The sequence below is a fragment of the Mumia quercus genome, from assembly GCF_025506335.1.
In the GTDB taxonomy this organism is placed as follows: Bacteria; Actinomycetota; Actinomycetes; order Propionibacteriales; family Nocardioidaceae; genus Mumia; species Mumia quercus.
Genome location: NZ_JANZYO010000007.1, coordinates 219,878 through 274,763, shown reverse-complemented (window position 1 = coordinate 274,763; position 54,886 = coordinate 219,878). Strand labels below are relative to the sequence as shown.

The window sequence follows — 54,886 nt, the reverse complement described above, 5'->3', positions numbered from 1 at the left end:
TTCCCGGAGCTGGTCGCCGCCTTCAAGGCGCAGCTGCCGCCGCGCTGCGTCCTCGACGGCGAGATCGTGGTCGCGAGGGACGGGCGCCTCGAGTTCGAGGTGCTGCAGGAACGCATCCATCCGGCCGCGTCGCGCATCGGGCTGCTCGCCGAGGAGACACCTGCCTCGTACGTGGCGTTCGACCTCCTGGCGCTCGGCGACGACGACCTGACCGGCGAGCCGTTCGAGCTGCGGCGCGCCCGGCTCGTCGAGGCGCTGCAGGACGCTGCTCACCCCGTCCACACGACGCGGACGACGCTCGACCCCGAGGTCGCGCAGGAGTGGTTCGGGCAGTTCGAAGGGGCGGGCCTCGACGGTGTCGTCGCCAAGCCGCTGCGCGCCCCGTACGAGCAGAACGCCCGCACGATGCTCAAGGTGAAGCACGAGCGGACGGCCGACGTGGTCGTGGCCGGCTACCGGTTCCACAAGACGTCCACGCCGGAGCGACCGCTGCTGGGCTCGATGCTCCTCGGTCTGTTCAACGACGACGGGGTGCTGCAGCACGTCGGCGTGTGCGCCGCATTCACGGAGACCCGCCGCGCGGAGCTCGCGGCGGAGCTGGACAAGCTCCGGGTCGACTTTGCCGACCATCCGTGGGGTCGGTGGGCCGAGGCCGAGGCTCACGCTGCCGGAGATCGGCTGCCAGGTGCGCAGAGCCGCTGGAGCGCCGGGAAGGACCTCTCGTTCGTGCCGATCGAGCCGCGGCTGGTCGCCGAGGTGGCGTACGAGCACATGGAGGGCACGCGGTTCCGGCACACCGCCCGCTTCAAGCGGTGGCGGCCCGACCGCGACCCCGAGTCGTGCACGTACGCCCAGCTCGAGGAGGTCGTCTCGTACGACCTCGCCGACGTCCTCGGCTGAGCCCGGACGTCATACGTCCTGCGGGCAGTAGCCCGCAGGACGTATGACGTTGCGGCGGCGGTGTCAGCAGGTGGCGGTGGCCGACGGGTTGAGCGGGATGTCGCGCAGCGCGCGGTGCACGAGGGCCGCGAGGGTGGCGACCGCCGCGAGCGCGATCAGCACCGCGGCGACGGCGGGCACGACGTCGTCGCCGACGGCGGCATCGATTGCCACGGAGTAGACCCCGCCGCCGAGGACGGTCTCGCCTCCGACGACGAGGGCGACGACCGGGACAAGGAACGCCGTTCCCCGCACGCCGCCCCAGCGGTAGTAGCCGACGGCGATCGCCGTTCCGCCGAGGAAGAACGCGGTGCTGCTCAGGCCCCACGAGAGCCAGATCCCGAGGAAGTCGCCCGACGAGTCGTACAGGGCGGAGCTTTCCGCAGTCGCCGACCAGCCGAGGGCGTCGAGGACGACCGACTCGACCAGCATGCCGAGGGCGCCGGCGAGCCCGAAGGTGAGGCCCAGCCCGACGCCGGCGACGACGATTCCTCGGACGAAGGACCGGCGGGTCGCGCCTCCCGCGAGGTGCAACGGAAGCATGGCCAGCGGGACGACGATGCCCATGACACCAAGGAAGATCGGGGCCGAGCCGAGGATGCCGTCGGCGACGCTGCTGTCCACCTCGCTCCAGCGGTCGAGGACGAACGTGAGGCCGACGGAGATCAGGACGACGGCGATCCAGAAGTACGTCCCGATCTGCCACGTCCCGACGAACGTCGCGTACGCGCTGGTCCACATGCCGCGCCGCTCCTGCGTAGGGGCAGCCGCATCGAGAGTGTCGGTCATCGGACTGTCTCCTGGGTGAGATGGATGAAGAGGTCCTGCAAGGACACGCGGGCGACTTCGACTCCTGCGTCGCGCGCGAGCGACAGCTCCGCCGGCTCGAGGACGCCCTCGAGCGTGATCTGCGTGGTGCCGCCGAGACTCCGGGTGGACAGGGTGCGCCGTCCGTCGGCGAGCTTGGTGACTGCGCTGGTCGGGCCGACGAGGCTCACGGCCCTGTCGCGGACGGTGTCGGCGGTCTCGGCGAGCAGCGTCTTGCCGTGGTGGAGCACGACGACGTCCTCGAAGAGCCTCTCGACCTCGTCGATGAGGTGGCTGGAGACGACGACGGTGCGAGGGTGTGCTGTGTAGTCCTCGAGCAGCGCGTCGTAAAAGGCGTACCGGCTCGGCGCGTCCATGCCGAGGTACGTCTCGTCGAAGATCGTCAGTGGCGCACGGCTCGCGAGGCCGATCACGCACCCCAGCGCGGACTGCTTGCCGCGCGACAGCCGATCCGGCCTCTGCTCGCGAGAGACCTCGAACTGGTCGAGGAGAGACTCTGCGAGGTCGGTGTCCCACGTCGGCCGCAGCTCTGAGTAGTAGCCGAGCGTCTCCTTGACCGAGGTGTCGCGCAGGACGTCGCCGGACTCGCGGACGAGCTGGACGCCCGCCATCACGACGGCGTTCTCGAACGGGTCCTGCCCGTCGACCAGGACGGTGCCCGAGGTCGGGCGACGCAAGGAGGCGAGCAGCGCGAGCGCGGTGGACTTGCCTGCGCCGTTGCGCCCGAGGAGGCCGGTGACGGTGCCCGGCCGGATCGCGAACGTCGCGCCGTCGAGGGCCGGGTCTCCCTTCCCGTACCGGACGGTGACGTCGGTGAGCTGGGCGCCGTACGGGGTGGTCATCGTGGGGTGCCTTCCGTGGTGGCGGGGGAGGAGGTCAGGTACGAGACGAGCTCGGAGCGCGGGATCCCGAGGAGGTCGGCCTGCTCGACGGCGGGGCGGAAGACCTTCTCGAGGTACGCGGCGCGGTGCTCCTCCAGGAGTCGCTCGTGCGCGCCGGCTGCGACGAACATGCCGAGCCCGCGCCGCTTCTCGAGCACCCCCTCGTCGACGAGGATCGCGAACGCCTTGGCTGCGGTCGCGGGGTTGATCCGGAACGTCGTGGCGTACTGGGTCGTGGACATCACCTGTGCCTCCTCAGGCAGGTCGCCGCTGAGGATCTGGGCGCGGATCTGCTCGGCGATCTGGATGTAGATCGGCTCTGGTCCGTCGAACACGATCCGGTCACCTCCTCTGGTTCATTACTTGACTAATGAACCACAGAAGTTGCTTCGGACGCAACCACCTTTTCGGTCGGCCCCACGGAGAGTCCGGGCCCCACCGCAACGATGCGGTGGGGCGGCGATTCTTCGGTGGGGCCCGCAGAGCAGTGCGGTCAGGTCGGTGGCGCCATCTCCGCAGCGACGCCCACCAGCCGTACGGCGCGGGTACGGTCGGTCCGTTCGAGCAGGGCCGCGGCGGCATCGGCGATGGTCGCCGCGTCGGACGTCGGCTCGGGCAGCGTCATGCTCCGCGTGCGCGTCTCGAACGGGACGTAACGGATCTTGAGCCGTACGCGGACCGCCGGCCGTCCGTCCTCGACCACGTCGCGCGCCGCGTCGACGGCGAGACGGCGTACCTCCGCCTCGACCTCGGCCGGATCCTCGAGGTCGCGCTGGAACGTCACCTCGTGCCCGTGCGAGCGCGGCACCCACGGCGTCGGGTCGACGGGCGAGGTGTCGACGCCCCGGGCGAGGCGGCGGTACCACGGTCCCATCGTCGGCCCGATCTCCGCGGCCAGCCGCTCTTCATCGGTCGCGCCCAGCTCGCGTACGGTCGCGATGCCCATCGCGGCGAACCGCGCCGCCATCTTGCGTCCGATACCCCACACCCCGTCGACGGGGCGGTCGCCGACGACCGACCACCAGTTGTCGCGGGTCAGCACGAACGTCCCCCGCGGCTTGCCGAGGTCCGTCGCGTTCTTTGCGCGGATCTTGTTGTCCCCGATGCCGACCGAGCAGTGCAGCGCCGTCCGCTCGAGCACCCGGGCCTGGATCGCCCGCGCGAACGCCAGCGCGCCCTCGACGTCACTCACGTCGTCGGGCACGGCGACGAACGCCTCGTCCCACCCGAGGACCTCGACCGCCGTGCCGAAGCCGCGCAGCGTCGCCATCACCTCCTCGGACGCCTCGTCGTACGCGGGCTTGTCGACGGGGAGGAACACCGCGTCCGGGCACTTCTTGGCCGCCGTGCGCAGCGGCATGCCGGAACGCACGCCGAACTCGCGGGCCTCGTACGAGGCCGTCGACACCACTCCGCGCTCGGTCGGATCACCGCGTCCACCGACGACGACCGGCAACCCCGCAAGCTCGGGGCGGCGCAGCACCTCGACGGCAGCGATGAACTGGTCGAGGTCGACGTGCAGCACCCACCCCATCGCCGTCAGGTCTCGACGCGGTTGCCGGCCTCGTCCCAGTTCTCGGCGACCTTCTTGCTGGGCTGCACACGCGGTGGCTCGCCCGGCTGCTTGGGATAGTCGGGCGGCCAGTTCAGCTCGCCACCGGGCAGCGACTCCCACAGCTCGAGCAGTGGATCGAGCGGGTAGGCCTCGGCGTCCATGTCGGCCCACGGATCACCGTCGGAGAGGTAGTCCAGGACGGTCGTCAGGTTGAAGTCGCGCGGATCGGTGACCTCGGCGAGGCGAGCCCATGACATGGGGGTGCTCACGGGCGCTCCGGGCCGAGCACGCAGGCTCCAGGCGCTCGCGATCGTACGGTCACGGAGGTTCTGGTTGTAGTCCAGGAAGAGGCGGGTGCCTCGCTCCTCCTTCCACCATGCTGTGGTCACGCCGTCGTCGCGTTGCTCGAGCTCGCGTCCGAGCCCGATCGCTGCGTGACGGACGTCGTCGAACGTCCACCGCGGCTGGATCCGGACGTAGATGTGGATGCCTCGGTTGCCGCTGGTCTTGGCGTAGCCCCGCAGCCCGAGCTCCTCGAGCAGCTCGCGCGTCACCTCGGCGACCCGCTGGGCGTCGGCGAACGACGTGCCCTCTTGCGGATCGAGGTCGATGCGCAGCTCGTCGGGATGGTCGACGTCCGGGCGTCGTACCGGCCACGGGTGGAAGGTGAGCGCCCCCATCTGAGCCGCCCAGACGAGCGACGCCGGCTCGGTCGGGCACAACTCGTCGGCCGTACGCCCGCTCGGAAAGGTGATCTGCGTCGTCTCGACGAAGTCGGGAGCCCCCTTGGGCAGCCGCTTCTGGTAGAAGCCGTCGGCGCCACGGTCTTGGGGGCCGGTCGCCAGCCGCATCCCCTCGCGCCAGCCGTCCGGCCAGCGTTCCATCGCCGTCGGCCGGTCTCCGACGCTGTGCATGATCGTGTCGCCCACGGCGGCGAAGTACTCGCAGACCTGAAGCTTCGTGATCGCCGGCGTCCGCTCGGTCGGCTCGTACACGACGCGGTCAGGGCTCGTGACGCGGACGTCGCGTCCTCCGACGGCAACCTGCGCGGCGGGTGTCTTGGCCATGAAGTCAACCTAGGGGGTCTCGGGGACAGTCCGCCGAGTCACGACTGTCTGAGCGGGACCAACTCATCGGTGCTGCGCAGGGCCAGAGAACCAGCCGGGCGCTGACCCCTGCCTTCGTTACTGTGCCGGGCAAGACGCAGGAAGGGTGGTCATGCGACTCGAGGGGACCGACGGCGGGGCGCCGGTCACGCACTTTCCGATCCACGAGCCGAGCGGCGACACGGTGGTGAGCCGTGGCCGCTCGGTGCAGGCGACCGCGGGGGACGTGGAGAACTTCTCGACGACCGCACAGAAGAAGCACGCGCAGGCTCGCGCCGGGGTGGTCGGTGTGATCGCGACCGCCATGGAAGGCGCACCGAAGGAGGTCGTCCGCAACGCCGGCGACGTGGCGCGGACCGCGCTGTCCGGGGGCGGGACGATCGCATGGTTCGGCGGACGCATCGCGGACTTCAACGCCGTCGTCACCTCCCTCAACACGCAGCTCGCCCGCGAACCGCGCGAGACGCAGGCTGCCCTGCGGGAGAAGCTGCAGCCGCGCTACGCCTCCGCGCTCGAGGACCTCGAGCGGGACGGGCGGACGGCGCGGACGCGGCTCGAGAAGCCTCTGGACCAGCGCACCATCACCGACCTGTACGCCGCGGGCGCGCTGCCGTCGTTCGTCGGCAACGTCTTCCCCGCGATCGACTTCAGCAAGGTCAAGCTCACCGCCCTGCCTTGCGACCTCGCCGGGATGAGCGACGAGCAGCTGGCCGACCACCTCCTCAAGAACCCCGAGCTCGCCTATCTCATGCCGGTCGTGCCGGTAGAGACGAAGAAGATCATCGGCAAGGAGCTCGCCGAGCGCGCCCGCAACCTCAGCACGGTCGATCCGCAGACGCAGAAGCGGAGCTTCGACGGGTTCGAGGAATTCGCCACGGTGCTCGAGGCCTACGGCTCCGACGCCATCGTCTCCACCGCGTTCCTCAACGATCTCGGTCCGAAGGGCTTTCTCGAGCTCAGCGGGCGGGTAGCGCTCGCGGCCGTCGGCGACCGGAACAGCGACCTCTTCTCCGCGCACGAGGCCAAGGTCCTGGCGCGAATGCAAGATGCGCTGGCCGGGACCCTGGCGGCCGGGACGCATCGCCCGACACCGGGTCACCCCGCGGCGGGGCCGGTGCCGGACAGCGACAGCTACGTCTCCGAGCAGTGGGTCACCGACCTCTTGGCCCAGGGGCGTCAGCTGATCAGGCTCGGTGAGGTCGCCACCGACGGCAGCGACGAGGTTTATGGCTACCAGGTGCTCGCGCCGTTGCTGGAGCACGAGAACAGCAACGCAGACTTCCTGAACCGCGTCGGTCTCGACATGATCGGGTTCGAGCGCGAGTACGCGGCCGCGCACAAGGGCACGCTGCCGTGGGACGCCACATCGGTCACGGCCACGGCGGGGCGTCTCGACTGGCGTGAAGGATCGACCGACGACGTCCCGGCTGGCACGGACCCCGTCGGCGGGCTCATGCGGGCGCTCTCTACCAACGCTGACGCGGCGCGAGACTTCTTCACGAGCTCCGCGGAGTCCTCTGACGGCGAGACGCGCCTCCCGATGGTCGACTACCTGCTCACCGATCGAGAGTGGAAGGGTGACGGCGTCCACGATGCACGCGGTTGGAACCCGCCGCTCAGGGAGGTTCCTGATCCGTCCGGCATCGGCTACCTCGGGGACGCGCTCAAGGCGGCGACGCTCCACGACCCCGACCAGCGCTCTGCGCAGATCGTCGAGTCGATCATCAACGAGACCTACCGCGAGCACACCGAGGGGGACGGTGACAAGAAGCGGTTCTCAGAGAAGGACATCATCGACCCCGCGCTCCGGACGGATCTGACCGAGATCTCGGTCCGGTACATGTCGTCCGTCTTCACGGGCATGGGCCCGCCCGACGACGCGAAGTCCGTCGACACCTCCGACAGCCATGTCTTCTCCGACGCGCGTTTCGGGCCTGACGGCGAGGCGTCCTTGCGGCTCTTCCTCGCTGAGCTGGGCAAGGACGACGGCGCCCGCGAGAGCCTCGCCTCGGCTGCCACCTCGTATGCGCGAACGGAGATGATGAGGCAGCTGGACGGCGTCAGCCCGAGCGAGGTGGAGGCCGAGATCGGCTCCGTCTCGATGACGTCGGCAAAGGTTCTGGGCTCGATCGATGCAGGGGCCGTGCTTGCGATCATCGAGGAGTCCCATTCAGGGGACGAGGCCAAGAACAAGGAGCTCGACACAGGAGCCTCGATTGGCGGCGCGGTCGTGGGTGAGGCAACGAAGCGGGTGCCGGTCGTCGGCGAGGCCGTCAAGCTGGCGGTCGCAGAGCTGGCGAAGAGTCTGCACGAGGACAGCAAGGGTGAAGCAAACCTGCGGATCCAACCTTTGGTGAGTGAGAGCGCTGACGCCCACGAGAAGATGGTGCGCGATGCGATCTGGAGGAGCGTCCCCGAGGCCGAGCTGCCTCCCGGTCTTGTCGGGAAGGACATCGACTCGCTGTCCGGTGACGAGCTGGCCGCGTACAAGGAGTGGAAGGCCGACAGCCCCTGGGGCGCGCAGATGTCAACCCGGTCGATGGAAGCTGAGAAGTACTACGCCCAGGAGCTCCTGAGCGCGAAGCTCCTGCTCGAGGGGACCCGATGACAGCAAGGACTGACGAACGCGCATGATCACGTACGGACTCGACTCCACGGACGCCACGTACCACGCAGGCCGTCAGATCAGCGGCACGGCGGCCGACGCCCGCGCGGCCGGGCAGTCGCTCCTGAACGCGCTCGATGTGGCCCAGACCGGCGTCGCGGTCGTCGACGCGGCGATCAGGGAGCTGCGCACCGACCTCGTCACGCCGGTCAACCGGATGAGCCACGACGTCGAGAAGCTGGGCGCGAACACCAGCAAGGGTGCCTCCACGGTCGTCTCGACCACGAACGAGACGACCGCCGCGCAGAACACCTCGGCGGGCCTGGCCCGCGAGGTGAACGGTGGCGGAGGCCCGATACTGGGCAGGTGAGCAGAGACGGTGATCGAGAAGCCATCTCCCTCGTCCCGGAGCCGGGGAGGAGCCACGCCTTCACGCTGCGCGTGAACGGCGCCGACCAGTCGCACGTGGACCTGGCCCATCCGACCCGGCTCGTCTTCGAGTACGTCCAGCGCATCGCCGACTCCCTAGACCTCGTCAGTCCTCCACCCGAGCGCATCGGGATCGTCCACATCGGAGGGGCGGGCTTGACCCTCCCGAGGTACGTCGCGGCGACCCGACCCCAGTCGGCCCAGATCGTGCTCGAGCCCGACGCCGACCTCACGGCGTACGTCCGCGACCACCTCCCGCTCCCGAGCCGCAGCGGGATCAAGGTCCGCGCGACCAGCGGTCGTGAGGGCCTCGCGACGCTGCGCGACGCGTACGCCGACGTCGTCGTCCTGGACGCCTTCGAGGGCCCGCGGGTCCCGGCCGACCTCACGACGACCGAGGCGTTCGGCGAGATGGCGCGGGTCCTGCGCCCGGACGGGGTCCTGCTCGCGAACGTCGCGGACCGCGGACCCTTCGCGTACACGCGACGCGTCCTGGCCGCGGCACGGGCGGCGTTCCCCCACGTCGTCGCCGGTGCGGAGCCGCCGACGCTGAAGTCACGCCGCTTCGGCAACGTGCTCCTGGTCGCGAGCGCAGCGCCGCTGCCGTTGGAGGCGATGGCGCGTCGGGCGGCGTCCTCGGTGTTCCCCTACCGGGTGCTCGCCGGCCGAGCGCTCGACAGCGTCCTGGGCGGGGGAGCGCCGTTCACCGATGCCGACGCCGAGCGGTCACCCGGCCCGCCCGACGGCGCGACGTACTTCTCGTGATCAGGGCTGCCCGGGACTACTAAGGTCATCCTTCGTTGAACGGTCTTGAGCAATAAGGGCACACTGGTGTTGTGAAATCCGTTCGGGACCTTTCTGACGAGTCGCCGACTCGTCAGCGCGTGGTGCGCAGCATCATGCACGAGGGCCCGTCCACGGCCGCCCAGCTGGCCGAGCGGCTCGAGCTGACCCCAGCCGCCGTACGCCGCCATCTCGACGCCCTCCTCGACGAGGGGATGATCGAGGTCGCCGCCGACCGTCGGCGCGCTCAGCGGCGTGGCAGGGGCCGCCCGGCCAAGGCGTTCGTCCTCACCGACGCAGGTCGGGAGGCGTTCGAGCAGGACTACGACGACCTGGCCGTCAGCGCCTTGAGGTTCGTCGCGGACACGCTCGGCGAGGATGCCGTCAAGGAGTTCGCGCGGCGGCGCAGCCAGGAGCTCGAGCGGCGCCTGCTGCCGCTCCTGGAGGACGCCGCTCCGGACCAGCGTCCGGAGGTGCTGGCCGACGCGCTGGCCCAGGACGGGTTCGCCGCCACCGTGCGGCAGGCCCCCGGCGGCACGCAGGTCTGCCAGCACCACTGCCCGGTCGCTCACGTCGCGGCCGCCTTCCCCGAGCTCTGCGAAGCGGAAACAGAAGCGTTCGCCCGGATGTTGGGACATCACGTGCAGCGTCTCGCCACCATCGCCCACGGCGACGGCGTGTGCACCACGTACGTGCCCGACGCCCCTGCGTCGCTCACCACGAGCACTGCCCTCACGACCGATGAGAGGACCACCCGATGACCACCACTCCGGACACCGGCGTCACTGGCGCCGCCCCGAACGCCATCGAGCAGGCCAACCCCGAGCTCGAAGGCCTCGGGCGGTACGACTTCGGCTGGGCCGACCCAGATGTCGCGGGGGCGAGCGCCAAGCGCGGCCTCAACGAGGACGTCGTCCGTGACATCTCCTCCCGCAAGGACGAGCCCGACTGGATGCTCGACCTGCGGATGAAGGGGCTCAAGCTCTTCGGTCGCAAGCCGATGCCGACGTGGGGTGCCGACCTGGGCGGTATCGACTTCGACAACATCAAGTACTTCGTCCGCTCCACCGAGAAGCAGGCGACCTCCTGGGAGGAGCTCCCGGAGGACATCAAGAACACGTACGACAAGCTGGGCATCCCGGAGGCGGAGAAGCAGCGCCTCGTGGCCGGTGTCGCCGCGCAGTACGAGTCCGAGGTCGTCTACCACCAGATCCGCGAGGACCTGGAGGAGCAGGGCGTCATCTTCCTCGACACCGACACGGCGCTCAAGGAGCACCCGGAGCTGTTCCAGGAGTACTTCGCGACCGTCATCCCGGTCGGCGACAACAAGTTCTCCGCGCTCAACACGGCCGTGTGGTCGGGCGGCTCGTTCATCTACGTGCCCAAGGGCGTCCACGTCGACATCCCGCTGCAGGCCTACTTCCGGATCAACACCGAGAACATGGGCCAGTTCGAGCGGACGCTGATCATCGTCGACGAGGACGCGTACGTCCACTACGTCGAGGGCTGCACGGCACCGATCTACAAGACCGACTCGCTGCACTCCGCGGTCGTCGAGATCATCGTGAAGAAGGGCGGCCGCTGCCGCTACACGACCATCCAGAACTGGTCGAACAACGTCTACAACCTGGTCACCAAGCGCGCCACCTGCGAGGAGGGCGCGACCATGGAGTGGGTCGACGGCAACATCGGCTCCAAGGTGACCATGAAGTACCCGGCGATCTACCTGATGGGCGAGCACGCCCGCGGCGAGACGCTGTCGCTGGCGTTCGCCGGCGAGGGCCAGCACCAGGACTCCGGTGCCAAGATGGTCCACGCCGCGCCGCACACCTCGAGCTCGATCATCTCCAAGTCGGTCGCGCGTGGCGGTGGCCGCGCGTCGTACCGAGGCCTGCTCCAGGTCCAGGAAGGCGCCGAGCACTCCGCGTCCACGGTCAAGTGCGACGCGCTGCTGGTGGACGACATCAGCCGGTCCGACACCTACCCGTACGTCGACGTCCGTGAGGACGACGTCGCCCTCGGCCACGAGGCGACCGTCTCCAAGGTCAGCGACGACCAGCTCTTCTACCTGATGAGCCGCGGGATGGAGGAGGACGAGGCGATGGCGATGATCGTCCGCGGCTTCGTCGAGCCCATCGCGCGCGAGCTCCCGATGGAGTACGCGCTCGAGCTCAACCGTCTCATCGAACTGCAAATGGAAGGTGCCGTCGGGTGACCGCCCCCACCACTACCGCCAACCCCACGTCTTCTGCCTCGTACGCCGGCCCGGTCGAGACCCGCGTCGTCAGCCACCTCCACCCGGAGGGCTCGTTCGACCCCGCCGACCACGAGGTGCCGAAGGGGCTCGAGGAGATCTGGCGCTTCACCCCGCTGAAGCGGCTGCGTGACCTGCACAAGGACGCGCCGCTCGACGGGCACGACTACGAGGTGTCGATCGACGCTGCGCCGGAGGTGCGCGCCGAGTCCGTGGGCGTGGACGATCCCGTACGCGGCTCGTCGACGTACAAGCCGGTGGACCGGATCTCCGCGCGTGCGTGGGAGGCGGCCGACCGCCTGTTCAAGGTGACCGTCCCGACCGAGACCGTCGCCTCGAAGCCGACCTGGGTGACGTTCCGCGGCACGGGTGCGCAGAAGGCGGGCGCCGGTCACGTCGTCATCACCGCGGAGGCGTTCTCGAAGGCCACGGTCGTCATCGACTACGTCGGCTCGGCGACCTGGGCAGAGAACATCGAGATCGTCCTCGGCGACGGCGCGCAGCTGACGGTGGTCGCCGTCCAGGACTGGGACGACGACACCGTCCACGTGTCGCACCACCACGCGCACGTCGGCCGTGACGCCAGCCTCAAGCACGTGCTCGTCAGCTTCGGCGGCGACCTCGTCCGCATCAACGCGTCTGTCGAGTACGCCGGCACCGGCGGCGACGTCGACATGCTGGGCCTCTACTTCGCCGACGCCGGCCAGCACCTCGAGCACCGCCTGTTCGTCGACCACAACAACCCCAAGGGGCGCAGCAAGGTCGAGTACAAGGGCGCGCTGCAGGGCAAGGACGCCCACACCGTGTGGATCGGCGACGTGCTGATCCGCAAGGAGGGCGTCGGCATCGAGACGTACGAGAGCAACGACAACCTCGTCCTCACCGACGGGGCGCGTGCCGACTCGGTGCCCAACCTGGAGATCGAGACCGGCGAGATCGAGGGCGCGGGGCACGCGTCGACGACCGGCCGCTTCGACGACCTGCACCTCTTCTACCTGCAGAGCCGCGGCATCCCGGAGGTCGAGGCGCGCCGCCTCGTCGTGCACGGGTTCTTCAACGACGTGATCCGCCGCACCGGCGTCCCGGAGATCCAGGACCGCCTGCTGCAGACCGTCGAGGCCGAGCTCGCCAAGCACGTCGGTGTGAGCGACGCGGTCGCGAGCCGGGAGGCGTGAGCATGAGCGGGTTCGCGTACGCGGCGGAGCTCGCCGACGTCCCGGACGGGGGAGTGCTGGCGGTCGAGGTCGAGGGCCTCGACGTCGCGCTCGTCCGCTGCGGCGAGGAGGTCTTCGCCGTCCGTGACGAGTGCTCGCACGCCGCGGTGCCGCTGTCGGAGGGTGACGTCGAGGACTGCACGCTCGAGTGCTGGCTCCACGGCTCGCGCTTCGACGCCCGCACCGGCGAGGTGCTCAACCTCCCCGCGACCGAGCCTGTGCCGGTCTATCCCTGCAAGGTCACCGAGGACGCGACCGTCCTCGTCGACGTGACCAGCCCCAGCATCTGATCCACCCCAGAAACGTACGGAGTCACCACACATGTCCACTCTCGAGATCCGCGACCTGCACGTCTCGGTGGCCACCGAGGACGGCGCCAAGGAGATCCTCAAGGGCGTCGACCTGACCGTGAAGTCGGGCGAGACCCACGCCATCATGGGCCCCAACGGCTCGGGCAAGTCCACGCTCGCCTACTCGATCGCCGGTCACCCGAAGTACGAGATCACCTCCGGCTCGGTCACCCTCGACGGCGTCGACGTCCTCGACATGACGGTCGACGAGCGTGCGCGCGCCGGCCTGTTCCTCGCCATGCAGTACCCGGTCGAGATCCCGGGCGTCTCCGTCGCGAACTTCCTCCGCGCCGCCAAGACCGCGCTCGACGGCGAGGCGCCGTCGCTGCGCACGTGGGTCAAGGACGTCAACGGGGCGCTCGAGCGCATGACGCTCGACAAGACCTTCAGCCAGCGCTCGGTCAACGAGGGCTTCTCCGGCGGTGAGAAGAAGCGCCACGAGATCGCCCAGCTCGAGCTGCTCAACCCGAAGTTCGCCATCCTCGACGAGACCGACTCCGGCCTCGACATCGACGCCCTGCGCATCGTGTCCGAGGGTGTCAACCGCTTCTCGGCGCAGGGTGACCGCGGCGTCCTGCTGATCACGCACTACACGCGCATCCTCCGCTACATCAAGCCGGACTTCGTGCACGTCTTCGTGGCCGGCAAGGTCGCCGACAGCGGCGGTGCCGAGCTGGCCGAGGAGCTCGAGGCCAACGGCTACGACAAGTACACCAAGGCCGCAGTCTGATGAGTGCCGCCGGCGGCTACGACGTGGAGAAGGTTCGGGAGGACTTCCCGATCCTGAGCCGCGCCCTGGCCGGAGGGCAGTCGCTGGTCTACCTCGACAGCGCCAACACGTCGCAGAAGCCGACTGCGGTGATCGACGCGATGGCCGAGCACTACCGCCGGCACAACGCGAACGTTGCGCGGGCGATGCACCAGCTCGGTGCCGAGGCGACCGAGGCGTTCGAGGGGGCGCGCGACAAGATCGCGACGTTCGTCAACGCCCCGTCGCGCGACGAGATCGTGTTCACCAAGAACGCGTCCGAGGCGCTCAACCTGGTCGCCAACGCCTACCGCAACGCCATCGGGGACCTCGAGATCCGTCCCGGTGACGAGATCGTCACGACGGAGCTCGAGCACCACTCCAACATCGTCCCGTGGCAGCTGCTCGCGCAGCGTACGGGTGCGACGCTGCGGTGGTTCGGGCTGACCGACGAGGGTCGCCTCGACCTCTCGAACCTCGACGAGCTCGTCAACGAGCGCACGCGCATCGTCACGGTCGCGTGGGTCTCCAACATGCTCGGCTCGGTGAGCCCGCTCGACGCGATCATCGCGCGGGCGCACGCCGTCGGGGCCGTCGTCGTGGTCGACGCGTCGCAGGCCGTGCCGCAGATGCCGGTCGACTTCGCCGCCCTGGGCGCCGACTTCGTCGTCTTCACGGGCCACAAGATGGTCGGTCCAACCGGCATCGGTGTCCTGTGGGGACGCAAGGCGCTCCTCGAGGAGCTGCCGCCGTTCCTCGGTGGCGGCGAGATGATCGAGACCGTGACGATGGAGCGCTCGACGTACGCGCCGCCGCCGGCCAAGTTCGAGGCCGGGACCCCGCCGATCGTCCAGGCCGTCGGGCTCGGGGCGGCCGTGGACTACCTCACGGGCCTCGGCATGGACAACGTCGCCGCCCACGAGCGGGAGATCACCGCGTACGCGCTGAAGCGGCTCGGAGAGATCGACGGGCTCACGATCGTCGGTCCGGGGGAGGCCGTCGAGCGCGGGGGAGCGGTGAGCTTCACGCTCGACGGGGTCCACCCGCACGACGTGTCGCAGCTGCTCGACTCGTACGGGATCGCCGTGCGCGCGGGCCATCACTGCGCGAAGCCGGCGCACCAGCGCTTCGGTGTCCAGTCGACGACGCGAGCGTCGTTCTACCTCTACACGACGCCGGCCGAGATCGACGCGCTCGTCGAGGGAATCGAACGCACCCAGAAGTACTTCAAGGTGGTGTGACGATGAATATCGACGCGCTCTACCAAGAGATCATCCTGGACCACTACAAGAAGCCGCACGGTGCGGGCCTCCGCGACCCGTACGAGGCCGAGGTGCACCACGTCAACCCGACGTGCGGCGACGAGATCACGCTGCGGGTGCACCTGGACGGTGACACGGTCGCCGACGTCTCGTACGACGCCGAGGGCTGCTCGATCAGCCAGGCGTCGGCGTCGGTGCTGAACGACCTCGTCGTCGGCAAGACCGTGGCCGAGGGCATGGGCCTGCTGGACACGTTCCAGACCCTGATGCAGGGACGCGGGCAGGTCGAGCCCGACGAGGACGTGCTCGAGGACGGCATCGCGTTCGCCGGGGTGGCGCAGTTCCCCGCCCGGGTGAAGTGCGCGCTGCTGTCGTGGATGGCGTGGAAGGACGCGACGGCCCAGGCCGTCGCCAACGAGAGCGAGGACGGCCGATGAGCGACGCACCGAACCCGACGACCGACGACCTGCCCGAGGTCGACCTGAGGCCGGCAGGCACCAGCGTCACGACCGTCGAGGACATCAACGAGGCGATGAAGGACGTCGTCGACCCCGAGCTCGGTATCAACGTCGTCGACCTCGGACTCGTCTACGACGTCGAGGTCGACCCCGCCAACAACGCGACCATCGACATGACGCTCACGTCGGCGGCGTGCCCGCTGACCGACGTCATCGAGGACCAGACGCGTCAGGCGCTCGAGGGCATCGTCAACGACTTCCGCATCAACTGGGTCTGGATGCCGCCGTGGGGCCCGGACAAGATCACCGAGGACGGCCGCGAGATGCTGCGCGCCCTCGGCTTCAACGTCTGAGGTGACCCGGACCGTCCTCGTCCCGTACGAGCGGTTCCCTGGTTGGGTGGAGCGGTTCTCCGCCCGGCACGGGGAGCCGCTCGTCGTACGTGACGGCACCGCCGTGACCCTGCGCGCGCCCGACGGCGCCGAGGCGGCGTACGACGAGGTGGAGCCGCCGAACGACTTCGGGATCGTGCTAGTCCGGCGAGGCGGCTACGCCGTCGGGTGGGTCGAGCAGGCGGAGCTGGTCGGGCACAAGACCGGCACCCGGTACGTCCAGGGTCAGACCAAGGCCGGCGGGTGGAGCCAGCAGAGGTACGCGCGCCGGCGGGCGAACCAGGCCGACGCCCTGGTCGGCGCCTGCGCCGAGGTCGTCGGCCGGATCGTGCCGGGAGGACAGGTGGTGTTCGGTGGGGGAGACCAGTCGCTCGTCGCGGCGGTTCTCGAGCAGGCGGCGTCGCGTCCACCGCTGCAGCTCGCGTCGCGCTGGCTGGACGTCGGCGAGCCGAGATTCGTGACGTTGCAGAAGGCTGTGGTCGACGCCCGCTCGTACGTGGTGCGGCTCAACGCGCTCGCCTGAGGTCTCAGCTGTCGGCAGGGTCAGGGGTGCACACGGTGAGGAAGTCCTTGGTGTCACCTGCTCGGATCTGGTCCTCGTCGAGCCAGCCTTCGCCACGGACGTAGTACTCGTCCTCGCCGTGCGGGGACGTCTGGGACGCGAGGGGTCCGAGGTTCGTCGTGACGGGGCGCGGGCCTTCGCGGGTCTCGAACGTCACCGTGAGCGCCTGGTAGGCGTCCCACGCGAAATCCTCCGGGAGCGCCTCTTCCACGGCGAACCCGGGCAGATCACGGCCGATGACGAGGCGCTCCAGGGTCTGCGGCTTCGCGGACGTGAAGACGGCGCGGACGAGGGTCCCGTCATCGGCTCGGAAGACATAACGCACCTCGGTCACCTGCTCGCACGGTGCCCCGGCCCACATCTGCAGAGCAGTGCCGTCCGAGCGGAATCCCGAGACGAGAGGGAGCGAGGGCGCGTACGGCGCGTCTCCGTCGCACGCCGTGAGCCCAGCCGCCACCACGACGAGGGCTGCGACGGCCGTCGACCGTCGCAGCGCGAGCCGAGGCATCAGTAGCCGCCGTCCTCGAGCCCTGCGTCCTTCTCGATGTCGTCCGCGCCGCCGGTCGCCATGTCCCAGATCATGCCGCCGTAGCCCTTCTCGGCCCACTGCTGGGAGTGGCGCTCCTCATGGTGGAGGAGGCGGTCCAGATCGAGGCGCGACTGGCCGGGGCCGATCGTGCCGTCGTCGTGCTCGTAGACCGCGACACCTCCCGCCACCGTCTCTCGTAGCGTCTGGGCCGCGGACTCGCCCTTCACGTCATCCACGTTGGCCATGAAGATGTCACCCCACGCCGTGCCGCCTCGCTGACTGAAGAGGTCCTGGACCCAGTTGCCGCCCAGGCCCATGAGCATGCCGTTCGGCGTCGTCATCATGCGTCCGCCGTTGCCGTGGACGAACCCGACGTCCTGGTCGTAGCTCCAGTCGTTCTTGCCCTGGCGGTCGATGATCCGCTGGATCTCCTGGGCGGAGTACGGAGTCTCGGGGAAGTTGTTCTGCGGGCTCGCCGTGCCGTAGTCGGTGCCCGCGTTGAGGACGTAGGTCATGAGGACGGCGCGGCGTGCGTCGTCTCCGCTGATCCCCGGCGGCAGGAGGAAGAACGACTTGCCGTCGGGGTCGGTCAGGCGCTCCATGCCGTCGAAGACGGCGAAGTCGTCCGGGCGGATGTCGTGGGTGCGCGCGATGTCGACGATCGTGTCGACGCTGACTCCTCGTCGTGCGGCGTTGGCGAGCCACTCGCGGTAGTAGCCGTCAGGAGGGGGGCCGGTCAGCAGGCCCTCGTTGCGCAGGGTGAGCTCCATGACGGCGACCGCGACGTCCGGGTGGGCCTTGAGGAACGCCGCACGCTCGGCCGGCGTCATCGCGGCGAGGTCGAACGGCATCGTCCGCAGCGAGACCTTCGTGAGGTCGACGATGTTGGAGTAGATCGCCGCAGCGAACGACGGCAGCGCGCCGGCGGCGTACAACGCCTTGACGTGGTCGGGGTCCAGAGGGTCGGAGAGCCGCTGCTTCGCGGTGCGGGCGGCGAGCTCCAGCGCCTGGACGACGTACGGGTACTGGAAGCCCAGCTCCGCCTTCTTGGCCTGCTGCTTCTCCTTGGTGGGCTCTGCGCGGATCTGGCTGTTGAGCCGGTCGATCGCCTGGTTGAACGTCTCCACCGCACCGGCGAAGTCCCGGATCGCCCCAGAGGCGACGATGATGCCCTGGATGAGCGCGCGGGCCTTGTTCTTGGTGGGGGTGTCGGCGTCCTTCATCGCGTCGGCGAGGACACCCGCGACCCCGTCCTTGGCCGTGTTGTGCTGGCGCGACAGGTCCGCGTTGAAGTTCTCGACGTCGCCGGCCGGCTTAGCAACCGCCTCGGCCTGCGCGGTCAGCGTGGCCGGCGAGACGTCGTGCCTCGGGAAGCCGTCGATCTGGAGCGTCGGACTGCTGCCACCCTCGTCTGGACGCATCCGGCACCCCACCCCTCTCGCGGAACCTCCGACGCCTCGACCCTAATGGCCTCGCGGCTCAGCGCTCACTGCTTCTCGTCGTACGCGTCGAGGTTGGCGTCGACGTCTTCGGCGATGGCGACGACCGAGTCAGGGTCCGGCGGTGCGTCGCCGTCGCGGGTCCGGGCCACCACCCGCACCCACCGGTTGTCGAAGAGCAGGGCGACCGTCGTCTCGTCGGTGCCGTCGATGCCCTCGCACGTGTAGCCGAACGGCTCGTTCGTCCGCGGCGTGCACGCGGGCTCACCGGCCGCTGTCTTGGCGAACCGAGCCTTGGTCGCCTCCCAGTCGGCTTGGTCGGTGGTGTCCCGCAGGGCGATCGAGATCAGGGTCTCGCTGCCCTTGCCCGTGGTCACCTGGCAGTCGAGACCGTTGCCCTGGCGGCGCGTCGCGTCGAGGTTGTCGCCGCCGAACGCCGAGACCGTCACGTCGCCCACGATCGGCTGCGCGACCTCGGGGTCGAGGACGTTGCAGAGGAGAGAGGACGTGTCGTCCTCGGAGGTGTCGTCGCAGGCGGCGAGCAGCCCGGTGGCGAAGACCACCGACGCGACCACCGCGACGCGGTGACTCCACGTTCGTCGAGCCATCACTCAGCGCACCGTCGGGTCGATGAAGTGCTGCATGAAGGTCGTCTGGTGGCTCAGGTTGTCGATCTTGGACCGTGCGTCGGAGTTGCGCCACTCCTGCCAGGCCTGCTGGATCTTGGTGCGCTCGGCGTCGCTCATGTCGTCGCCCCCGATCTTCTCCCAGCCGTCCTTGTCGTACAGGTCGGGTCGGATCTGCGGCGGGTCACCGATGAGGATCTCCTTCGGGACACCCTTGAACGGCTCCTCGATGCCCGTGACGTCCTGCGGGCCGAGGTAGCCATGACGGTAGAGCTCGTTGATCGCGCCGTACTTGAGCTTCTCGTCGACGTCGCCGGTGGCGCCGTCCAGGTAGCCGTCCGTGCTCGGCGACGAGGCGATCGTGCTCTTGAGCTGATCGAGTGCCTCGCCCTGCAGGGTGTCGTACGAGGTCTTGGCGAACTCGCTCGCAGTCTCGCCGAGCACCCTGCCCCCGCCGGGAAGGAACCCGGTCGTGACGTCGAAGGCCTTCGACAGCAGCTCCTCGCGCGCCTTCGCGAGCTCTTCCTCGCTCGTGCTGATCGCGAGTCCCTTGTTGAGCAGGTTGCCCATGACGTCGCCGTTGGTGGCCTGCACCCCCTCCAGGCCGGTGCCCTCGAGGGCGTCGAGCGTCTTCGGACCGTTGAGGCCCTTGAGGTGCTCCGCCGTCGCCTCGTTGCACTCCAGCAGCATCGCGGCGGTGAGCGTCTGCAGCCCGGTCTTGTCGTCGCCGTTGCCGATCTCGCCCAGCACCTTCTCAAGCTCGCTCGGCAGGATGTCGAGATGCGTCGGACCCTTGTCCGGAGGGGTGTTCGAGAGCAGGTCGTAGATGTCGTCGGTGTAGCCGGAGGCCATCGCTCCCAGACTGTCGGTCATCTTCGGCCAGACGTGCCAGGAGTCGTACATCGCGTCGGGGCCCACACCGCCGGCACCGTGCCCCGACAGGTCGGCGATCTTCTTGAAGACGTCGGTCGTGATCGCTGCGCCGACCTCGCGGTCGCCGCCGCCCACGGTGGCCGCCTCCAGCGCCAGGCCGAGGCCGTTGCCCTCGTCGCTGCCGTAGCGGGCCGAGAACGTCCGCGCGTCGACGTCGTTGCCGTCCTTCTTGCCGATGAGGTAGTCGAGCTTGTCCTTGTCGACCTCGCCGGCATCGGTCGTGAAGAACTTCTGCGCTGCGTCGGGGCTCTTCTCCATCGAGGCGAGGACGTTCGCGAAGGCGTCGGGCATCGCGCGCCCGTACGTCGAGTAGAGCGGGTCCTTGTCCATGCCCCAGGGGTAGGGGTCGTAGACCGGAGGGTGCGAGTCGTCGCCCCTGCTGCCCCACGGACGGTCGCCGGCGTGCTCGCGCTCGTACTCGTAGACCTCGTTGGCGAGGCTGGAGAGGAACTTCGCCTCGAACTCGTTCGTGTGGCCGCCGGAGCGGAGCAGGAGGCTGATCGCCGCGGCGTTCTCCGGGTTGTCCTCGTCGCAGATCGCCTTGCCCCAGGTGGTGCCGGCATCGGCGGGAGGTGCGTACTGGCCGGTGCCCAGGGAGTACGTCGCCATGGTGCCGCCCGCGGCGGCGAGGAAGTTGCGGTAGAGGTCGATCGCCTCTTTGTCAGGCGGCGGAGGCGCGCTGGCGTGGGACTGCACACCGCCCGACGGCGTGCCGTAGGCGTCGCTCGAGAGGTGCTGGATGGCGTCGGCCATCTCGTTCGGGGTGACCGTCGAGTAGAGCCGGTGGGCGAACGCCGCGTCGTCCTGCATCAGCGTGAGGGTCGCGACGGTGTCGGCGTCGATCGCCTTGGTGCGGATGTCCTCGGCGACGAGGTTGGCGACCAGGCCCCTCACCGCAGGGCTGAGCATCGCGATGAACTGCGCGTCGAGGTTCTTCGCGTGGTCGACGACGTACTGCGCCTGCTCCTGGGCTGACAGGTTGGCGACGTCGTACGGGAGCGCCTTCAGCTTGACCTTAGTCAGGTCGACGACGTTGGAGAAGGTCGCGGGCGCGAAGGCCGGCAGCGCGCCTGCGGCGTACAGGGCCTTGACGTTCTTGGGATCGAGCGGGTCGCTCAGCTGGCCCTTGGCGGTGCGCGCGGCCGACTGGAGCGTCTCGACCGCACCGGCGTGCTGGCCGGACAGTGCGGCCTTCTTCTCAAGCTGCTTGTCGCGGGTCAGCTCGGCCCGGATCTGGCTGTTGAGCCGGTCGACCGTGCCGTTGAACGTCTCGACGGCCGTGCCGAAGAGACGGATCGCGCCGGCGCCGATCGTGATGCCCTGGATCAGGTCGCGGGCCTGGTTCTTCGTGGGCGTGTCGGCGCCCTCCATCGCGGTGGCGATGACGCCGGCGACGCCCTCGCGCGCGGTGTTGTGCTTCTTGCTCAGGTCGGCGTTGAAGCTCTCGACGTCGCCCGCAGGCGCAGCGACGGCCTCGGCCTGAGAGGAGAGCGTGCCGGGAGAGACGTCGTGCCGCTCGAAACCCGCGATGAGCAGTGTGGAGCCGCCGCCACCGTCCTCAGGGCGCATCCCGAGCCAACCTTCCTGCAGTGGAGTTGCGGACGCACAGACTCTAACGACATGCGGTGTCAGAGAGGAAGCGCCGCCGCGCGACGCTCGTGGTCTTGCGGCGGTGGACCCTGATCGTCGTAAGGTCTGTAGTGACTCGTCGTCTGAGGAGAGGTTTGCTGCACCATGGGTGCCAACTACTGGGGTAACGAAGAGCTCGGTTCACTGACCAAGTCCGCCAAGAGCGGTCACGGCACGGCGAGCGAGGACGCGTCCTCGTCCGCCACACGCCACCTCGGCCGCACGCAGGCCACGGAGGGCCTGAACGTCGGCCCGGCCGGCAACGCGCAGCGTGCCGCGCACACGGCCCTCGCCTCGGCGAAGCAGGCCAACGCCAACAACGTCGCCACGGTCGGCACCAACATCAACCGCGGTGAGCAGGCGCAGGCGCAGACGACCGAGGAGTCGAGCTCGCTGCAGAAGGTGTCCGCCACGGACGGCGAGTCGACGGCGACGTCGCTGCGCCGCGACATCCAGGCCTGACGGCCCGAGAGCCCGTAGGAAGAGGAGCACGACGTGAAGATCCGTTACGACAAGTCCGCCAGCGAGGACATCAACTCCTCCGGCAAGGAGTTCGCCGGCGGCGCTCAGACCGACCAGGACACGGTCGAGACCGCGGCACGGCAGATCGCGGCCAACCTGTCGGGCGCCGGCAGCGAGGAGGCCCACGCGGTCCACCGCACGGCGTACGAGCGCGCAGACGAGCTGCACCAGGCCGCCGTCAAGTCCAACCAGACCGACCAGAAGACGCAGGACATCAACGACTCCGCGATCCCGCGGATGCAGTCCTTCTTCGGCAACCGCGCCTGACCCACCAGGAGACTCGATGGCCCCGTTCTACGAGGTCGACGACACGACCGTGACCCACGCGGCCGGTCAGCGTCTCGCCGCGCTCTCTGGCGACGTCCAGACGGCGAAGAGCACGCTGGTGACGGCGCTCGAGGCGGTGACGCCCGGCACCCGCCACGGTGTCGGTGACGTGACCGTCGGTGTCGACGCCTTCCAGACCTGGGCCGTCCAGACTGCCAACGCGCTCGCCAACGGTGTCAGCAACCTCGGCAACAACACGTCGAAGGGGGCGAAGACAGTGGCTCAGACGAGCAACGAGACCACTGCCCTCCAGAACCAGCAGTCGGTGCTCAACCGCGACGTCAACTCGACGTCGGGACGCCGGCTGGCTGTCTGACCCACCTGTACGACCCACGAGGGCCGTCCCGCGTCTGCGGGAGGGCCCTCGTCGTACGGGGTGGGTGGAGGTGAGTCAGGAGGACTCACCCGGCACGAGCCCGGTCTGGACCTGGCCGATCAAGCCGTTGCGGTTGACGTAGAGCGCACGCCCGGTGGGAAGGCGTGCCGGTGCGACGCCGCCGACGAGCCGCCCTTCGAGGCGGTCGCCGGAGAACATGAAGCCCGCGGTCGAGACGTCGGTGAGGCGTTGGAGCATCGGCTCGAACTGCGCCCGCGCGAGACCGTTGACCCGCCGTGACACGACGAGGTGGAACCCGAGGTCGTTGCCCTGGGGGATGTACTCGACCAGCGGGTCCAGCGGATTGCCCGACGACGTGGCTACCAGGTCGTAGTCGTCGACGACGACGAGCAGCTCCAGACCGTTCCACCAGGAGCGCTCGCGCAGCTGCTCGGACGTCACCTCCGGGCCGGGAAGCCGCTGGTGGAGGGACCCGGCGAGCTCGGCGGCGACCTGACCCGTCTGCTCGCGGTTGGTGCAGTAGGCGACGAGGTACTCCTCGGGGACGACGTCGAGGAGCGAGCGGCGGAAGTCGACGAGGACGATGCCGAGCTTCTCCGGAGGCATCAGCTGCGTGTAGCCGCGCAGCAGCATCTTGAGGAAGTTGGTCTTGCCCGTCTCCGGGTCGCCGTAGACCAGGAGGTGCGGGTTGGAGCCGACGAGGTTGACCGAGACGGCGCGCAGGTTACGGTCGAGCACCCCGACCGGGACGCCCGGGTACGCCGGGTCGACCGGCGGCAGCTCCTCGAGGTGGACCACCGGGGCGAGCGTCTGGACGCGCTCCACGGCGATGCCCTCCCAGCGCTTCGCGATGGTCGCGAACAGCTCCTTCTGGGCCTCGAAGACGTCCTCGACGTCGCGGACGCCGTCGATGCGGGGCACCGCCGCCTGGAAGAGGCGCTCGCCCTCCATCGCGCCGCGGCCGGAGATCTCCTTCGGGATCTGCTCCATGACCTTGCGTCCGAACTGCGAGTCGTACACGTCGTTGAGGCGCAGCTCGAGGCGCCCGCCGAACGACGGCTGCATCCGCATCCGGATCTGCATGCTCTGGGTGACGGTCAGGACGACGTGGACGCCGTACGCGCCGCCGCGCGCCGCGATCTCGTCCACCGCGTAGTCGAGTGCGTCGTACTCCTCGCGGAACGTCGCCCAGCCGTCGATGACCAGGAAGACGTCACCGGGGACGTCACGCGGGATGCGTCCCTCCTCGCGTGCGCGCCGGTAGTCCTGCATGCTCTCGAGGTCGTAGCGGCGGAACAGCTCCTCGCGCTCGTCGAGGACGGCCATGACCTCCTGCACGGTGCGGTTGATGCGCTCGGGGTCGTTGCGGGTGGCGACCGCGGCGACGTGGGGGAGCGTGCGGAGCGCCTGCAGCGTGCCGCCGCCGTAGTCGATGCAGTAGAACGCGACGGTCCCCGGCGCGTAGCGGAGCGCGAGGGAGGCGACCATCGTGCGCAGCAGCGTGCTCTTGCCGGTCTGCGGCGCGCCGGCGAGCACGAGGTTGCTGCCCGCACCGGTGAAGTCCCACTCCAGCGCGTACTGCGCCTGTTTGGCAGGCTCGTCGACCAGCCCCAGCGCGGCGCGTACGGTCGCTGGCTCTCCCGGCTCGTCGACCACCTGGACGGCGTCGAGCGTGAGGACGGGGGGCAGCGGGTCGAGCCAGACCGGCCTGACCCGCGGCGCGCCTGAGGCCGTCATCTGCTCGCACAGCACGTCGAGCACCGTGGGGCCGCCCTTGCGCGAAGCCGCCTCGGCAGCCGCTTCGTCGAGGGACGCCTGACGCTCGGCGGCGGCCTGCTCGGCGATCCAGGCGCCGATCCCGTTCACCGCCACGTACGGGACGACGGGGACCGACGTCTTCGGCCCTTCGGTCGGGGGGACGTACGCGCTCGAGACGAGGGCGGCCTTGAAGCGTTCGAAGACCGTCGTGTCGACCTTGAGGTAGCCCGAGCCCGGCTCCGGCGGCAGGTGGTAGGCGTCGGGCACCCCGATCGCGTCGCGGCTCTCCGACTCGGAGAACGTCCGCAGGCTGATCCGGTACGACAGGTGCGACTCGAGCCCGCGGATCTTGCCCATCTCGAGCTTCTGGGTCGCGAGCAGCAGGTGGACGCCGATCGAGCGGCCGATCCGGCCGATCGCCACGAACAGCTCGGCGAAGTCGGGCTTGGCCGTCAGCAGCTCGGAGAACTCGTCGACGATGACGAGCAGGTGGGGGAGAGGCTCGAGCGGCTCGCCGGCGTCGATCTTCTCTTGGTACGCCGTGACGTTCGGGAGGTTGCCGGCGGACTTGAGCACCTCCTGGCGGCGCTGCATCTCGCCGTAGAGGGCGTCGCGCATGCGGTCGACGAGCGTGAGGTCGTCCTGGAGGTTGGTGATCATGCCGGCGAGGTGCGGGATGTGCTCCATCGCGGCGAACGTGGCGCCGCCCTTGAAGTCGACCAGCATCAGCGCGAGCCGGTCCGGTCCGTGCCCCACCAGCAGCGAGCTCACGAGCGTACGGAGCATCTCCGACTTGCCTGAGCCGGTCGCACCCACGACCAGACCGTGAGGGCCCATGCCGCCGTGCGCGGACTCCTTGAGATCCAGCAGGACCGGCGAGCCCTGCTCGGAGACGCCGATGGGGACCCGCAGGAGGTCGCGCAGCGCCCGCGGCTGCCAGGTCTGCCGCGTGTCGAGCCGGGCCGGATCACGGACACCGAGGATCTCGGCGAGGCCGACCGAGCCCTCGAGCCCGTTCTCGCCGCCCTCCTCCGCGCTCAGCCGCAGCCCTGAGAGGGTGCGGGCGAGGGTGGTCTCCGTACCCTCGGCGAGGAGGTCGGCGCGGAACGGGACCGGGTGCACGTTCGTGAACAGGGAGCCGTCGGAGCCGATCTCCACGCGGACGTCCAGCGGGCGCGGCTCGTGACGCGGCGAGGGCAGGAGCGTGATCACGTGGATGCCCAGCGCCTGGAGCGGGATCGCAGGGTCCGGCGACTCGAGATGCCCGCCGCTGCCACCGGCGTGGTCGACGACGACCACGAGGTGAGACCCGACCACGCCCGCGCCGCGGCTGCGCTGGTAGCGGTCGAGGCGCTCGTCGAGCTCGGCGCCGAGCAGCTCGGTGAGGGCGGCGACGGAGGTCGCCACCCGGCGCGCAGGGACCTCGCCGTCGAAGGTCCGGCCGCTCTGCGTGTGCGGGAGCCACTTCACCCAGTCCCAGTCGGCAGCGGCCTCCTCCGGGCGTACGACGGCGACGTCGAGGTCACCCGGCGCGTGCAGGGTGACCAGCTGGGCCAGCAGGGTGCGCGCGACGGCACGGGTCGCGCCCGGGTGCCCGACGACCGCGACCTGGCCGCACTGGCGGAGGGGGAGCGTGAGCGGCTGCTCCGACAACGTGGCGTAGTGCTGCTGGAGCTCCTCCGCGGCGTTGAGGCACAGCGGGTCGAACTCGTTGAGCGGGCCGGTGTCGACGTCGAGCGCCAGCCCGCTCGACAGCGGCACCTCGCCGGTCCCGAGACGTACGGCGAGGAAGTCGTCGTGGGACGGACGCCGCTCCCACCGCCGGGTGCCGTCGGCGGCCAGGCCGATCAGCTCGTCAGGACGCGGGAACCGCCAGGCCTGCTCCGTACGCTGGGCGGTCACGCGCTCACGTACGGCGAGCCGCATCTCCTCGAGGTAGTCGAGGTAGCGCTCGCGCGACTCGCGCATCTGCCGGCGCGCACCACCGCGCTGGCTGACGATCATCACGACGCCGATGGCGATCGACCCGATGAGCACGAGGAAGCCCGCGACCACGAGGATCGGGCGGTCCTTCTGGGTCAGCGCCATCGTCAGCGACCCGGTGCCGCTCATGATCGGCATCATGAGCATCGTCATCCCGGCCGCCGGCGTCGGCGCCTGCGTACGGTGCGGCGGTTCGTGGATGCTCAGGGGAGCGTCGTCCACGCGCGGAGGGGCGGTGCGCGGGGGCCGTTTGACGAGCGTCGTACTCATCGCCGTCCTCGTGGTGGGGGCAGAGGCGTTGTCCTCGCAAACGATATGCTCCACGGCGTCCACGCCTCGCGGTGGCCGCGCGCGCCGCGAGCACCGCGGACGGAGCCACGCGTGCAGGGGAGAGGGGTGTGCCGGTGCTCACCGCCTACAGCAGGGTCACGGTCGTCACTGAGGAGCGGCGTGTCGACCTCGCGCTGCCGAGCGCGCTGCCGCTCGCCGACGTCGTCGCGCAGGTGATCCGCTACTGCGGCGCGAGCGAGGCTCCTCAGGCCGGCCTGTCGCTGGCCCGTGTCGGCGGCGCGACGCTCGGCCTCGGGCAGACGCTCGAGGAGGCGGGCGTCCTCGACGGTGACGTCTTGGAGCTCCGCCCCCGGTCGGTCAGTGTCGAGCCTGCCTCGGTCGAGGACGTACGCGACGCGGTCGAGGACGCCACGGAGTCCGCGGGCGGTGCATGGACCCCGACGACGACCCTCACGTTCTGGGTGGTCACGACCGCCGTCGCGCTGGGGGTGCTCGCCCTGAGGTGCCTCGGTCTGCTCAGCGGTCTCGCCGCCGCGTGGGAGCCGCCGGCCGCGGGCGCGGTCGCCGGTGGAGGGATCGCCAGCGCGGTCGCCCTGGCGGGGCTCGCGGGCTGGGCGGCGCGTGCGGCTGCCCCGTGGTCGGTGCGCCCGGTGCTCGTCGTCGCCCTCGTGTGGGCGTACGTCGGCGGAACCGCGCTCGGCGCCTGGTCCGGCTGGACGGCGTCGCTCGCAGCGGTGGCGGCGTTCGCGCTGGTCGCCGTCGTCGCGGGGGTGGCTCGCGCGGCGACGCCGCTCGCGACCCCGTACGTCGCCTTCGCGGTGGTGCTGCTCGCCGTCGCCGGTGCGTTCGCGGTCACCGACGCCCTCGGTGTCGAGGCGAGGCAGACGCTCCGCGTGGTGGTCGTCCTGGTGCTCCTCGCGGTCGGGGTCGCGCCGCGGGTGTCGCTGTCGGTCGGCGGCCTCGCGAGCGCCGACTACCGCGTGCGCAACGCCGGCACCATGTCGCGGGAGGCCATCGCGGCGCGCTACCGCGAGAGCAACGGCCTGCTGGTCGGCTCCCTCGCCGCGATCGCCGTGGTCACGGGCGTCGGCGGCGTCGTCCTCACGTTCTCCGACGCACGCTGGGACCGGTGGCTCGCGCTGGTCGTCGGCCTCCTGGCCCTGTCGCGGTCGCGGATCTTCTCGCGCGTGACCCACATGCTGCCCCTGCGCGTGGCCGGGCTCGTCGTGCTCGGGGCGCAGCTGGTCCGCGAGGTCGCCGAGATCGACGCGACGCAGTGGCTGGTCGTCGTCGTCCTCGGCCTCGGGGCGCTGGCCGTCGCGGTCGCTTCCGTGCAGATCTCGGGCATCAGCCGGGCTCGCGTGAAGCGACTCCTCAACCTGGTCGAGCTTCTCCTGGTGATCCAGGCGATCGTCCTCGCCTGCGGTGCGGTCGGCCTGTTCGACCGGCTCTCTGACATGGTCTGAGGACGACGACGTGATGACGGCGACCCGATGACGACGATCTGAACGAGGACGTGCGATGACCGACGACCGTCAGCCCCCCGAGGGCGCGGACCCGCGCCGTACCGATCGCGGCCGCCGCGCGGAGGCCCAAGGTGCTGCCGCCGACCTGGCGCGCATGGGCATCGACCCGCGCAGCCTCGGTCTCGACACGCCGCAGACCCAGTCGCCCGAGCGCCGCTGGGCGCCGGAGCACGACCGGCCCGCCTCCCGTCCGCCCGCGCAGGCGTGGGAAGCGCCCTCGTCGAGCCGCCCGGAGGACGCGAACGTCGTCGCGCTGCGGCCGGAGTGGGCCGCGCAGGCGCGTCGAGGGCAGGCGCCGCCCGCCTCTCCCGCCGCGGACGCACCGCCGGTCCCCGGCGTCGTCCAGTACCCGCCGACCGCCGCCGAGGAGGTCGTCGCCCGTACGGTCGTGCCGGCGCCGACCGCCACCGGCGGGCCGTCGCGGGTACGTGCGGCGGCGCGCGGCCTCGTGACGCTCGACGGCGCGTCGGCCGCTGACGCCGAGCGTGCCCTCGTCGCGGCGGTCCGGCGCCGACAGTCCGGACGACGTCTGGTGGCGTTCGTGTCCGCGCAGGGCGGCGTGGGCACGACGACCGTCGCGACCGGTGTCGGCGCGGTCCTCGCCGCCCTCCGCGACGACCGTACGGTGCTCGTCGACGTCCAGGCAGGCACGCCGCCCTTGAGCGCGCTCCACGGCGTGCAGGACCCCCACTCCGTGCGGCGCCTCCTGGCCGCGCCGGACGCGGCCACGCCCCCGACCACCGCCGGCGGCCTCGCCGTCGTCGACGGGCCGTCGTGGGACCAGCCGCTCGAGCGCAGCGACCTGGGTGGCCTCGTCGACCGGCTCACCGCGCAGCACACCTTCCTGCTGGTCGACGCCGGCGACGACCCCACGGACGGCGCGTACGCCGCGGTCGCCCGGTGCGACCGTGCGGTCGTCGTCACCGGGCCCGGGGAGATCGGGCTCGGTGCACTCCGCGTCGCCCTCGCCCGGCTCGACCGGGTCAACCCGGCAGCAGCACGATCCGTGGTCGTGGTCGTCGTGTGCCGCGAGGAGGGCGATCCGGCCGACGAGGCACGGCGGGCGTCGGAGGTCCTCGGAGCCACCGACGGCCAGGTGGTGGTGCTGGGTCGCGACGACGCGCTGCGCCACGGCCGCCCGTTCCGCGCCGACCAGGTCACCGCCCAGACGCGGCTCGCGCTGCTCCACGTCGCCGCCCGCCTCGCGGACGTCCGATGAGCGACGCCGACCAGGGCCGTCCGCCCCCGATGCGCGCGGTCCCGCCGCCCCCGGGGACCACGCTCGCGCGCACCCCGAACGCGGAGAAGTACGTCCTCGAGGCCGACGCGCTCCGACGCCGCCAGCTGCGCTCCGCGCTCCTGCACGGGACACGTCGGACGTGGCGCGAGCACCGGTCCACCTGGCCCGCGGTGATCGCCGGCGTGATCGTGGTCGCCGTGATCGTCGCCGCGATGGCGGTCACCAGCGCGTACCAGCGCCAGCAGGACATCCAGGAGCGCCAAGAGCGCGAACGCAGCGGCGCTGCCACCCCGTCCGCATCGGCACCGACGCCGTCCCCGGCGAAGGGCGAGCGGACCAAGAAGACACCCCAGACCCCGACCACCCCTGAGAGCGTCTCCGCGGACGAGTGACGAACCCTGCCACGTGTAGGTTCGTCCCTTGACGTTGACGCTCGGACATCAGCTGGAGGCTCTCCATGTCCAAGTTGCCGACCGCGGGTGAGTCGCGCACCGCCGTGCGACTCCCTTCCACCAGGGAGCGCCGGCCGGCGCTCGCCGCGCTGGCGGTGATCCTGATCGTGGGCGGCGCGCTTCTCTCAGGCTGGATCGCCTTGAGCGCCGGCGACCGTGCGGACTTCCTCCGGATCGAGGGCGAGGTCGCGCAGGGCCAGCGCCTCTCCGACGGTGACCTCGGCACGGTCTCGCTTCCCGAGGGTTACGACGGCGGCGTGCCCGCCGAGGACCGCGACGCCGTGGTCGGCCAGTACGCGACCGCGCGCCTCCTCGACGGCACGGTGCTCACCCCCGCGATGGTCGCGGAGTCGACCGGCGTCGGCAAGGGCAAGGCGCAGTTCCCCATCCAGACCCCGGCGACGCGTTCGCTCACCGAGCTGCGCGGCGGCGCGCCGGTCGGGCTCTACCTCTCGGGCTCCGACGGAGAGTCCCCGGGCATCGCTGCCGAGGTCGTCCAGGTCGGCGAGGTCGACGACGGCGCGCTGTCGTCCAGCCAGGACATCACCGTGCTCGTCAGCGTCCACGCGAGCTGCGGCCCACGCCTCGCCAGCGCGCTGGCCGACGACTCCGTCTACCTCGCCACCGTCGGTGAGGGCGCGGACCTCGACGAGCGGTGCGGGGGCTGAGGTGGCGCTGATCGCCCTCGCCTCCGCCAAGGGCGCACCCGGGGTGACGACGACGTCGCTGCTGCTCGGTGCGCTCTGGCCGCGCCCTGTCCTCGTCGCCGAGTGCGACCCGTCCGGGAGCGACGTCGCCACCCGGATGCCCGCTGCCGACGGCAGCACGCTGGACCCCCAGACCGGGCTCATGAGCCTCGCCGCGGCCGGGCGCAAGGCGCTCTACCCCGAGCTCGTCGACGCGCACACCCAGGAGCTCGTCGGGGGGCTCGAGGTGCTGCTGGGCCCGCCGTTCCCTGAGCAGGCCGGCGGGCTGCAGTCGACGTGGCCTCAGCTCGGGCCGCTGCTGTCGCGGCTTCCGCGGCACGACGTGGTCGCCGACCTCGGCCGCATCGGGGTGCTGACCCCTCAGAACGCCCTCCTCGCCAGCGCGGACGCCGCTCTGCTCCTCGTCGACACGACGCCGAGCAGCGTGGTCCACCTGCGCCACCGCCTGCGCTCGGTCGCCGACGCCGTCGGCGGTGCGTACGGCTCGCCGCTGCACGTCGCCGTCGTCGCGCCGCCGAAGCGGACGCAGACGGTGCGGGAGGTCCGCGACGCGCTCACCGCCACGGGCGTGGAGCTCGCCGGCGTGCACCACCTCGCGTACGACGAGCAGGGGGCCCACCTGTTCCAGGGCCAGACCCTGTCGCGCCCGGACAAGCTGGCCCTCGTACGGTCGGCCGGCCCCCTCGTCGCCGAGCTCGCGGTGGCCGTGGCGCACGGGTCCCCGCTCCCACAGGCTCCGGTCGAGGCGTACGAGCCGGGCGACGTGGCGCAGGACGCCCACGACGAGCACGGGCCGTGGACGGGAGCACACCGGTGATCGATCACTCTCTCGTCCGTACCCTGCGCGGCCAGGTCGCCGACAGGCTCAACGAGCAGCGTCGCCGTGACCAGGCCGCAGGTCTCGCGACGATGTCGACCGACGACGAGCGCGAGTACGCCCGGTCGTTGATCGTCCAGGTCCTGGAGGACCACGCCCGGTACGAGATCGCCGAGGGACGTACCCCGCTGCCGCCCGACGCGGAGGCGGAGGTCGCCAGCGCCATCCACTCGGCGTTGTTCGGCGTCGGCCGGCTCCAGCCGCTCCTCGACGACCCCCAGGTCGAGAACATCGACATCAACGGGTGCGACACCGTCTTCGTCCAGTACGGCGACGGTCGCGAGGAGCGCTACCCGCCGGTCGCCGAGACCGACGAGGAGCTCGTCGAGCTCATCCAGGTGCTCGGCGCGCACTCGGGCCTGTCCAGCCGGCCCTTCGACTCCGCCAACCCGCAGCTCGACCTGCGGCTGCCCGACGGCTCCCGTCTGTCCGCGGTCATGAACGTGTGCTCGCGGCCCGCGGTGTCGATCCGCAAGGCGCGCATGTCGAAGGTGTTCCTCGACGACCTGGTGACCAACGCGACGATGTCGCCCGACATTGCCGACTTCCTCCGTGCCGCCGTCGCCGCCCGCAAGAACATCATGATCGCCGGGGCCACCAACGCCGGTAAGACGACGATGCTGCGGGCGCTGGCCAACGAGATCCCGCCGCACGAGCGCATCATCACCGTGGAGCGGGCGCTGGAGCTGGGGCTCGGTGAGACACCGGACCTCCACCCGAACGTCGTCGCCTTCGAGGAGCGACTCCCCAACTCCGAGGGGTTGGGCAGCGTCTCCATGGCCGAGCTCGTGCGCCGGTCGCTGCGCATGAACCCGTCGCGCGTGATCGTCGGCGAGGTGCTCGGCGACGAGATCGTCACGATGCTCAACGCGATGAGCCAGGGCAACGACGGCTCGCTGTCGACGATCCACGCCAACTCGTCGGTCGAGGTCTTCAACCGCATCGCCACGTACGCGCTGCAGGCGCGCGAACGGCTCCCCATCGAGGCCACGCACCTGCTGGTCGCCGGGGCGCTCGACTTCGTCGTCTTCATGCGCAAGCACAACGACGCCCACCTCGGCGGCGGGCAGGCGCGCGTGGTCGAGAGCATCCGCGAGGTGGTGGGGTTCGACAACCAGGTGCTCTCGTCGGAGGTCTTCGCCCCCGACGCGGACGGGCGCGCCGTCGCGCACGCCCCGATCTCGTGCGCCGACGAGCTCGCCGCGCACGGCTACCAGCCCTTGGTGCACGGAGGCTGGTGATGGAAGAGCTGCGCGTCCCCCTGGCGCTGACCGCGGGTGCCCTCGTGGGCGTCGGCGGGCTCATGCTGGTGCTCGCGCTGCGCCGTCGTCCGCCGCGACCGCCGATGTTGCGCCGCAAGCGCTCGGCGCGCCACACCGAGCGCCAGGTACGGCTCGCGGTCGGGGGTGTCGTCGCGTTCGCGCTGACCCTGCTCCTGACCCGGTGGCTGGTGCTCGCCGTGGTGGTCGGGGGAGTGGTGGCGCTCTGGGACCGGTTGCTGGGCGGCGGTCGGGCCGAGCGGCAGGCGATCGTACGAGCCGAAGGGCTCGCCGCCTGGATCGAGGCGCTGCGCGACACCATCGCGGGCGCCATCGGCCTCGAGCAGGCGATCCCGGCGACGGCGAAGAACGCGGCGCCCTCCATCCGTCCGGCGCTCAACCTCCTGGTCGACCGACTGCGGGTCCGCGAGCCGTTGCCCGACGCCCTCATGCGCTTCGCCGACGACCTCGATGACCCCTCGGCCGACGTCGCGGTCGCCGCGCTGGTGCTCAACGCGCGGCTGCGCGGGCCGGGTCTGCGTGAGGTGCTGTCGGCCTTGGCCGAGTCCGCACGCGCCGAGCTCGACGTACGCCGGCGCGTGGAGTCGAGCCGCCGCAGCACACGCCGCAGCGTGCAGATCGTGGTCGGCGTGATCGTGGTCGTCGCCGGGGCGCTGGTCGTCTTCAACCGTCCGTACGTCGAGCCGTACGGCACCTTCGTCGGCCAGATCGTGCTCGCGGTCGTGCTGGCGATGTTCGGTGCGGCGGTCCTGTGGATGCGCAAGCTGTCCGGGGTCGACCAGCCGGAGCGCTTCCTCATCTCGGCCGAGCCCGCTCGCAGCCGGGGGGAGCAGGTGGTCGGACGATGACGCTCGCGATGCTTGCCGGCGCCGCCGTCGGCGCCGGTGTCCTGATCCTGGTCCGCATGGCCGTACGCCCGGTGCCGGGCGTGGCGGCGACGCTGGCGCGGGTCGACGGTGCGAAGCGCCGCACGCGTCCGCGGCGCACCGACGAGGAGACCAAGAAGCCCGACCTGATCGACCGGTGGCGGCTCTCTGTGGGAGAGCGGTTCGAGGACGAGGCGTCTGCCCGCGGGTGGTCGTTCACGCGCACCCGTGCCGACCTCGCCGTCGTGGACCGGCCGTTCGCCCAGCACCTCGGCACGAAGGTCCTGCTCGCCCTGGCCGCGCTCGTGTGGTTCCCCATGGTCTTCACGCTGCTGGGGTACGACCCCTTCGGCGTGCCCGCCGTGGTGTCCCTCCTCCTGGCCGCAGGCGCGTTCTTCCTGCCCGACGTGGAGCTGCACCAGGACGCCGAGAAGCGGCGGCGCGACTTCCGCCACGTGACGGGCTCGTTCCTGGACCTGGTGGCGATGAACCTCGCTGGTGGGCGCGGTCTCCCGGAGGCGCTCCTCGCGGCGTCGACGGTCGGTGACCACTGGGCCATGGTCCGGATCCGCGAGGCGATCACCACTGCGCGGCTGTCCGGCCGTACCCCGTGGGAAGGCATCGCCCACCTCGGGCAGGAGCTCGGCGTGGACGAGCTGCGCGACCTCGCCTCCACGTTGGGCCTGGCCGGTGACGAGGGTGCACGCATCCGTGAGAGTCTTCTCGCACGGGCGAACAGCATGCGGCGACGCGAGCTGGCCGACATCGAGGGCGCTGCCGGTGAGAGCTCGCAGTCGATGCTGGTGGCGCAGCTGCTGATGTGCGTCGCCTTCTTGGTCTTCCTGGCTTATCCCGCGGTGTCGAAGCTCGGGTGACGTCGTGCTGCAAGGAAAGGAATCACATGTACTCACAGGTACTGGCCGCTCAGGTGATGATCGCCAGGGTCCGTGCGCGTGCGGCGCAGCTGCGACGCGAGGGACGCTCGGAGGTCGGCGCCTCCGCGATCGAGTGGGCGATCATCTCGGCGATCGTCGTCGCGGCTGCCCTGCTCATCGGCGTGGCGATCAACAACGTCGTCGACAGCAACATCGACAAGATCAACGAGGGCGGCTGAGCCAGCCCCTGCCACGCGGCGGCCGCCGCCGACGCAGAGGTGAGGGGGGCGCGAGCGCGGTCGAGTTCGCGATCGTCGCCCCGGTGCTCCTGCTCCTCGTCTTCGCGACCATCCAGATGGGGCTGTACATGTACGCCCGCAACGTCGCTCAGACCGCGGCACGCGAAGGCGTCTCGTACCTCCGTCTTGCCGGCGACAACCCCAACGCGGCGTCGTACCTCACCCGTGCCGAGGAGCTGAGCGTCGGGTACGCAGGCAAGCTCGGGCGTCTCGACGCGGTCCAGGCCGACGGGTCGATCGACGAGACGTCGGGTCGCGTGACGATGGTCGTCCAGGGCGAGGCGGTGCTCCCGCTGGGTGGCCGTGTCACCGTCGTGCAGTCGGCGGACGCGACGCTGGAGCAGTTCCGCGTCGATCCTCGGAGCGTGGCGCCGTGACCTCGCGGCACGGGCGCCGGCGCGTCCGGGACGGCGAGGAGAGCGGAGCCTCGAGCCTCGAGCTCGTCATCCTGGCGCCGTTCCTGATGATGCTGCTGATGCTCATCGTCGCGTTCGCGCGCTACGCCCAGGCCGAGAACCTGGTCGACCAGGCGGCGCGCGACGCCGCACGCGCGGCCACGGCGCAGAACAGTCGTACCGCAGTCGCCGGCATCATCGCCCAGACCGTGACCTCGACGATGGACGATGCTCCGCGCAGCTGCCGCGACAGCGCGAGCCCGGGGGCGCCCGTCCTGAACGGCAAGGCCTTCACCGTGCCCGACCCCGACGACGCCGACGAGGTCGCGTCGGTGACCGTGACGGTGACGTGCACCTTGAGCACGGCCGACCTGAGCTTCTTCCCGTTCTGGGAGATCGAGGTGAAGCGCACCTTCACCAGCCCGCTCGACCGCTACCGGGGCTACCGATGAAGGGCCTCGAGGTGTGGCGGCGCAGGCGCTCCGCCGCGCGCGACGAGGCTGGTTCCGTCGCGCCGTTCGTCGTGATCGTGAGCGTCGGCCTGCTCCTGCTGGGCGGGCTGGTGATCGATGGCGGTCGCCAGCTCAACGCCAAGGGCATCGCCATCGCGTACGCCCAGGAGGCCGCTCGCGCCGGGGCCCAGGCGGTCAACGTCGCCGACCCGTCGCTAGACCTCCTGACGTCGGACGCTCTCTCCGCCGCGCGTGGGTACTGCGAGCAGGCGCAGGCCGGCGACGCCTCGCTCGTCCGGTGCAGCGCAGCGGTGCGCGACGTGATGGTCAACGGCCGGCGGCTGAGCGCGGTGGAGGTCGAGACCGAGGTCTCCCGCCCGGCGATCATCATCGGCATGATCGGCCGGGGGACGCTCACCGCCTCGGGTGTCGCCCAGGCCCGCCCGGTCTCGGGGATCGACGCCCCTGACGACGCCAAGGTGAGCACGCTCGCCCCGCCGACCGTCGTGCCACCCGGCGGTGGTGACGACGACGAGGGCGGGCTGCCCATCTCGGAGTGGTCGCCGCCCTCGCCCGGCTCGACGGTCGAGCCGTGCCCCACCGTCGAGCCGGACGAGGAGGAGGAGCCGCCCGGCGGGGAGGATCCTCCGGGGGAGGACGAAGACCCACCCGACGGTGAGGATCCGCCGGACGGGGACGACCCGCCGGACGGTGGGGAGACCACAACACCGGCCGACCCGCCGACGAGCTGCCCTCCGGCGCAGGACGACCGATGACGCGCGGGGTTCACGGCTGAGCCTTTCAGCCGATATCGTGCGGTGCGGTGTGGATTCTCCGGAACAGACGCAGAAAGGTCTCGGGCGTGCACATGCGAGGGATCGTGACCGCCGTCGCCGCGGTCCTCCTGTTGTCCGCGTGCAGCTCAGAGGACGACTCCGCCGAGGCCGACCCCACGCCGAGCCCGAGCGAGACCACCGCGTCGCCGACGCCGTCTCCGTCGCCGACGACTGCCGCTCCCACCACGACGGCGCCACCAGGTGTGGTCTTCTCGCTCACGGGTCGCGCGCTCAACAACGCCAAGGTGGTCACGGTCAAGTCGTTCTGGACCGGGGCGACAGCGAGCGCCAGGAAGGGCAGCGTGGTCCCCGAGGTGCGTGGCGTCAGCACCCGCGCGGCCCAACGGAACCTCGCCAAGGAGGTCATCCTGGCCGCGCGGAAGGGGTGGGTCCTTCCCGAGCGTCCGGTGGGAGTCGTCACGCGCGTCAACGGGCGGAAGCGCTCCGGCAAGGTTCGGGTGTGTCTGTGGAGTCCGTCGGTGTCATGGGTCGACAAGAAGACCGGCAAGCACGTCGAGGCGGTACGCAAGCGATGGCTCGACTACGACTTCACCGTCCGCGCAGGGAGGGTTCACTCCTACACCTGGGTGGGCACGTGCCGGAGGGCAGCACCGTGAGGCGGCTGCTCGTCGCTTTGGCGGTGATCCCGCTCCTCGCGGTGCCCGGTGCGGTGCATGCCGACGGCGGGCTGGGCGGAGGCACCCCGACAGGTCCACCCGGTGGCGGGGGCACCACCCCGCAGGCGTCGTCGCCACCGCAGCAGGCGCAGATCGCGGACTGCACCGTCTACGCAAGCGGCACGGGAATGGGGTCGTCCTGTGCGCGTGGCGGAGGCAACAACCAGACCCTGCGTGAACGGTTCGCCGGTGACGAGTTCGTCCCCTGCCAGTACTCCGATCCGCCGCCGTGGATCGAGGTCCCCGAGAACCCGAACCCGGGGGAGGGCCGCTACCTCCTGAAGCAGTGCATCGAGGACATCAACTGGGACACGTACGCGGGCGGCAGGGACATGCACCTGACGATCTCCCTGGAATGGGTCCCGAACGACGCCGACATCACGCCGCCTGACAACCCGCTCATGACCTTCCTGTGGCGGCGTGTGACGGGCGACGACACGGCACTGCCCGTGCCGATGATGCGACCCGAGCCGTCGACCGTCCCCGTCGTCGGCTATCCGACGTTCTTCACGTTCGCGTGGGTCGATCCGGAGAGCGGCCAGCCCGTCTCCGAGGGCGACTTCGCAGGGACCCCTCTGGGCGCCCCGTACCGGGAGGTCCGGCTCGAGCGCCCCGGCGGTGACCTGCACATGGTCGCCGAGGCCACCGAGATCGTGATCGACCCGCACCAGACCGACATGGAGCCGATCACCTGCACGCCTGACGAGCTCGTCTACGAAGAGGGCGCCTCGGTCGCCGACCAGCCGTCGGACTGCCAGATCACCTTCACGCGCTCGTCGGCGACCGCACGCACCTTCGCGGACGAGGACGCCCCTGCGCTGCCGCAGGTCTATCTCTCCGCGTACCCGCTCACCGTGACGGTGCGGTGGCGGATCACGTACGGGATCGGCAGCCCGACGCGCGAGCTCGGCAACGGGTTCGAGATGACCGCCACCCAGGCTCTGCCCGTCCAGGAGGTCCAGGCACCCAACGAGCCTCCGATCGTCCTGTACTGACCGCACCGCGACCGAAGGACTGAACGCGATGACCGTGACCTTGCGGACCAACAACCGTCTCCCCGTGGACCCCCAGCGGGGCGGCCGCGGCGGCGACGTCGTTCGCGGGCTCGTCGCGCTCGTGGCGACCCTCGCCTTGGTCGTCGGACTGCCGTGGGCACTGTGGACGGCCTTCGGCGCGCCGTGGCCGTCCTCGATGCCCGACCTCGCCTGGGTCAAGCAGCCGCTGACCACCGACGTGCTCATGCACGTCCTCGCGGCGATCGTCTGGCTCGCCTGGCTGCACTTCGTGATCTGCCTCGCGGTCGAGGCCGTCTCCGAGATCCGGCATCGCGGTCTCGCGCCGCGGGTCCCCGGCGGCGGGCTCGGGACGCAGGCGCTCGCCCGGAAGCTGGTCGCCTCCGTCGTGCTCCTCATCGGCACCGCGACGATCGTGGCCCCCGCCGCGAACGCCGGGCAGGCGCTCGCGCCGGAGCACAGGCCGGCGGGCGTCGAGCGGGTCGTGACCCAGACGCCGGCCGTCGAGCGTGCGGTCGACGCCGAGCGGCCGGCCGCCGACGACCTCTCGCGGGCGACCAAGGCTGAGCAGCGTGCCGGAGAGCTGACCACGTACTACGACGTCAAGCCGCCCAACAATCGCAACTACGACACCCTCTGGGACATCGCGGAGCGCTACCTGGGTGACGGGCTGCGCTACAAAGAGATCTACGAGATGAACCGCGACGCCGTCCAGCCCGACGGTCGCACGCTCACCAACCCCGACCTCATCCACCCCGGCTGGGTCATGAAGATGCCCAACGACGCACGCGGCCCCGGCCTGAAGGTCGTCGAGGCGGCGCGTGACGACGTGACACCTCCGGTGTCGGCGCCGAGCGACACCTCGGCGGAAGCGGGTGCCTCGAGCGCAGGCGCGGACGCGGCCGAGTCGGGAGGCGCGGGCGGAGCCGACGGAGGTGCCGGCGGTGGCGCAGAGGCTTCCTCGGCGCGAGTGGACCTGGGGGAGTGGGCTCCCGTCTTCGGGGCCGCGGGTGGCCTCGCTCTCGCGGGGGCCCTGCTGGCGCTGCGGCGCCGCCGCGCCTCGGGTCCGACGGGAGGCGGCGACCGGCCGCGCGGATCGAAGCCTGTCACGGCAGGGGCGGAGGTCGACCTCGCGACGCGGCTGGAGGCCGGCCTTCGCGAGGAGACCGCCCCCAAGGACGCCCAGTGGCTCGCCGGCGCCGTGCGCAGCCTCCACACGACGCCGCTCCCGCCGCTCGCGAAGGCCGCGCTCGCGGCAGACGGTCTCGTCCTGTCGTTCCGCTCCGAGCCCGCGCAGCCGCTCCCCGAGGGCTGGGCCGTCGCCGGAGACGCACGGACGTGGACGCTCTCCCGGGAGGTGGCGGTCTCGTCCCCCGCACCGTCTCCGCTTCCCGGCCTGGTGTGTGCGGGTGTACGCGACGACGGGGCGGTGCTGCTCCTCGACCTCGAGTCGTACGACGGCGTCGTGTCGCTCGGCGGTGACCTCGACGTCGCACGCGGCGTCGCCATGAGCCTGGCGGTGGAGACGGCCACCCACCCGTGGGCGGACGCCCCGGTGGTCACGCTCGTCGGGTTCGCCGACGACGTGTCGGCCGTCGGCAACGTCCACGCGGTCGCCGACATCGCGCGGGCGCTGGACGCCCTCGACAACGTCGCCCACGACCAGCGGGCGACGTGCCGGTCGTACGGAGTCGAGTCCGTGCACGAGGCACGTCGCGCTGCCGGGCGCGCCGACGAGGTCCGCTTGCAGCTGGTCGTCTGCTCCGGCGTACCGGACGCCGCGTCGCTCGCGCGGCTGCGCGCGTGGGCGGCCGACCCGATGGTCGCGATCGCGGTCGTCGTCGTGGGGGACTGCCCCGACGGTGCCGCGCGTCTGACCGCGACGCCGGAGGGACGACTCGTCAGCGGCCCGCTCGCCGTGGACGTCGCCGCGCAGGAGCTCGCTCCGGAGACCTGCCGCGGGCTGGCGACCCTCTTCGAGCTGCCGGCCGAGCCGGCGGCGGTGCGCCTCGAGGAGCTTGCCGAGGCGCTCGTCGTCGAGGAGGCCGTCCTCGCCACCGGCGACGACGAGCCGGTCGTGGTCTCCGTCCATGTGCTCGGCCCCGTGCTCGTGCGGGCCTCCGGCCCGATCGAGGAGGAGCGGCGTGAGCTGTTCTCCGAGATCGTCACCTTCCTGGCCCTCCACCCCGAGGGCGTGCACGTCAACGTCCTGACCGGCGCGCTCTGGCCGCGCGGAGTCGACCCGGCCACCCGCGACGCGACGCTCGCGGGGGTGGCCGAGTGGCTCGGCTCCACCGCGACCGGTGAGCCGGTGCTCTGCGAGGACGCAGGCGTGTGGTCGCTGCGACGCGCCGCGCTCGCGTGCGACTGGGACCGGTTCCGCGCGGCGCTCAACCGCGCGGTGTCCAGCAGGTCGCGCGTCCCCGCGTTGCGGACCGCGATGTCGCTCGTACGCGGGCCGGCCTTCGAGGACGTCGCACAGGGCAGATACGCGTGGCTGGCGCACCTGAACATCGAGGACGACATCGCGCTCGCCGTCGAGATGACCTCGGCCGCGCTCGCGACGGCGTGCAGCGACGCCGACGACCCCGCGGGTGCACGTGACGCGCTGCTCGCAGGACTCGCGGCGCTCCCGGCGAGCGAGACGCTCTGGTGCGCGGCGATGCGGCTCGCGCTGCGCTACAGCGGACGCAACGACGCGATGGTGGTCGCCGACCAGATGTATGCAGCGGTCGCGGCCCACGGGTCGCCTCTCGGGGTCACGCCTCGTACGGAGGCGCTGGTGGAGGAGATCCTGCCCGGGTACCGCCGTGGCGTAGCCTGACCTCCGTCTTCGCCGTCCGTCACACCAGGAGTCTTCATCGTGCGTCTTCGTCTGTGGGCTGCCGTCGCCCTCACCTTGGTCCTCGCCACCGGCTGCGGGTCGGCGTCCGAGTCCTCGTCGAAGGCAGACGCGGAGACCGAGGCCGACACCTCGGTCTCGGCCGCGACGGCGACGATCGCGACGAACCACGGCGACATCACGGTGACGCTGTTCCCTGACGAGGCTCCGAAGACCGTCGCGAACTTCGTCGGGCTCGCCACCGGGGCGAAGACGTGGACCGACCCGGAGTCGGGCAAGGAGATGTCCGGCAAGCCCCTGTACGACGGCACGATCTTCCACCGCGTCATCCCCGGCTTCATGATCCAGGGCGGTGACCCGCTCGGCACAGGCATGGGTGGTCCCGGCTACCAGTTCGAGGACGAGATCGTCGACGGTCTCACGTTCGACCGGCCGTATCTGCTCGCGATGGCCAACGGCGGCCCCGACACCAACGGCTCGCAGTTCTTCATCACCTCGGTGCCGACCCCGCACCTCGACGGTCTCCACACGATCTTCGGCGAGGTCGCCGACGACGCGAGCAAGGCGGTCGTGGACAAGATCTCCGCGGTCCAGACCGGCGAGAGGGACGCCCCCGTCGAGCCCGTGGTGATCGAGTCCGTCGTCGTGAACGGCTGACCCGACTCCGTACACTGACTGGTGGCCGGGATCTCGGCCTCTCGAGGCGTCGACGCCTCCCTCTCACGTTCTCCCACCTCCCAGGAGCGGCTTCGCCATGATCAGCGTCCACGACCTCGAGCTGCGCGTGGGCGCACGTGTCCTCATGTCGGGGGCGACGTTCCAGGTCGCCGACGGTGATAAGGTCGGTCTCGTCGGGCGCAACGGTGCGGGCAAGACGACCCTCACGAAGCTCCTGGCCGGCGAGGGCGGCGACCCGTCCGCAGGGACGATCACGCGCCGGGGGACGATCGGCTACCTCCCGCAGGACCCGCGCAGCGGCGACCCCGAGCAGAGCGCCCGCGACCGGATCCTGTCGGCGCGCGGCCTCGACGAGGTCTACCGCGCGCTGCGACGCTCCGAGATCGAGATGGGTTCCGACGACGACGCCGTCCGTGACCGCGCGATGAAGCGCTACTCGCGCGCCGACGCCGAGCTGCACGCCGGAGGCGGGTACGCGGCCGCGTCCGAGGCGGCGACGATCGCGGCGAGCCTCGGGCTGCCCGACCGTGTGCTCGACCAGCCGCTGGGCACGCTCTCGGGCGGGCAGCGCCGCCGTATCGAGCTCGCCCGCATCCTCTTCCTCGGTGCGGACACGCTCCTCCTCGACGAGCCGACCAACCACCTCGATGCCGACTCGATCGTGTGGCTGCGCAACTTCCTCATGTCGTACAAGGGCGGTGTCGTGGTGATCAGCCACGATGTCGTGCTCCTCGAGGACGTCGTCAACAAGGTCCTCCATCTCGACGCCAACCGCGCCGAGATCGACGTCTACAACATGGGCTGGCGCAAGTACCTCGAGCAGCGCGAGACCGACGAGCGTCGCCGCAAGCGCGAGCGGTCCAACGCCGAGCGCAAGGCGTCGACGCTCATGGCGCAGGCCGACAAGATGCGCGCCAAGGCCACGAAGGCGACCGCTGCCCAGAACATGGCCCGCCGGGCCGAGAAGATGCTCGCGGGCCTGGAGAGCGAGCGGGCCGCCGACCGGGTCGCGAAGATCGACTTCCCGACGCCGGCGCCGGTGGGCAAGACCCCGCTGATGGCCGAGGGCCTCTCGAAGTCGTACGGGTCGCTGGAGATCTTCACCGACGTCGACCTGGCGATCGACCGCGGCAGCCGCGTCGTCATCCTCGGCCTCAACGGTGCGGGCAAGACGACCCTGCTGCGGATCCTCGGGGGTCTCGACGCCTCCGACACCGGCGAGATCCGGCCGGGACACGGCCTCAAGCTCGGCTACTACGCCCAGGAGCACGAGACGCTCGACCTGGAGCGCTCGGTCCTCGAGAACATGCAGTCGGCCGCCCCGTCGCTGACCGACACGCAGGCGCGCAGCGTCCTCGGCGCCTTCCTCTTCAGCGGCGACGATGCTCACAAGCCGGCGCGCGTGCTCTCCGGCGGGGAGAAGACCCGACTCGCGCTCGCGACCTTGATCGTGTCGCAGGCGAACGTCCTGCTCCTCGACGAGCCCACCAACAACCTGGACCCTGCGTCGCGCGAGGAGGTTCTGGGGGCGATCCGCTCGTACCAGGGGGCCATCGTGCTCGTGACCCACGACGAGGGTGCGGTGGAGGCCCTGCAGCCCGACCGGGTCCTCATCCTGCCCGACGGCGTCGAGGACCTCTGGACCGCGGAGTACCAGGAGCTCATCAGCCTCGCCTGAGCCGGGTCGTCTCTTCGGTGCGTCCGTCGATAGCCTCCTCCGTATGAGCTATCCCACCGCTGAGACGCTCGGCGCCGCCGGGCTCGACCTCGCCGTCGACGGTCCCGTCCTCACCGTCACGCTGAGCCGGCCCGACGTGCGCAACGCCCAGACGCCGGCGATGTGGCGTGCGCTCGCCGCCGTCGGAGCCGCCGTCGAGGACGACGTCCGCGTCGTCGTCGTACGCGGGGCCGGCGCGTCGTTCTCCGCCGGGCTCGACCGGGCGATGCTGAGCCCTGCCGGCATCGAGGGGGAGACGTCGTTCCCCGAGATGGCCTCGGGCACCGTGGAGGACTTCGACGCCACGGTCGCCGCGTACCAGGAGGGCTTCACGTGGTTGCGTGACCCGCGGTTCGTGTCGATCGCGCTCGTGCAGGGCCACGCGGTCGGCGCGGGCTTCCAGCTCGCGCTCGCCTGCGACCTGCGGATCGTCGCCGAGGACGCGCAGTTCTGCATGAAGGAGCCCGCCCTCGGGCTCGTCCCGGACCTCACGGGCACCAAGCCCCTCGTGGAGGCGGTCGGGTACGCCCGCGCGCTGGAGATCTGCGCGACCGCGCGCTGGGTGCCTGCGGAGGAGGCGACACGTCTCGGTCTCGCGCTCGAGACCGTCGCGCTCGACGGGCTGGACGCGCGGCTCGCCGAGCTCGTCGCCGCCCTGACGGCCGCCCCGCACGGCGCCGTCAGCGCGACCAAGGCGCTCCTGCAGTCCGCCGGAGACCTTGACCTCGCGGCCCAGTCGCGTGCCGAGAGGCGCGCCCAGCACGGACGGTTCCGTGCGGTCCTCGCGGCGATGGGTGGGGCGAGATGAGCCTCGGGCTGGAGGGCCGGGCGTACGTCCTGACCGGCGCGAGCAAGGGCCTGGGTCTCGCCAGCGCTGAGGCGCTCGTCGACGCGGGCGCGTCCGTGGTGGTCACCGGCCGTGATGCCGAGGCTGTGGACGCGGCCGTCGCCCAGCTCGGGCCGGAGCGGGCGGCCGGCGTGGTCGCGGACAACGCCGACCCGGGCACGCCCGCGGCCGTCCTGGGCGCGGTGAACGAGCGGTTCGGGCGGTTCGACGGCCTGCTCGTCAGCGTCGGCGGTCCTCCGGGCGGACGCCTCGCCGACGTGACCGACGAGCAGTGGCGCGGTGCTTTCGAGTCGGTCTTCCTGGGCGCCGTGAGGCTGGTACGCGAGCTGGCGCCGGCGCTGGACGACGGGGGAGCGGTCGCCTTCGTGCTCTCGTCCTCCGTGCGCGCACCGATCGCCGGGCTGTCGATCAGCAACGGTCTCCGGCCGGGCCTCGCGATGCTCACGAAGGAGCTCGCCGACGAGCTCGGCCCTCGTGGCGTACGGGTCAACGCGCTGCTGCCGGGCCGCATCGAGACGGACCGCGTGCGCCACCTGGACTCGCTCGCGGACGACCCGCAGGCTGCGCGGGTCACCGCCGAGGGCAACATCCCTCTGCGCCGTTACGGTCGGCCAGAGGAGTTCGGTGCGGCGGCAGCGTTCCTGCTCTCACCCTCGGCTTCGTACGTCAGTGGCGTCATGCTCCCGGTCGACGGCGGAGCCCTCCGCGCCTTGTGAGCCGGTCGCTCCCGCACGCGCCGCGGCGGCACGTGCTGCCGCGGCCTGGGCGGCGGGGACGCTGCGCTGCCCCGGGCGCTGGTGGCCCGGCTTGCGCGGCCCGCGGGGGTGCGCCTCCGCCCAGGCGAACCACACGAAGCCGACGAGGGCCAGACCGCCGAAGAACCACCACTGGAGCCCGTAGAAGAAGTGCGGCCCCTGACCGTACTCGGGCCCATCAGGTAGCAGGAAGCCTTCCGTCGGGGGGTTCTGCTTCTCGAGCAACAGGTAGCCGCCCTCGTACAGGGGGTAGTCGAGGGCACCGGCCGCGCCGAGCGTGGAGACCGCCCGCACCTGCCCCGTCTCGTCGGGCTTCGTCGCGCTGAGCGGGACGTTGTCGTTCGCCTTCCACCAGCCGATGACCGTCACCTCGCCCGCCGGCGGCTCAGGGATGTCGACGGCGGCACCGGTGTGGTTCGCCGACGGCAGCCAGCCGCGCTCGACGAGGACGGCCTTGCCGTCGGCCGTACGCAGCGGCGTGACGATGTCGACCCCGCTGCCCTCGTCCCGGGTCTGGTACTTGACGATCAGCGAGCTGGCCGCGTCGTACGTGCCGGTCACCTCGACCTGACGCCACTCGTTGTTCTCGGAGTCGTCGACGTCGGAGGTGGCGACCTCGGAGACGTCGACCGGCGGCGACTCGACGTTGTGGCGCGTGACGTCGTTGCGCGCCTGCTTGTCGTCGAGCCGTCCGAACTGCCAGAAACCCAGCCACGTGCAGACACCGGCCAGCAGCACCACGAAGAGCGCGAAGGCCAGCCAGCGGCGAGTCACGAGGAACCGGTACACGTATCGACGTTACCTAACCGCTCCACAGGGGCGCGGAGGGAGGTCTTCCGTGCCTAGACTGACGTCATGACTGCCGAGACCGTCGCGCAGCCCGCGGCCCTGCTCGCTGATCGCCACGGTCGAGTGGCCACCGATCTCCGGGTTTCCCTGACCGACCGGTGCAACCTGCGCTGCCAGTACTGCATGCCCGCCGAGGGCCTCGACTGGATGCCGACCGAGCAGACGCTCACCGACGACGAGGTCGTACGCCTGGTGACGATCGCAGTCGAGCGTCTGGGCGTCACCGACGTCCGGTTCACCGGCGGCGAGCCGTTGCTGCGCCGCGGGCTGACGGGCATCGTCGCGGCCACGAAGGCGCTGTCGCCCTCGCCGACGGTGTCCCTTACCTCCAACGGGTTGGGTCTGAAGCACACGGCGCAGGCCCTCGCCGACGCCGGGCTCGACCGCGTCAACATCAGCCTGGACACCATCAGGCCCGAGACCTTCGAGCAGATCACCCGTCGCGACCGACACGCCGACGTCGTCGCGGGGCTCGAGGCTGCCCAGGCGGCCGGGATCGCTCCGGTGAAGGTCAACGCGGTGCTCCTGCGCGGGCTCAACGACGACCAGGCGCCCGAGCTGCTGGCCTGGTGCCTCGAGCGGGGCTACCGGCTGCGGTTCATCGAGCAGATGCCGCTCGACGCCCAGCACGGGTGGGACCGCGGGGCGATGGTCACGGCCGACGAGATCTTCGAGAAGCTCGCCCCGTACGTGACGCTGACGCCTGCGGACCGCGAGCGTGGCTCGGCGCCGGCGGAGGAGTTCCTGGTCGACGGCGGCCCCGCGACGGTGGGCATCATCGCCTCGGTCACCCGTCCCTTCTGCGGCGACTGCGACCGCGTCCGGCTCACGGCCGACGGGCAGGTCCGCAACTGCCTCTTCGCGCGGGAGGAGTCCGACCTTCGGACGGCGCTGCGCGGGGGAGCGACGGACGACGAGATCGCCGACCGGTGGCGGGCCGCGATGTGGACCAAGCTCCCCGGGCACGGCATCGACGACGTCGACTTCCTGCAGCCGAGCCGCCCGATGTCGGCGATCGGCGGCTAGCAGGCCGCGACGCCCCGCATCGCGGTGAACGTGGTCCCACGCCGTTCGCGCCGGTGGGACCGGGCTCACCGCTCGGGCGTGACCTCCGAGACGGGGCGGGTCTCTTTCCAGAAGCCGCGGGCCGAGAGGAACTGGCGGAGCGACTCCTCGTGGTTGTCGCACGCGAGCCAGGTCTTGCGGCGGTCGGGCGTGTGGATCTTCGGGTTGTTCCACAGGAGGGCGTGCTGGGCGGCGTTCTCGCACCCCTTCGCCGAGCAGGTCAGCGGGGCATCGTCGGGGGTTTCGCTCATCGCGGCCTGTCGTCCTCGTCCTCGTCGGGCTTGGTCACCGGACCGCTGCTCAGCTCACCGATCGGCTCGGGATGGAGCACGTCGGCCTGGTCCACGGGCTTGCGGCGCGCCGTGTTCGCGAAGACCACCGCGACGTACGGCAGGAAGATGGCGCCCAGGACGAAGAACCAGCGCGCCCATCCGTCGATGACCACGGCCAGGAGGAAGCAGACCGTACGGATCAGCATCGAGGCCAGGTAGCGGTTCTGACGGTGCCGCAGCTCCTCGCTGCGGCCGACCTGAGCGGTCGTGATGCTGACCGGGTCGGTGTGGCGATCCTCCATCCCTCCACGGTACGCCAGTCGATCAGCGGCATGATAAGCAGCATGACGAACCGCACGTACCGCATCACCGAGATCGTCGGCACCTCGACCGAGGGCGTCACCGACGCGATCACCAACGGCATCGGCCGGGCCGCCAAGACGCTGCGCCACCTGGACTGGTTCGAGGTCGAGGGCATCCGCGGGCACATCGAGGGGGACCAGGTGGAGCACTACCAGGTGACGCTCAAGATCGGGTTCCGCCTCGAGGACGACGAGTAACCCGTGAAGCAGCTGGTCGTGGTGCGCCACGCCAAGGCCGAGGCCTCGGCGGGCACCGACCTGGGGCGGGCGCTGACGCGGCGCGGACACGACGACGCCCGACGGCGCGGTGAGCAGCTCACCGACTTCGTGACCGGCGCCACCCTCGCGCTGGTGTCGCCGGCGGTGCGGACCCGCGAGACCTTCGACGAGCTCAACGCGTCGCTGGGCATCGGGCCGGAGCACGTGACGTACCCACCGGGCCTGTACGAGGCCAGCGCGCACCGCGTCCTGGAGGAGGTCCGCGCCGTCGAGGGCGAGCCGAGCACGGTCGTCGTCGTCGGCCACAACCCGTCGATGGGCGACCTCGTCTGGATGCTCCACGACGGGACGCACAACGGGGCGTGGAAAGCCTACGGAGACCGCGGCTTCCCAACGTCTGCGGCGGCCGTGCTCACGTACGACGGCGACTGGTTCGACATCGACCCCCGGACGATGCGGCTGGAGGACTACCTCGCCCCGCCCGCCCGGTGACGGCGCGGGCTCAGGCGAACGCGGCGTCGGCCGCCTCGACCTCTTCGCGGGTGATGCCGAGGAGGAAGACGATGGCGTCCAGGTAGGGCACCGAGAGGGACGTGTCGGCGGCGTCCCGTACGGCGGGCTTGGCGTTGAACGCGATGCCGAGGCCTGCGGCGGCGAGCATGTCGAGGTCGTTGGCGCCGTCGCCGATCGCGACGGTGTTGGCCAGCGAGATCCCGGCCGCCTCGGCGAAGCGGCGCAGCGCCGCCGCCTTGCCCGCGCGGTCGACCACGGGGCCGGTGACGCGGCCGGTCAGTCTGCCGTCGACGACCTCGAGGGTGTTGGCGGCCCAGTAGTCGATGCCGAGGTCGGCGGCGAGCTTGTCGATGACCTGGCTGAAACCGCCGGACACCAGCGCGAACCGGTAGCCCAGGCGCTTGAGCGTCCGGATCATCGTACGGGCGCCGGGCGCGAGCTGGATGGACTCGTATACCTGGTCGAGCGCCGACGCGTCGACACCTTCGAGGAGCGCGACGCGCTGCTCGAGCGAGGCCGCGAAGTCGAGCTCGCCACGCATGGCGGCCGCGGTGACGCGGGCGACCTCCGCCTCGCAGCCGGCGTGCGCGGCGATCATCTCGATCACCTCGCCCTGGATGAGAGTGGAGTCGACGTCCATCACGACGAGGCGCTGGGCGTGCTGGTGGATGCCGAGCGGCTGGACGGCGACGTCGACGCCCTGGCGTGCGGCCTCCTGCGCGAGGGCGCGGCGCAGCTCCTCCGGATCGGCGCCGGAGACGTCGAGGTCGATCGCGGTCACCGGGTAGCGCGCCATCCGGACGATCCGGTCGATGTTCCCGCCGGCGGCGGCGATCTGCGCGGTCACCCCGGCGAACGCCGACGGCAGCAGGGGAGCGCCCAGCACGGTGACGTGGCTGCGCCCCCGGCGACGGCCGCGGTTGTCGCCCTGCCCGTACGCGAGGTCGAGCTCCATCCCGAGCTCCTCGGCCACCCGGCCGAGCGACTGCTCGAACCCGACGCGGTCTGCCGGGACGGTGAGCAGCACGGCGAGGACGAGGCGGCCGCGCAGCACGATCTGCTCGACGTCGATCACCTCGACGTCGTGCGCGGCGAACGCCTCGAACAGCCGTGCCGTGACGCCGGCGTGGTCACGCCCCAGCAACGTCACGGAGACGGTGGGTGCGTCGAGCGGCGCGGTCGGTGTGGGGACGGGCTCGTTCACGGCTCCGAGGTTATCTGGGTCGACCAGCGTTGCAGGCGGCGACCAGCGCGTGCCGGGCCGTACGGGCGAGGTGGCGCAGGTGGGTCCCTCGCGCGTCGGCCTCCCACGCGGTGACGGCGCCGGACTCCGTCGCTGTGGCCAGCTCAGCGATCGCGAGGCAGCGCTGCGCGGTCGCGGCGAGCTCCTCGGCCCGCGGCGCGTAGCCCGGCGCGAGGAGCGGGTCCGCGCTGTCACGGATCCCCGACAGGGCCTCGCGGACCTCCGGCTGCCAGCGGGCGACGTCGAGGTCCAGGAGCTCGTCGGCCGTGCGCGCGAGCTCCGTGCGCAGCTCGCGCGACGCCTCGCCGAGGCCCGCGGTGTGCGGCGCCGGGTTGGCCTCGTACCGGTGCCAGAAGACCCCGCCGCCGATCACCTCCGGGACGAGCCCGACGCCCAGCCCGTCGACGACGAGCGCCTCGCCCACGTCGGTGGCCGCCGCCGTGAAGGCAGCAGGACCCGCGAGCCCGTACGGGTCGCCGGGCTCGGGCAGCGCGAGGCTCGCGCCCGTCGCGCCGGCGCGGCGCCACGCGCCCCAGGCGAGCAGCAGCGGCTCGGGCGGAGCGACCTCCGAGGTACGCCCTGCGGTGGTGCCGAGGACGTGGTGGGCAGCGTCGTCGCCACGCACGGCGTCGACGGCGGTCTCGAGAGGAGCAGCGCCGGTGAGCCAGGCGTTGAACCAGCACACCAGGCGCGCGGAGCGGGACAACGAGGACACGACGACGAGCCTAGGACGTCAAGGGAGAACCCGCGTCAGGCGGTGGACGACGCGGTGCCGTAGGTTGGGGGCGCCCACCCCAACGTGCAGGAGTAGTGCATGGCGCCCGTGCTCGAGCTCGCCGACGTCACCGTACGACGTGGCAACAACACCTTGCTCGACGACGTCAGCTGGACCGTCCGCGAGGGAGAACGCTGGGTCGTCCTCGGTCCCAACGGTGCAGGCAAGACCACGATGCTCCAGATCGCGTCGACGCAGATGCATCCGAGCGAGGGGACCGCGACCGTCCTCGGGGAGATCCTGGGCGCGGTCGACGTCTTCGAGCTGCGCCCTCGCATCGGGTACACGAGCGCGGCCGTCGCCGAGCGCATCCCGCGGTCCGAGCGCGTGCTCGACGTCGTCCTCACCGCCTCGTACGGCGTGACGGGTCGCTGGCGCGAGGAGTACGAGGAGTTCGACGAGGCCCAGGCGATGCTCATCCTGCGTCTGATGAACGTCGAGCACCTCGTCGACCGCACCTTCGGGACGCTCAGCGAGGGGGAGCGCAAGCGCGTCCTCATCGCCCGGGCGCTGATGACCGATCCTGAGCTGCTGCTCCTCGACGAGCCGGCGGCGGGCCTCGACCTCGGGGGCCGTGAGGACCTGGTCTCCAACCTGGGCAAGCTCGCGCGCGATCCCGAGGCCCCGGTCCTGGTGCTGGTCTCGCACCACGTGGAGGAGGTCCCGCCGGGCTTCACCCACGTGCTGATGGTGCGTGACGGCAAGATCACCGCCCAGGGCCCGATCGCCGAGACGCTGACCGCGCAGAACCTCGCGATCACGTTCCACATGCCGCTGATCCTCGAGGAGCGCGACGGCCGTTACGCGGCCCGCCGCGCGCCGCGCTGAGCCGACTCCTCCGCGCGGGGCGCACCACCGGTTTCGCACGTCCCCTAGAGTCACCGTCATGGACGGCTTCTGGGAGTGGCTCGGCGACAACGCCTGGGCGGCCTGGCTCGGGCTCGGCCTGGTGCTCGCGACCGCGGAGCTCGTGAGTCTCGATCTGGTCCTGCTCATGCTCGCCGTCGGCGCGTTCGCCGGGGCGGGCAGCGCTGCGCTCGGCGCGTCGATCGCCGTGAGCGCGGTGGTTGCGATCGTCGTGTCGCTCGCGATGCTGTTCCTGGCCCGCCCGTCGATGGTCAAGAAGCTGCACAGGGGTCCGGAGCTCAAGACGGGCACCAAGGCGCTGGTCGGGGCATCCGGCGTCACGCTCAGCGAGGTCGACGCCACGCAGGGCCAGATCAAGCTCGGCGGCGAGACGTGGACGGCGCGGTCGTTCGACCCCTCGGTGACGATCGGGCCGGGCACGAAGGTCGCCGTCTTCGAGATCGACGGAGCCACCGCTGTGGTCTATCCCGCGGAGTGAGGGACCCGCGCAGACCCTCAGGTGCCGTGCGCTAGTCTCCGGGGCACAGCATCCCGAGGCTCGAGGTGTCCCACATGACAGCGCTCATCATCCTGACACTGCTCGCGGTCGCGGTCGTCGTCGTTCTTGCGAAGTCGATCCAGATCGTTCCGCAGGCGCGTGCGGGGATCGTCGAGCGGTTCGGCAAGTACCGGACGACCCTCAACGCCGGCCTCAACGTCATCACGCCGTTCGTCGACAAGGTCTCGTTCAAGATCGACCTCCGCGAGCAGGTCGTGTCGTTCCCGCCGCAGCCGGTGATCACCGAGGACAACCTCGTCGTCTCGATCGACACGGTCATCTACTTCCAGGTGACCAACCCGATCGCCGCCACGTACGAGATCTCGAACTACATCCAGGCGATCGAGCAGCTGACGATGACCACGCTGCGCAACATCATCGGCGGCATGACCCTCGAGCAGACGCTCACCAGCCGCGACGAGATCAACACCAAGCTGCGGGGCGTCCTGGACGAGGCGACCGGCAAGTGGGGCATCCGGGTCAACCGTGTCGAGCTCAAGGGCGTCGACCCGCCGCCCTCCATCAAGGACTCGATGGAGAAGCAGATGCGCGCCGACCGCGACAAGCGCGCCGCGATCCTGCAGGCCGAGGGCAGCCGCCAGGCGGCGATCCTCGAGGCCGAGGGCGAGAAGCAGTCGCAGATCCTGCGCGCCGAGGGTGACCGCGAGGCTCAGATCCTCAGCGCCCAGGCCAAGCGCGAGTCGCAGATCCTGACCGCCCAGGGCGAGGCGCAGGCCATCTCGACCGTCTTCCAGGCGATCCACGACGGTCAGCCCGACCAGTCGCTGCTCGCCTACCAGTACCTCCAGATGCTCCCCGAGATCGCTCAGGGCGACGCCAACAAGCTCTGGATCATCCCGAGCGAGGTCGGCGACGCCCTCAAGGGGCTCGGGGCTGCGGTCGGTCAGATCCCCGCGGCGGTCGACGGTCCCCGCAAGCGCGTCTCGTACGACGAGGCGCCCGTGGACGAGGTGATGGAGCCCGATCTCACCGAGGCGCACCGGGCGGTGGACGAGGCGCTCGAGGCCGCGAAGGCCGCAGCGACGCCGGAGACACCCCACGGTCGTTCGGCCCTCCAGGCGGCGGCCACGGGCGAGGAGCCGGCCGAAGGGTGGGAGGACGACACCACCCAGCTCTGGGAAGACCCTCCCCGCACCGAGGGCTGACCGCGCGCGATCCGTCGTCAGCGGGTGGCGCTGACCACAGATCGGGCGCACACTGAGGAAAAGGTCAAGTCAGCCCCTCCTCAGGAGGTCGCCATGCGGTCTAGCAGCGTCCCCGAGCTCGTCCCGGTGCTCTCGCCGGGCAAGCACCGGAACCCCCGCAAGGGGGCATGCTTCATGGAGTTCGCGTCGTATCTCGCCGGCGAGAAGTGGAGCGACCAGCCGGCGTGCACCCACCCTCTGCTGGCCGGGCTCGCGCGCCTGGTCAACGACAACGTCACCGACGACACGCGCGTCACGATGGTGGAGCTGGTGCCACGCGTGGTCGGGCTCAACAGCCCAGATCCGCGCCTGCACGCGGCGATCTGCATCCGTGCGGCCACGATCGCGCTCCCGCTGTCGCCGCGCGCGCACCAGCGGGCGCTGGCTGTCGGGCTCCTCGCCTGCGAGCGCTACCTCGAGGAGACGGAGACGACGTTGCCCGAGGAGTTCACGCCCTTGATCGGCGAGGCGTTCGCTCAGGCGCCGAGCGCCGAGCAGTGGGCGCGTGGGTTCCGTCGAGGGCTCACGACGCACCCGAAGCACTTCGCACGACGCGCCGCCCCGCGCATCGTCCTCAACAGCGTCGACGGCGTCGTACGGTCGGTGAGCACCGACTCCGACGTCGTGCTGCGCCGGATGCTCGCCGAGGCCATCGGCGACTGCGAGCGTCTGATCAGTGCTGGTACGTCCCGAGAAGCGTCGCCCGCGCGAGCGTCTTGAACGCGAGGTTGAACGACACGACCGCCGGCGTCGCCTGATCGTCCACGCCCAGGCGCTCTTCGCCGACGGCGTGGACGACGAAGTAGTAGCGGTGCGGGCGGTCGCCCTCCGGCGGCGCCGCGCCGGCGTAGTCCGACGTGCCGAAGTCGTTGCGGACGTGGAACGCGCCGGCGGGCACGATGCCGCCCGAGCCGGCTCCCGACTCCAGCGCGCGCACGTCCCGCGGGATGTCGACCAGCACCCAGTGCCAGAACCCCGACGGCGTCGGAGCGTCCGGGTCGAAGCACGTGACGACGAAGCTCTTCGTGGTGTCCGGGAACCCCTCCCACGCCAGCTGCGGCGACCGGTTGCCTGCGGAGTACACCTGCGCCTCGTTCAGGGCGTCGCCGTCGCTCAGCTCGGTGCTCGTCACGGAGAAGGACGGCACCGGAGGGAGGAAGTCGTAGGGGTTCGGGGTCACCGCGCGGTCGAGCGTCATCGCATCTCCTGGAGGTCGGTTCGCTTCTCCACGGACGCTATCGCGTGAGCGCCCTCGGTAGCATCAGGGCGTGAAGCACGGACCCGGACTCACCCATCCGCCCTACCCCTCAGGCCTCGTCCTGGCGGGCCGGCGTGTCGTCATCGTCGGGGGAGGGCACGTCGCGGCGCGCCGGCTGCCGGCGTTCCTCGAGGCGGGAGCCGCGGTGACCGTGGTGTCGCCCGAGGTCGATCCGGTGGTCCGCGAGGCCGTCGACCGCGGCGAGGTCAGCCTCGTCCCTCGGGAGTACGAGTCCGGAGACCTGGACGGAGCGTGGTACGCGATGGCGTCGACCGACCGCCCTGCCGTCAACGCCGCCGTCCTCGAGGAGGCCAACGCGGCGCGGGTGTTCTGCGTCCGTGCCGACGACGCCCCGCTCGGGACGGCGTGGACGCCTGCCGTCGGTCACGTCGACGAGACGACCGTCGCCGTGCTCTCCAACCGCGACCCCGCCCGCTCGGCACGAACCCGTGACCGGCTCATCGCCGCGCTGCGCAGCCCCCAGGATGGCTGAGGTCATCGAGGTCGCCGACCCGTCCGACCCGAGGTTGCGCGACTACGTCGACCTGCGCGACGTTCAGCTCCGCAAGCTGCTGGAGTCCGAGCGCGGCGTGTTCATCGCGGAGGGCGAGAAGGTCGTCCGCCGCGCCTTGGAGTCGGGGCACCA

60 protein-coding genes (2 of these 60 cut by a window edge) are annotated in these 54,886 nt (G+C 71.0%); 44 read left to right on the top strand and 16 right to left on the bottom strand.

Translation table 11 applies throughout. The features are described 5' to 3' along the window. On the top strand, window positions 1–900 hold the 3' portion of the coding sequence (locus tag NYZ95_RS18085) for an ATP-dependent DNA ligase (RefSeq protein ID WP_262852730.1). Its footprint begins 189 nt before the window's first position; only the last 900 of its 1,089 coding nucleotides appear in the window; its start codon lies off the left edge, out of view; it ends in the stop codon at window positions 898–900. Between the two features lie 63 nt (window positions 901–963). Here NYZ95_RS18085 and NYZ95_RS18080 read toward each other — a convergent pair whose 3' ends face one another. The 5 genes from NYZ95_RS18080 to NYZ95_RS18060 all read right to left on the bottom strand — a co-directional run bounded on the left by NYZ95_RS18080 (window position 964) and on the right by NYZ95_RS18060 (window position 5,270). Further along, the gene (locus NYZ95_RS18080) at window positions 964–1,728 is read right to left on the bottom strand and encodes a hypothetical protein (RefSeq protein ID WP_262852729.1); all 765 of its coding nucleotides are present in this window, start codon (window positions 1,726–1,728) and stop codon (window positions 964–966) included. Continuing rightward, on the bottom strand, window positions 1,725–2,609 hold the full coding sequence (locus NYZ95_RS18075; RefSeq protein WP_262852728.1) for an ATP-binding cassette domain-containing protein: 885 nt from the start codon (window positions 2,607–2,609) through the stop codon (window positions 1,725–1,727). Before NYZ95_RS18075 ends, NYZ95_RS18080 begins: the two co-directional genes overlap by 4 nt. Continuing rightward, window positions 2,606–2,983, bottom strand: coding sequence for a GntR family transcriptional regulator (locus tag NYZ95_RS18070; RefSeq protein WP_262852727.1), 378 nt, complete (start codon window positions 2,981–2,983; stop codon window positions 2,606–2,608). Before NYZ95_RS18070 ends, NYZ95_RS18075 begins: the two co-directional genes overlap by 4 nt. 158 nt (window positions 2,984–3,141) lie before the next feature. Then, window positions 3,142–4,182, bottom strand: coding sequence for a DNA polymerase IV (locus tag NYZ95_RS18065; protein WP_262852726.1), 1,041 nt, complete (start codon window positions 4,180–4,182; stop codon window positions 3,142–3,144). 5 nt (window positions 4,183–4,187) lie between these two features. Then, window positions 4,188–5,270 carry a DNA polymerase domain-containing protein gene (locus NYZ95_RS18060; RefSeq protein ID WP_262852725.1) on the bottom strand — a complete coding sequence of 361 codons (1,083 nt, stop codon included), beginning with the start codon at window positions 5,268–5,270 and terminating at the stop codon, window positions 4,188–4,190. Window positions 5,271–5,421: 151 nt separating this feature from the next. Between NYZ95_RS18060 and NYZ95_RS18055 the strand changes: the two genes are divergently transcribed. From NYZ95_RS18055 to NYZ95_RS18000, 12 genes are all read left to right on the top strand, one after another. Beyond that, window positions 5,422–7,917, top strand: coding sequence for a DUF6571 family protein (locus tag NYZ95_RS18055; RefSeq protein WP_262852724.1), 2,496 nt, complete (start codon window positions 5,422–5,424; stop codon window positions 7,915–7,917). A gap of 22 nt (window positions 7,918–7,939) precedes the next feature. Then, entirely contained in the window at window positions 7,940–8,284 is a 345-nt protein-coding gene (locus tag NYZ95_RS18050) for a hypothetical protein (RefSeq protein WP_262852723.1), read from the top strand. Further along, window positions 8,281–9,108 carry a spermidine synthase gene (locus NYZ95_RS18045; protein WP_262852722.1) on the top strand — a complete coding sequence of 276 codons (828 nt, stop codon included), beginning with the start codon at window positions 8,281–8,283 and terminating at the stop codon, window positions 9,106–9,108. The genes NYZ95_RS18050 and NYZ95_RS18045 overlap by 4 nt, the downstream gene beginning before the upstream one ends. Before the next feature lie 71 nt (window positions 9,109–9,179). After that, entirely contained in the window at window positions 9,180–9,887 is a 708-nt protein-coding gene (locus NYZ95_RS18040) for a helix-turn-helix transcriptional regulator (RefSeq protein ID WP_262852721.1), read from the top strand. Further along, window positions 9,884–11,341: a Fe-S cluster assembly protein SufB gene (gene sufB / locus NYZ95_RS18035; RefSeq protein WP_262852720.1), complete on the top strand. Its 1,458-nt coding sequence runs from the start codon at window positions 9,884–9,886 to the stop codon at window positions 11,339–11,341. Before NYZ95_RS18040 ends, sufB begins: the two co-directional genes overlap by 4 nt. Then, window positions 11,338–12,555, top strand: coding sequence for a Fe-S cluster assembly protein SufD (gene sufD, locus NYZ95_RS18030; protein WP_262852719.1), 1,218 nt, complete (start codon window positions 11,338–11,340; stop codon window positions 12,553–12,555). The genes sufB and sufD overlap by 4 nt, the downstream gene beginning before the upstream one ends. 2 nt (window positions 12,556–12,557) lie before the next feature. Next, window positions 12,558–12,884, top strand: a complete 327-nt coding sequence (locus NYZ95_RS18025) for a non-heme iron oxygenase ferredoxin subunit (RefSeq protein WP_262852718.1) — start codon at window positions 12,558–12,560, stop codon at window positions 12,882–12,884. Between the two features lie 31 nt (window positions 12,885–12,915). Then, window positions 12,916–13,674 carry a Fe-S cluster assembly ATPase SufC gene (gene sufC / locus NYZ95_RS18020; RefSeq protein WP_262852717.1) on the top strand — a complete coding sequence of 253 codons (759 nt, stop codon included), beginning with the start codon at window positions 12,916–12,918 and terminating at the stop codon, window positions 13,672–13,674. Then, complete coding sequence (locus NYZ95_RS18015) at window positions 13,674–14,933, top strand: cysteine desulfurase (protein WP_262852716.1); 1,260 nt, start codon at window positions 13,674–13,676, stop codon at window positions 14,931–14,933. The genes sufC and NYZ95_RS18015 overlap by 1 nt, the downstream gene beginning before the upstream one ends. Before the next feature lie 2 nt (window positions 14,934–14,935). After that, a complete protein-coding gene (gene sufU, locus NYZ95_RS18010) occupies window positions 14,936–15,391 on the top strand; it encodes a Fe-S cluster assembly sulfur transfer protein SufU (protein WP_262852715.1) in 456 nt (151 codons plus the stop codon). Further along, window positions 15,388–15,765 carry a metal-sulfur cluster assembly factor gene (locus NYZ95_RS18005; protein WP_262852714.1) on the top strand — a complete coding sequence of 126 codons (378 nt, stop codon included), beginning with the start codon at window positions 15,388–15,390 and terminating at the stop codon, window positions 15,763–15,765. The genes sufU and NYZ95_RS18005 overlap by 4 nt, the downstream gene beginning before the upstream one ends. Before the next feature lies 1 nt (window position 15,766). Next, window positions 15,767–16,327, top strand: coding sequence for an acVLRF1 family peptidyl-tRNA hydrolase (locus NYZ95_RS18000; protein ID WP_262852713.1), 561 nt, complete (start codon window positions 15,767–15,769; stop codon window positions 16,325–16,327). Window positions 16,328–16,331: 4 nt separating this feature from the next. Here the strand turns inward: NYZ95_RS18000 and NYZ95_RS17995 are convergent, their stop codons facing one another. From NYZ95_RS17995 to NYZ95_RS17980, 4 genes are all read right to left on the bottom strand, one after another. Further along, a complete protein-coding gene (locus NYZ95_RS17995; protein WP_262852712.1) occupies window positions 16,332–16,874 on the bottom strand; it encodes a hypothetical protein in 543 nt (180 codons plus the stop codon). Continuing rightward, window positions 16,874–18,316, bottom strand: a complete 1,443-nt coding sequence (locus NYZ95_RS17990; RefSeq protein WP_262852711.1) for a hypothetical protein — start codon at window positions 18,314–18,316, stop codon at window positions 16,874–16,876. The genes NYZ95_RS17995 and NYZ95_RS17990 overlap by 1 nt, the downstream gene beginning before the upstream one ends. 65 nt (window positions 18,317–18,381) lie before the next feature. After that, the gene (locus NYZ95_RS17985; protein WP_262852710.1) at window positions 18,382–18,942 is read right to left on the bottom strand and encodes a hypothetical protein; all 561 of its coding nucleotides are present in this window, start codon (window positions 18,940–18,942) and stop codon (window positions 18,382–18,384) included. Window positions 18,943–18,945: 3 nt separating this feature from the next. Beyond that, window positions 18,946–21,462 (bottom strand): hypothetical protein, encoded by a 2,517-nt coding sequence (locus NYZ95_RS17980; protein ID WP_262852709.1) that lies wholly within the window; start codon window positions 21,460–21,462, stop codon window positions 18,946–18,948. A gap of 165 nt (window positions 21,463–21,627) precedes the next feature. Here NYZ95_RS17980 and NYZ95_RS17975 point away from each other — a divergent pair, with 165 nt between their 5' ends. Genes NYZ95_RS17975 through NYZ95_RS17965 form a run of 3 tightly spaced genes read left to right on the top strand, consistent with a single transcriptional unit; the run spans window position 21,628 to window position 22,687 of the window. After that, entirely contained in the window at window positions 21,628–21,984 is a 357-nt protein-coding gene (locus NYZ95_RS17975) for a hypothetical protein (RefSeq protein ID WP_262852708.1), read from the top strand. A gap of 33 nt (window positions 21,985–22,017) precedes the next feature. Further along, complete coding sequence (locus tag NYZ95_RS17970; RefSeq protein WP_262852707.1) at window positions 22,018–22,311, top strand: hypothetical protein; 294 nt, start codon at window positions 22,018–22,020, stop codon at window positions 22,309–22,311. Window positions 22,312–22,327: 16 nt separating this feature from the next. After that, complete coding sequence (locus NYZ95_RS17965; protein WP_262852706.1) at window positions 22,328–22,687, top strand: hypothetical protein; 360 nt, start codon at window positions 22,328–22,330, stop codon at window positions 22,685–22,687. Between the two features lie 75 nt (window positions 22,688–22,762). On the opposite strand, the gene eccCa is transcribed toward NYZ95_RS17965, so the two are convergent. Next, window positions 22,763–26,671 (bottom strand): type VII secretion protein EccCa, encoded by a 3,909-nt coding sequence (gene eccCa, locus NYZ95_RS17960; RefSeq protein ID WP_262852705.1) that lies wholly within the window; start codon window positions 26,669–26,671, stop codon window positions 22,763–22,765. Between the two features lie 182 nt (window positions 26,672–26,853). Between eccCa and eccD the strand changes: the two genes are divergently transcribed. The 19 genes from eccD to NYZ95_RS17865 all read left to right on the top strand — a co-directional run bounded on the left by eccD (window position 26,854) and on the right by NYZ95_RS17865 (window position 45,035). Further along, on the top strand, window positions 26,854–28,206 hold the full coding sequence (eccD, locus tag NYZ95_RS17955; RefSeq protein WP_262852704.1) for a type VII secretion integral membrane protein EccD: 1,353 nt from the start codon (window positions 26,854–26,856) through the stop codon (window positions 28,204–28,206). A 55-nt stretch (window positions 28,207–28,261) separates the two neighbouring features. Further along, the gene (locus NYZ95_RS17950; RefSeq protein ID WP_262852703.1) at window positions 28,262–29,485 is read left to right on the top strand and encodes a CpaE/TadZ family protein; all 1,224 of its coding nucleotides are present in this window, start codon (window positions 28,262–28,264) and stop codon (window positions 29,483–29,485) included. After that, entirely contained in the window at window positions 29,482–29,898 is a 417-nt protein-coding gene (locus NYZ95_RS17945; protein ID WP_262852702.1) for a hypothetical protein, read from the top strand. Before NYZ95_RS17950 ends, NYZ95_RS17945 begins: the two co-directional genes overlap by 4 nt. Window positions 29,899–29,963: 65 nt before the next feature. Further along, on the top strand, window positions 29,964–30,626 hold the full coding sequence (locus NYZ95_RS17940; protein WP_262852701.1) for an SAF domain-containing protein: 663 nt from the start codon (window positions 29,964–29,966) through the stop codon (window positions 30,624–30,626). A 1-nt stretch (window position 30,627) separates the two neighbouring features. Continuing rightward, window positions 30,628–31,482, top strand: a complete 855-nt coding sequence (locus NYZ95_RS17935) for a CpaE/TadZ family protein (protein ID WP_262852700.1) — start codon at window positions 30,628–30,630, stop codon at window positions 31,480–31,482. Continuing rightward, the gene (locus NYZ95_RS17930; protein WP_262852699.1) at window positions 31,479–32,783 is read left to right on the top strand and encodes a TadA family conjugal transfer-associated ATPase; all 1,305 of its coding nucleotides are present in this window, start codon (window positions 31,479–31,481) and stop codon (window positions 32,781–32,783) included. The genes NYZ95_RS17935 and NYZ95_RS17930 overlap by 4 nt, the downstream gene beginning before the upstream one ends. Next, window positions 32,783–33,670, top strand: a complete 888-nt coding sequence (locus NYZ95_RS17925) for a type II secretion system F family protein (protein WP_262852698.1) — start codon at window positions 32,783–32,785, stop codon at window positions 33,668–33,670. Before NYZ95_RS17930 ends, NYZ95_RS17925 begins: the two co-directional genes overlap by 1 nt. Continuing rightward, complete coding sequence (locus NYZ95_RS17920; protein ID WP_262852697.1) at window positions 33,667–34,563, top strand: type II secretion system F family protein; 897 nt, start codon at window positions 33,667–33,669, stop codon at window positions 34,561–34,563. Before NYZ95_RS17925 ends, NYZ95_RS17920 begins: the two co-directional genes overlap by 4 nt. A gap of 26 nt (window positions 34,564–34,589) precedes the next feature. Further along, the gene (locus NYZ95_RS17915) at window positions 34,590–34,802 is read left to right on the top strand and encodes a hypothetical protein (protein ID WP_262852696.1); all 213 of its coding nucleotides are present in this window, start codon (window positions 34,590–34,592) and stop codon (window positions 34,800–34,802) included. Continuing rightward, complete coding sequence (locus NYZ95_RS17910; RefSeq protein WP_262852742.1) at window positions 34,799–35,239, top strand: TadE family protein; 441 nt, start codon at window positions 34,799–34,801, stop codon at window positions 35,237–35,239. Before NYZ95_RS17915 ends, NYZ95_RS17910 begins: the two co-directional genes overlap by 4 nt. Beyond that, window positions 35,236–35,709 (top strand): TadE/TadG family type IV pilus assembly protein, encoded by a 474-nt coding sequence (locus NYZ95_RS17905; protein WP_262852695.1) that lies wholly within the window; start codon window positions 35,236–35,238, stop codon window positions 35,707–35,709. The genes NYZ95_RS17910 and NYZ95_RS17905 overlap by 4 nt, the downstream gene beginning before the upstream one ends. Beyond that, window positions 35,706–36,485, top strand: coding sequence for a pilus assembly protein TadG-related protein (locus tag NYZ95_RS17900; protein WP_262852694.1), 780 nt, complete (start codon window positions 35,706–35,708; stop codon window positions 36,483–36,485). Before NYZ95_RS17905 ends, NYZ95_RS17900 begins: the two co-directional genes overlap by 4 nt. 86 nt (window positions 36,486–36,571) lie before the next feature. Then, entirely contained in the window at window positions 36,572–37,162 is a 591-nt protein-coding gene (locus tag NYZ95_RS17895) for a hypothetical protein (RefSeq protein WP_262852693.1), read from the top strand. Then, complete coding sequence (locus tag NYZ95_RS17890) at window positions 37,141–38,217, top strand: hypothetical protein (protein WP_262852692.1); 1,077 nt, start codon at window positions 37,141–37,143, stop codon at window positions 38,215–38,217. Before NYZ95_RS17895 ends, NYZ95_RS17890 begins: the two co-directional genes overlap by 22 nt. A gap of 28 nt (window positions 38,218–38,245) precedes the next feature. Further along, the gene (locus NYZ95_RS17885; protein WP_262852691.1) at window positions 38,246–41,059 is read left to right on the top strand and encodes a BTAD domain-containing putative transcriptional regulator; all 2,814 of its coding nucleotides are present in this window, start codon (window positions 38,246–38,248) and stop codon (window positions 41,057–41,059) included. A 174-nt stretch (window positions 41,060–41,233) separates the two neighbouring features. Then, entirely contained in the window at window positions 41,234–41,734 is a 501-nt protein-coding gene (locus NYZ95_RS17880) for a peptidylprolyl isomerase (RefSeq protein WP_262852741.1), read from the top strand. A gap of 97 nt (window positions 41,735–41,831) precedes the next feature. Continuing rightward, window positions 41,832–43,433, top strand: a complete 1,602-nt coding sequence (locus NYZ95_RS17875; protein WP_262852690.1) for an ABC-F family ATP-binding cassette domain-containing protein — start codon at window positions 41,832–41,834, stop codon at window positions 43,431–43,433. 43 nt (window positions 43,434–43,476) lie between these two features. Further along, window positions 43,477–44,280 carry an enoyl-CoA hydratase/isomerase family protein gene (locus NYZ95_RS17870; RefSeq protein WP_262852689.1) on the top strand — a complete coding sequence of 268 codons (804 nt, stop codon included), beginning with the start codon at window positions 43,477–43,479 and terminating at the stop codon, window positions 44,278–44,280. Then, window positions 44,277–45,035: an SDR family oxidoreductase gene (locus tag NYZ95_RS17865; protein ID WP_262852688.1), complete on the top strand. Its 759-nt coding sequence runs from the start codon at window positions 44,277–44,279 to the stop codon at window positions 45,033–45,035. Before NYZ95_RS17870 ends, NYZ95_RS17865 begins: the two co-directional genes overlap by 4 nt. Here the strand turns inward: NYZ95_RS17865 and NYZ95_RS17860 are convergent. After that, a complete protein-coding gene (locus NYZ95_RS17860) occupies window positions 44,967–45,863 on the bottom strand; it encodes an SURF1 family cytochrome oxidase biogenesis protein (RefSeq protein WP_262852687.1) in 897 nt (298 codons plus the stop codon). The genes NYZ95_RS17865 and NYZ95_RS17860 overlap by 69 nt on opposite strands. 66 nt (window positions 45,864–45,929) lie before the next feature. Between NYZ95_RS17860 and moaA the strand changes: the two genes are divergently transcribed. Then, window positions 45,930–46,949, top strand: a complete 1,020-nt coding sequence (moaA, locus tag NYZ95_RS17855; RefSeq protein ID WP_262852686.1) for a GTP 3',8-cyclase MoaA — start codon at window positions 45,930–45,932, stop codon at window positions 46,947–46,949. Window positions 46,950–47,014: 65 nt separating this feature from the next. Here the strand turns inward: moaA and NYZ95_RS17850 are convergent, their stop codons facing one another. Both NYZ95_RS17850 and NYZ95_RS17845 read right to left on the bottom strand, forming a co-directional pair. Beyond that, entirely contained in the window at window positions 47,015–47,239 is a 225-nt protein-coding gene (locus tag NYZ95_RS17850) for an acetone carboxylase (RefSeq protein WP_262852685.1), read from the bottom strand. Then, the gene (locus NYZ95_RS17845; protein ID WP_262852684.1) at window positions 47,236–47,562 is read right to left on the bottom strand and encodes a DUF3099 domain-containing protein; all 327 of its coding nucleotides are present in this window, start codon (window positions 47,560–47,562) and stop codon (window positions 47,236–47,238) included. The genes NYZ95_RS17850 and NYZ95_RS17845 overlap by 4 nt, the downstream gene beginning before the upstream one ends. A 42-nt stretch (window positions 47,563–47,604) precedes the next feature. On the opposite strand from NYZ95_RS17845, the gene NYZ95_RS17840 reads away from it, so the two are divergent. Further along, window positions 47,605–47,820: a dodecin gene (locus tag NYZ95_RS17840; protein ID WP_262852683.1), complete on the top strand. Its 216-nt coding sequence runs from the start codon at window positions 47,605–47,607 to the stop codon at window positions 47,818–47,820. Between the two features lie 3 nt (window positions 47,821–47,823). Beyond that, entirely contained in the window at window positions 47,824–48,333 is a 510-nt protein-coding gene (locus NYZ95_RS17835; RefSeq protein ID WP_262852682.1) for a SixA phosphatase family protein, read from the top strand. A gap of 10 nt (window positions 48,334–48,343) precedes the next feature. On the opposite strand, the gene serB is transcribed toward NYZ95_RS17835, so the two are convergent. Further along, on the bottom strand, window positions 48,344–49,558 hold the full coding sequence (gene serB / locus NYZ95_RS17830; RefSeq protein WP_262852681.1) for a phosphoserine phosphatase SerB: 1,215 nt from the start codon (window positions 49,556–49,558) through the stop codon (window positions 48,344–48,346). A 10-nt stretch (window positions 49,559–49,568) separates the two neighbouring features. Next, window positions 49,569–50,312 carry an Rv1486c family protein gene (locus tag NYZ95_RS17825; RefSeq protein ID WP_262852680.1) on the bottom strand — a complete coding sequence of 248 codons (744 nt, stop codon included), beginning with the start codon at window positions 50,310–50,312 and terminating at the stop codon, window positions 49,569–49,571. Window positions 50,313–50,411: 99 nt separating this feature from the next. Here NYZ95_RS17825 and NYZ95_RS17820 point away from each other — a divergent pair, with 99 nt between their 5' ends. The 4 genes from NYZ95_RS17820 to NYZ95_RS17805 all read left to right on the top strand — a co-directional run bounded on the left by NYZ95_RS17820 (window position 50,412) and on the right by NYZ95_RS17805 (window position 53,702). Further along, window positions 50,412–51,200, top strand: coding sequence for an ABC transporter ATP-binding protein (locus tag NYZ95_RS17820; RefSeq protein WP_262852679.1), 789 nt, complete (start codon window positions 50,412–50,414; stop codon window positions 51,198–51,200). Between the two features lie 58 nt (window positions 51,201–51,258). Further along, window positions 51,259–51,717 (top strand): NfeD family protein, encoded by a 459-nt coding sequence (locus NYZ95_RS17815; protein ID WP_262852678.1) that lies wholly within the window; start codon window positions 51,259–51,261, stop codon window positions 51,715–51,717. Window positions 51,718–51,791: 74 nt separating this feature from the next. Continuing rightward, window positions 51,792–52,943, top strand: a complete 1,152-nt coding sequence (locus NYZ95_RS17810) for an SPFH domain-containing protein (protein WP_262852677.1) — start codon at window positions 51,792–51,794, stop codon at window positions 52,941–52,943. Window positions 52,944–53,036: 93 nt separating this feature from the next. Beyond that, a complete protein-coding gene (locus NYZ95_RS17805) occupies window positions 53,037–53,702 on the top strand; it encodes a hypothetical protein (protein WP_262852676.1) in 666 nt (221 codons plus the stop codon). Here NYZ95_RS17805 and NYZ95_RS17800 read toward each other — a convergent pair. Then, the gene (locus tag NYZ95_RS17800) at window positions 53,656–54,180 is read right to left on the bottom strand and encodes a YbhB/YbcL family Raf kinase inhibitor-like protein (RefSeq protein ID WP_262852675.1); all 525 of its coding nucleotides are present in this window, start codon (window positions 54,178–54,180) and stop codon (window positions 53,656–53,658) included. The two genes, NYZ95_RS17805 and NYZ95_RS17800, sit on opposite strands and share 47 nt — an antisense overlap. Before the next feature lie 70 nt (window positions 54,181–54,250). Here NYZ95_RS17800 and NYZ95_RS17795 point away from each other — a divergent pair, with 70 nt between their 5' ends. Further along, window positions 54,251–54,733 (top strand): precorrin-2 dehydrogenase/sirohydrochlorin ferrochelatase family protein, encoded by a 483-nt coding sequence (locus NYZ95_RS17795; RefSeq protein ID WP_262852674.1) that lies wholly within the window; start codon window positions 54,251–54,253, stop codon window positions 54,731–54,733. Then, window positions 54,726–54,886, top strand: partial view of a TrmH family RNA methyltransferase gene (locus NYZ95_RS17790; protein ID WP_262852673.1) — the 5' portion only. 664 nt of this gene lie beyond the right edge of the window; the window shows 161 of its 825 coding nt (coding positions 1–161); its start codon is at window positions 54,726–54,728; the stop codon falls past the right edge of the window. Before NYZ95_RS17795 ends, NYZ95_RS17790 begins: the two co-directional genes overlap by 8 nt.

What these genes read in the sequence shown, in the direction of transcription:
- NYZ95_RS18025 (WP_262852718.1), top strand. Translation starts at nt 12,558, where the DNA reads ATGAGCGGGTTCGCGTACGCGGCGGAGCTCGCCGACGTCCCGGACGGG.
- NYZ95_RS17875 (WP_262852690.1), top strand. Translation starts at nt 41,832, where the DNA reads ATGATCAGCGTCCACGACCTCGAGCTGCGCGTGGGCGCACGTGTCCTC.
- NYZ95_RS18050 (WP_262852723.1), top strand. Translation starts at nt 7,940, where the DNA reads ATGATCACGTACGGACTCGACTCCACGGACGCCACGTACCACGCAGGC.
- sufU (WP_262852715.1), top strand. Translation starts at nt 14,936, where the DNA reads ATGAATATCGACGCGCTCTACCAAGAGATCATCCTGGACCACTACAAG.
- NYZ95_RS17915 (WP_262852696.1), top strand. Translation starts at nt 34,590, where the DNA reads ATGTACTCACAGGTACTGGCCGCTCAGGTGATGATCGCCAGGGTCCGT.
- NYZ95_RS18080 (WP_262852729.1), bottom strand. Translation starts at nt 1,728, where the DNA reads ATGACCGACACTCTCGATGCGGCTGCCCCTACGCAGGAGCGGCGCGGC.
- NYZ95_RS17965 (WP_262852706.1), top strand. Translation starts at nt 22,328, where the DNA reads ATGGCCCCGTTCTACGAGGTCGACGACACGACCGTGACCCACGCGGCC.
- NYZ95_RS18060 (WP_262852725.1), bottom strand. Translation starts at nt 5,270, where the DNA reads ATGGCCAAGACACCCGCCGCGCAGGTTGCCGTCGGAGGACGCGACGTC.
- NYZ95_RS18055 (WP_262852724.1), top strand. Translation starts at nt 5,422, where the DNA reads ATGCGACTCGAGGGGACCGACGGCGGGGCGCCGGTCACGCACTTTCCG.
- NYZ95_RS17805 (WP_262852676.1), top strand. Translation starts at nt 53,037, where the DNA reads ATGCGGTCTAGCAGCGTCCCCGAGCTCGTCCCGGTGCTCTCGCCGGGC.
- NYZ95_RS17920 (WP_262852697.1), top strand. Translation starts at nt 33,667, where the DNA reads ATGACGCTCGCGATGCTTGCCGGCGCCGCCGTCGGCGCCGGTGTCCTG.
- NYZ95_RS17950 (WP_262852703.1), top strand. Translation starts at nt 28,262, where the DNA reads ATGACCGACGACCGTCAGCCCCCCGAGGGCGCGGACCCGCGCCGTACC.
- NYZ95_RS17925 (WP_262852698.1), top strand. Translation starts at nt 32,783, where the DNA reads ATGGAAGAGCTGCGCGTCCCCCTGGCGCTGACCGCGGGTGCCCTCGTG.
- NYZ95_RS17945 (WP_262852702.1), top strand. Translation starts at nt 29,482, where the DNA reads ATGAGCGACGCCGACCAGGGCCGTCCGCCCCCGATGCGCGCGGTCCCG.
- sufC (WP_262852717.1), top strand. Translation starts at nt 12,916, where the DNA reads ATGTCCACTCTCGAGATCCGCGACCTGCACGTCTCGGTGGCCACCGAG.
- NYZ95_RS17850 (WP_262852685.1), bottom strand. Translation starts at nt 47,239, where the DNA reads ATGAGCGAAACCCCCGACGATGCCCCGCTGACCTGCTCGGCGAAGGGG.
- NYZ95_RS17975 (WP_262852708.1), top strand. Translation starts at nt 21,628, where the DNA reads ATGGGTGCCAACTACTGGGGTAACGAAGAGCTCGGTTCACTGACCAAG.
- NYZ95_RS17940 (WP_262852701.1), top strand. Translation starts at nt 29,964, where the DNA reads ATGTCCAAGTTGCCGACCGCGGGTGAGTCGCGCACCGCCGTGCGACTC.
- NYZ95_RS17885 (WP_262852691.1), top strand. Translation starts at nt 38,246, where the DNA reads ATGACCGTGACCTTGCGGACCAACAACCGTCTCCCCGTGGACCCCCAG.
- NYZ95_RS18005 (WP_262852714.1), top strand. Translation starts at nt 15,388, where the DNA reads ATGAGCGACGCACCGAACCCGACGACCGACGACCTGCCCGAGGTCGAC.
- NYZ95_RS17995 (WP_262852712.1), bottom strand. Translation starts at nt 16,874, where the DNA reads ATGCCTCGGCTCGCGCTGCGACGGTCGACGGCCGTCGCAGCCCTCGTC.
- sufB (WP_262852720.1), top strand. Translation starts at nt 9,884, where the DNA reads ATGACCACCACTCCGGACACCGGCGTCACTGGCGCCGCCCCGAACGCC.
- NYZ95_RS18075 (WP_262852728.1), bottom strand. Translation starts at nt 2,609, where the DNA reads ATGACCACCCCGTACGGCGCCCAGCTCACCGACGTCACCGTCCGGTAC.
- moaA (WP_262852686.1), top strand. Translation starts at nt 45,930, where the DNA reads ATGACTGCCGAGACCGTCGCGCAGCCCGCGGCCCTGCTCGCTGATCGC.
- NYZ95_RS17810 (WP_262852677.1), top strand. Translation starts at nt 51,792, where the DNA reads ATGACAGCGCTCATCATCCTGACACTGCTCGCGGTCGCGGTCGTCGTC.
- NYZ95_RS17820 (WP_262852679.1), top strand. Translation starts at nt 50,412, where the DNA reads ATGGCGCCCGTGCTCGAGCTCGCCGACGTCACCGTACGACGTGGCAAC.
- NYZ95_RS17845 (WP_262852684.1), bottom strand. Translation starts at nt 47,562, where the DNA reads ATGGAGGATCGCCACACCGACCCGGTCAGCATCACGACCGCTCAGGTC.
- NYZ95_RS18065 (WP_262852726.1), bottom strand. Translation starts at nt 4,182, where the DNA reads ATGGGGTGGGTGCTGCACGTCGACCTCGACCAGTTCATCGCTGCCGTC.
- NYZ95_RS17840 (WP_262852683.1), top strand. Translation starts at nt 47,605, where the DNA reads ATGACGAACCGCACGTACCGCATCACCGAGATCGTCGGCACCTCGACC.
- NYZ95_RS17980 (WP_262852709.1), bottom strand. Translation starts at nt 21,462, where the DNA reads ATGCGCCCTGAGGACGGTGGCGGCGGCTCCACACTGCTCATCGCGGGT.
- NYZ95_RS17985 (WP_262852710.1), bottom strand. Translation starts at nt 18,942, where the DNA reads ATGGCTCGACGAACGTGGAGTCACCGCGTCGCGGTGGTCGCGTCGGTG.
- NYZ95_RS17870 (WP_262852689.1), top strand. Translation starts at nt 43,477, where the DNA reads ATGAGCTATCCCACCGCTGAGACGCTCGGCGCCGCCGGGCTCGACCTC.
- NYZ95_RS17865 (WP_262852688.1), top strand. Translation starts at nt 44,277, where the DNA reads ATGAGCCTCGGGCTGGAGGGCCGGGCGTACGTCCTGACCGGCGCGAGC.
- NYZ95_RS18015 (WP_262852716.1), top strand. Translation starts at nt 13,674, where the DNA reads ATGAGTGCCGCCGGCGGCTACGACGTGGAGAAGGTTCGGGAGGACTTC.
- NYZ95_RS17815 (WP_262852678.1), top strand. Translation starts at nt 51,259, where the DNA reads ATGGACGGCTTCTGGGAGTGGCTCGGCGACAACGCCTGGGCGGCCTGG.
- NYZ95_RS17990 (WP_262852711.1), bottom strand. Translation starts at nt 18,316, where the DNA reads ATGCGTCCAGACGAGGGTGGCAGCAGTCCGACGCTCCAGATCGACGGC.
- NYZ95_RS17900 (WP_262852694.1), top strand. Translation starts at nt 35,706, where the DNA reads ATGAAGGGCCTCGAGGTGTGGCGGCGCAGGCGCTCCGCCGCGCGCGAC.
- NYZ95_RS17800 (WP_262852675.1), bottom strand. Translation starts at nt 54,180, where the DNA reads ATGACGCTCGACCGCGCGGTGACCCCGAACCCCTACGACTTCCTCCCT.